Annotated in this window: 39 protein-coding genes (1 of these 39 running past the window's edge); 20 read left to right on the top strand and 19 right to left on the bottom strand. The window is 45.4% G+C overall.

The window, feature by feature from the left end; genetic code table 11:
• From L876_RS0120120 to L876_RS0120110, 3 genes are all read left to right on the top strand, one after another.
• A protein-coding gene (locus L876_RS0120120) for a VolA/Pla-1 family phospholipase (RefSeq protein WP_028765444.1) crosses the window boundary here: on the top strand, positions 1 to 1892 show its 3' portion. Its footprint begins 595 nt before the window's first position; only the last 1892 of its 2487 coding nucleotides appear in the window; the start codon falls outside the window, past its left edge; it ends in the stop codon at positions 1890 to 1892.
• A gap of 135 nt (positions 1893 to 2027) precedes the next feature.
• The gene (sohB, locus tag L876_RS0120115; RefSeq protein ID WP_028765443.1) at positions 2028 to 3059 is read left to right on the top strand and encodes a protease SohB; all 1032 of its coding nucleotides are present in this window, start codon (positions 2028 to 2030) and stop codon (positions 3057 to 3059) included.
• A 141-nt stretch (positions 3060 to 3200) separates the two neighbouring features.
• On the top strand, positions 3201 to 4214 hold the full coding sequence (locus L876_RS0120110) for a helix-turn-helix transcriptional regulator (protein ID WP_028765442.1): 1014 nt from the start codon (positions 3201 to 3203) through the stop codon (positions 4212 to 4214).
• Positions 4215 to 4266: 52 nt separating this feature from the next.
• Here L876_RS0120110 and L876_RS0120105 read toward each other — a convergent pair whose 3' ends face one another.
• The 3 genes from L876_RS0120105 to L876_RS22195 all read right to left on the bottom strand — a co-directional run bounded on the left by L876_RS0120105 (position 4267) and on the right by L876_RS22195 (position 9558).
• A complete protein-coding gene (locus tag L876_RS0120105) occupies positions 4267 to 5439 on the bottom strand; it encodes an SO2930 family diheme c-type cytochrome (RefSeq protein ID WP_028765441.1) in 1173 nt (390 codons plus the stop codon).
• A gap of 54 nt (positions 5440 to 5493) precedes the next feature.
• Positions 5494 to 8148 (bottom strand): parallel beta-helix domain-containing protein, encoded by a 2655-nt coding sequence (locus L876_RS0120100; RefSeq protein ID WP_028765440.1) that lies wholly within the window; start codon positions 8146 to 8148, stop codon positions 5494 to 5496.
• Between the two features lie 792 nt (positions 8149 to 8940).
• Entirely contained in the window at positions 8941 to 9558 is a 618-nt protein-coding gene (locus L876_RS22195) for an arylesterase (protein ID WP_428829726.1), read from the bottom strand.
• A 34-nt stretch (positions 9559 to 9592) separates the two neighbouring features.
• Here L876_RS22195 and L876_RS0120085 point away from each other — a divergent pair, with 34 nt between their 5' ends.
• Together L876_RS0120085 and L876_RS0120080 are read left to right on the top strand one after the other, a co-directional pair.
• Positions 9593 to 10318: an ABC transporter ATP-binding protein gene (locus tag L876_RS0120085; RefSeq protein ID WP_028765439.1), complete on the top strand. Its 726-nt coding sequence runs from the start codon at positions 9593 to 9595 to the stop codon at positions 10316 to 10318.
• Positions 10318 to 12768 (top strand): ABC transporter permease, encoded by a 2451-nt coding sequence (locus L876_RS0120080; RefSeq protein ID WP_028765438.1) that lies wholly within the window; start codon positions 10318 to 10320, stop codon positions 12766 to 12768. The genes L876_RS0120085 and L876_RS0120080 overlap by 1 nt, the downstream gene beginning before the upstream one ends.
• Positions 12769 to 12910: 142 nt before the next feature.
• On the opposite strand, the gene L876_RS0120075 is transcribed toward L876_RS0120080, so the two are convergent.
• Both L876_RS0120075 and folX read right to left on the bottom strand, forming a co-directional pair.
• Entirely contained in the window at positions 12911 to 13831 is a 921-nt protein-coding gene (locus tag L876_RS0120075; protein WP_028765437.1) for a TIGR01777 family oxidoreductase, read from the bottom strand.
• Between the two features lie 83 nt (positions 13832 to 13914).
• Complete coding sequence (folX, locus tag L876_RS0120070; RefSeq protein ID WP_028765436.1) at positions 13915 to 14280, bottom strand: dihydroneopterin triphosphate 2'-epimerase; 366 nt, start codon at positions 14278 to 14280, stop codon at positions 13915 to 13917.
• A gap of 75 nt (positions 14281 to 14355) precedes the next feature.
• Here folX and L876_RS0120065 point away from each other — a divergent pair, with 75 nt between their 5' ends.
• Positions 14356 to 15435, top strand: coding sequence for an AI-2E family transporter (locus L876_RS0120065; protein WP_028765435.1), 1080 nt, complete (start codon positions 14356 to 14358; stop codon positions 15433 to 15435).
• A gap of 26 nt (positions 15436 to 15461) precedes the next feature.
• A complete protein-coding gene (locus L876_RS0120060; protein WP_028765434.1) occupies positions 15462 to 16385 on the top strand; it encodes a class I SAM-dependent methyltransferase in 924 nt (307 codons plus the stop codon).
• Positions 16386 to 16479: 94 nt separating this feature from the next.
• Here L876_RS0120060 and L876_RS0120055 read toward each other — a convergent pair whose 3' ends face one another.
• From L876_RS0120055 to ackA, 4 genes are all read right to left on the bottom strand, one after another.
• Positions 16480 to 16704, bottom strand: coding sequence for a hypothetical protein (locus tag L876_RS0120055; RefSeq protein WP_028765433.1), 225 nt, complete (start codon positions 16702 to 16704; stop codon positions 16480 to 16482).
• Positions 16705 to 17319: 615 nt separating this feature from the next.
• Positions 17320 to 17751, bottom strand: a complete 432-nt coding sequence (locus tag L876_RS0120040) for a nuclear transport factor 2 family protein (protein WP_028765432.1) — start codon at positions 17749 to 17751, stop codon at positions 17320 to 17322.
• Positions 17752 to 18104: 353 nt separating this feature from the next.
• The gene (gene pta, locus L876_RS0120035; RefSeq protein ID WP_028765431.1) at positions 18105 to 20243 is read right to left on the bottom strand and encodes a phosphate acetyltransferase; all 2139 of its coding nucleotides are present in this window, start codon (positions 20241 to 20243) and stop codon (positions 18105 to 18107) included.
• A gap of 96 nt (positions 20244 to 20339) precedes the next feature.
• On the bottom strand, positions 20340 to 21536 hold the full coding sequence (gene ackA / locus L876_RS0120030) for an acetate kinase (RefSeq protein WP_028765430.1): 1197 nt from the start codon (positions 21534 to 21536) through the stop codon (positions 20340 to 20342).
• Between the two features lie 197 nt (positions 21537 to 21733).
• Between ackA and yfbV the strand changes: the two genes are divergently transcribed.
• A complete protein-coding gene (gene yfbV / locus L876_RS0120025) occupies positions 21734 to 22177 on the top strand; it encodes a terminus macrodomain insulation protein YfbV (RefSeq protein WP_028765429.1) in 444 nt (147 codons plus the stop codon).
• 3 nt (positions 22178 to 22180) lie between these two features.
• On the opposite strand, the gene pflA is transcribed toward yfbV, so the two are convergent.
• From pflA to L876_RS0120010, 3 genes are all read right to left on the bottom strand, one after another.
• The gene (pflA, locus tag L876_RS0120020) at positions 22181 to 22921 is read right to left on the bottom strand and encodes a pyruvate formate lyase 1-activating protein (protein ID WP_028765428.1); all 741 of its coding nucleotides are present in this window, start codon (positions 22919 to 22921) and stop codon (positions 22181 to 22183) included.
• Positions 22922 to 23023: 102 nt separating this feature from the next.
• Complete coding sequence (pflB, locus tag L876_RS0120015) at positions 23024 to 25306, bottom strand: formate C-acetyltransferase (RefSeq protein WP_028765427.1); 2283 nt, start codon at positions 25304 to 25306, stop codon at positions 23024 to 23026.
• Positions 25307 to 25861: 555 nt separating this feature from the next.
• Positions 25862 to 27394: a DUF3360 family protein gene (locus L876_RS0120010; protein WP_028765426.1), complete on the bottom strand. Its 1533-nt coding sequence runs from the start codon at positions 27392 to 27394 to the stop codon at positions 25862 to 25864.
• 933 nt (positions 27395 to 28327) lie between these two features.
• Here L876_RS0120010 and focA point away from each other — a divergent pair.
• Positions 28328 to 29803 carry a formate transporter FocA gene (gene focA, locus L876_RS0120005; RefSeq protein ID WP_028765425.1) on the top strand — a complete coding sequence of 492 codons (1476 nt, stop codon included), beginning with the start codon at positions 28328 to 28330 and terminating at the stop codon, positions 29801 to 29803.
• A 49-nt stretch (positions 29804 to 29852) separates the two neighbouring features.
• Here the strand turns inward: focA and L876_RS0120000 are convergent, their stop codons facing one another.
• Positions 29853 to 30764 carry a LysR family transcriptional regulator gene (locus L876_RS0120000; protein WP_028765424.1) on the bottom strand — a complete coding sequence of 304 codons (912 nt, stop codon included), beginning with the start codon at positions 30762 to 30764 and terminating at the stop codon, positions 29853 to 29855.
• 456 nt (positions 30765 to 31220) lie between these two features.
• On the opposite strand from L876_RS0120000, the gene yfcC reads away from it, so the two are divergent.
• Positions 31221 to 32699 (top strand): putative basic amino acid antiporter YfcC, encoded by a 1479-nt coding sequence (yfcC, locus tag L876_RS0119995; RefSeq protein WP_028765423.1) that lies wholly within the window; start codon positions 31221 to 31223, stop codon positions 32697 to 32699.
• Between the two features lie 98 nt (positions 32700 to 32797).
• Here the strand turns inward: yfcC and L876_RS0119990 are convergent, their stop codons facing one another.
• From L876_RS0119990 to L876_RS0119975, 3 genes are all read right to left on the bottom strand, one after another.
• Positions 32798 to 35485: a TonB-dependent receptor gene (locus L876_RS0119990; protein WP_028765422.1), complete on the bottom strand. Its 2688-nt coding sequence runs from the start codon at positions 35483 to 35485 to the stop codon at positions 32798 to 32800.
• 562 nt (positions 35486 to 36047) lie between these two features.
• The gene (locus L876_RS0119980; RefSeq protein ID WP_051413212.1) at positions 36048 to 37013 is read right to left on the bottom strand and encodes a TDT family transporter; all 966 of its coding nucleotides are present in this window, start codon (positions 37011 to 37013) and stop codon (positions 36048 to 36050) included.
• A 96-nt stretch (positions 37014 to 37109) separates the two neighbouring features.
• Entirely contained in the window at positions 37110 to 38183 is a 1074-nt protein-coding gene (locus tag L876_RS0119975) for a methyltransferase (protein ID WP_028765420.1), read from the bottom strand.
• A 282-nt stretch (positions 38184 to 38465) separates the two neighbouring features.
• On the opposite strand from L876_RS0119975, the gene L876_RS0119970 reads away from it, so the two are divergent.
• Positions 38466 to 39113, top strand: coding sequence for a TetR/AcrR family transcriptional regulator (locus L876_RS0119970; protein WP_028765419.1), 648 nt, complete (start codon positions 38466 to 38468; stop codon positions 39111 to 39113).
• 75 nt (positions 39114 to 39188) lie between these two features.
• Here L876_RS0119970 and cysK read toward each other — a convergent pair whose 3' ends face one another.
• A complete protein-coding gene (cysK, locus tag L876_RS0119965; protein WP_028765418.1) occupies positions 39189 to 40157 on the bottom strand; it encodes a cysteine synthase A in 969 nt (322 codons plus the stop codon).
• 257 nt (positions 40158 to 40414) lie between these two features.
• On the opposite strand from cysK, the gene L876_RS0119960 reads away from it, so the two are divergent.
• Together L876_RS0119960 and L876_RS0119955 are read left to right on the top strand one after the other, a co-directional pair.
• A complete protein-coding gene (locus L876_RS0119960) occupies positions 40415 to 41506 on the top strand; it encodes an RDD family protein (protein WP_051413215.1) in 1092 nt (363 codons plus the stop codon).
• Between the two features lie 91 nt (positions 41507 to 41597).
• The gene (locus L876_RS0119955; protein WP_028765416.1) at positions 41598 to 42839 is read left to right on the top strand and encodes a response regulator; all 1242 of its coding nucleotides are present in this window, start codon (positions 41598 to 41600) and stop codon (positions 42837 to 42839) included.
• Between the two features lie 30 nt (positions 42840 to 42869).
• On the opposite strand, the gene L876_RS0119950 is transcribed toward L876_RS0119955, so the two are convergent.
• Both L876_RS0119950 and cysZ read right to left on the bottom strand, forming a co-directional pair.
• Positions 42870 to 45221 carry a carbohydrate binding family 9 domain-containing protein gene (locus L876_RS0119950; RefSeq protein WP_028765415.1) on the bottom strand — a complete coding sequence of 784 codons (2352 nt, stop codon included), beginning with the start codon at positions 45219 to 45221 and terminating at the stop codon, positions 42870 to 42872.
• Between the two features lie 177 nt (positions 45222 to 45398).
• Positions 45399 to 46172 (bottom strand): sulfate transporter CysZ, encoded by a 774-nt coding sequence (gene cysZ / locus L876_RS0119945; protein ID WP_028765414.1) that lies wholly within the window; start codon positions 46170 to 46172, stop codon positions 45399 to 45401.
• A gap of 187 nt (positions 46173 to 46359) precedes the next feature.
• Between cysZ and L876_RS0119940 the strand changes: the two genes are divergently transcribed.
• The 7 genes from L876_RS0119940 (at position 46360) to L876_RS0119910 (ending at position 56821) form a co-directional block, all read left to right on the top strand.
• Positions 46360 to 49767, top strand: a complete 3408-nt coding sequence (locus L876_RS0119940) for a chromosome segregation protein SMC (protein ID WP_028765413.1) — start codon at positions 46360 to 46362, stop codon at positions 49765 to 49767.
• Positions 49768 to 49790: 23 nt separating this feature from the next.
• Complete coding sequence (zipA, locus tag L876_RS0119935; RefSeq protein ID WP_028765412.1) at positions 49791 to 50816, top strand: cell division protein ZipA; 1026 nt, start codon at positions 49791 to 49793, stop codon at positions 50814 to 50816.
• 67 nt (positions 50817 to 50883) lie between these two features.
• The gene (gene ligA / locus L876_RS0119930) at positions 50884 to 52896 is read left to right on the top strand and encodes an NAD-dependent DNA ligase LigA (protein ID WP_028765411.1); all 2013 of its coding nucleotides are present in this window, start codon (positions 50884 to 50886) and stop codon (positions 52894 to 52896) included.
• A 152-nt stretch (positions 52897 to 53048) separates the two neighbouring features.
• The gene (locus tag L876_RS0119925) at positions 53049 to 53525 is read left to right on the top strand and encodes a DUF2919 domain-containing protein (protein ID WP_028765410.1); all 477 of its coding nucleotides are present in this window, start codon (positions 53049 to 53051) and stop codon (positions 53523 to 53525) included.
• Positions 53526 to 54041: 516 nt separating this feature from the next.
• Entirely contained in the window at positions 54042 to 55250 is a 1209-nt protein-coding gene (locus tag L876_RS0119920; RefSeq protein WP_028765409.1) for an HD-GYP domain-containing protein, read from the top strand.
• Between the two features lie 65 nt (positions 55251 to 55315).
• Complete coding sequence (locus tag L876_RS0119915; RefSeq protein ID WP_028765408.1) at positions 55316 to 56143, top strand: SDR family oxidoreductase; 828 nt, start codon at positions 55316 to 55318, stop codon at positions 56141 to 56143.
• A 51-nt stretch (positions 56144 to 56194) separates the two neighbouring features.
• Positions 56195 to 56821 (top strand): thiol:disulfide interchange protein DsbA/DsbL, encoded by a 627-nt coding sequence (locus L876_RS0119910; RefSeq protein WP_051413211.1) that lies wholly within the window; start codon positions 56195 to 56197, stop codon positions 56819 to 56821.
• The last annotated feature ends 850 nt before the right edge of the window (positions 56822 to 57671 follow it).

Genomic DNA, 57671 nt, shown 5'->3' with positions numbered 1-57671 from the left:
GTCGCCCGATAGCGCCTTCAAGCACCTATGGTTTGTTAAAATTAGACATTGAAACTAAGCCATTAGAAACGCCTGAGCAGCTTATGCTGCAAACGCTGGTCAATAGCTATGAGAAGGGAATGGCATCGGCCCACGGTGTTGATGCCGCAACGATAAGCTATGCCGGTTTGTTTACAACTCAGGCGATTAGCGATGTTTATGAAACAAGCAAACTGTTAATGCTGCAAGAGGGTTCACCTTTTGCGCCGTCTATGACAGTCCCAATGCCGCATCCATATGGTATTACCGTCGCCCAAGCGGCAGGCTTGACTGAAGCTGATGGTCTTGCCTATGTCGTGTCGAGCCTGGCGGATGTGTATGTGGCTGAGTTAACGCTGCCAACCTATGGCGCCTGTAACTCGGTAACGTGTGCTGGTATCGATGGTAATTGGCGTGCGCTTGGCGATAGCCCAGTGTCAGTGTTATTAGCACTACAGTCTGGCACCATGAGTCAACAAACTTATGGCGCTCAAGCCATGGGTTACGGGATAGACCCGTCTGAGGGCATAGCTAATCCAGCGTTACTGGCGGGTAAAACCTGGTTATTAGATGATGGTACAGCAGCCGATAAAGCTAAACACCTGACTAAGTTTAATCCTATCCCAGCACCGACTGGCAGCGAAACTGTGCCAGTGTTAATTTCTATGCCAAATGCAGAGCGCTTAGCGGCCTTTTATAGTGCACAAGGTTTACCGTTTACGCCACCGACAGCGGGTTGGCCGACAACGATTGCCATGCATGGTCTAGGCGGTGGTAAAGAGATGTCATTAGCTTATGCTGGCAGCTATGCGGCGATGGGCGTTGCGACGATTGCCATTGATATGCCACTGCATGGTGCAAGATCATTCGATGCAAATGGTGATGGTATCTATGAGGTGTCAGCGACCGATCCGTCATACGGAGCTGTGGTTGGCAATGAAGACGCCTTTAAAAATGGCAGTCCGTTAGTCTTTATTAATATCGCGAGTACTTTGTCTGTGCGAGATAATTTCAGACAAGCAACTGTTGATCATTTAGGCCTTCGTGCATCGCTAACTGGGCTTGCTGGTGGTCTTGCGGCGGCGCAGATGCCGCAGATGTTCGACATTACTAAAATTAGCGCACAAGGGCTTAGCTTAGGTGCGATAGTCGGAACGGATTTTGCGACTTATGCTAGCACCGGCTTAACTCACCCAGAAAATGGTGCAGATTTAAGTTATGTGCATAAGATCAATGCGGTGTCATTAGTGGCGCCAGCGGGCGGTGTTGCGGGTGCCTTTATCGGCTCAGCGACCTTTGGTCCAGTATTGTTTAGCACTGTAACTGCAACAGATAGCTTCCAAGCGTTAGTTGATGAGGCTAATACGGCTGGCTATGAGCCTGGGTCGCCAGAATATAGCGCGCTTGTTCAGGCTGTATATGCTCAATTTCTGCCAACCTTCGCCTTTGCGGTACAAACAGCGGTCGATAGTATGGATCCTGTTAATCACGCCGCAGCGCTAAAAGCCACTGAGTTACCGGTTCATCTAGTTGAGGTGGTTGGTGATGCTAGTAACCTACCTGATCAGGTGTTGCCAAATAGTGTGGAGAACTTCCCGCTATCGGGTACAGAGCCGTTGATTGCTAACTTAGGCCTAGAGTGCATTGATACAACAAGCGCAGGTTCTGGTGCGGTGCGCTTTAGTAAAGGTCACCATAGCTCGATTGTTAGCCCAAGCGAGATACCAGGTGTAACAGATGGCAAAGCGGCGGATGCCACCGTTGAGATGCAACAACAAGTAGCGGCCTTCGCGTTGACTGCGGGTAAAGAGCAAGCGACTATTTTAGTACAAGACAAGTCGGTGCTTCAGCCTTGCGCTGTACCTGCTGGCTAATTGCTGCACAAATAACTAAACAAAAGCCCAGCGTTTGCTGGGTTTTTTTATTGTGGCGTTTGTTATTCCCGACTTGACTGATAGAATAACTGCCACATTTTAAGGGTAACAAGAAAGCCTCAAACGGAGCTTATTTTGGAATTTTTGTACGAGTATGGATTATTCCTCGCCAAGGCCGTCACTATCGTTATTGCGATAGCTGCTGTCGTGATTGTGATATTGGCCTCAGCGGTGAAACAGAAATCAGATAAGGGCGAGTTAAAACTCACTAACTTATCTGAAGAGTTGAAGCTGTTAAAACATGATTTGAAAGAGGAGTTGCTATCCAAAAAGCAGTTCAAAGCCTATGAAAAGCAGTTAAAAGCTGATGAAAAAGCCAAAGAGAAAGCAGAGAAAAACCAAACTGAGTCACCAGTAGAGCCAAGAGTATTCGTTATTGACTTTAACGGTAGTATCGATGCTGCAGAAGTCGCATCACTACGTGAAGAGATCGGCGCAATTTTGACCATTGCCGAGCCTGGCGATGAAGTGGTTGTTAATGTGGAAAGTGGTGGCGGTATGGTCCATGGTTATGGACTTGCTTCAAGTCAGTTAGACCGCTTGCGTCAGGCTGATATCCCATTGACCATCTGTGTTGACAAAGTGGCGGCCAGTGGCGGTTATATGATGGCATGTGTCGCGAACAAAATTTATGCTGCGCCGTTTGCGATTGTTGGTTCTATTGGTGTTGTGGCGCAAATTCCAAATTTTAACCGTTTGCTTAAAAAGCATGATATTGACTACGAGCAGCACACCGCTGGGGATTTTAAACGCACGTTAACGGTATTTGGTGAAAATACCGATGAGGGGCGAGAGAAGTTCCAAAAAGAGCTTGAAGAGACCCATGTGCTATTTAAGGCGTTTATTGCTAAGTACCGTCCAGGACTTGATATTGCCAAAGTGGCAACAGGGGAGCATTGGTATGGGCAACAAGCGATAGATTTAGGTTTGATCGATGCCTTATCAACAAGCGATGATGTTGTCATGCAGCTTGCAAAGGATAAAACCGTGATTAAAGTACGCTATCAGCTAAAGAAAAAGTTAGCTGACAAGATTGCGCATGGTGCTTCGATGTCATTGAATGCGTTGTTTAATAAGTTGGCGGAAAAGAACCAGCCTGTTAGTTAGTCTTAACGCGCACTATTCGTTACTGAAAACCTGCATCATGCAGGTTTTTTTATCTTTATTGAATTTTTATTCTTTTAGGCTTTAATTATTCATTGAAATCTTATACAAAATAGATACCTCTAGCATGATAAGTATTCAAAGATGAAGAGTGCTCACAGTTACAAGCCGACTTTAATGGTGGGCGATCAGTCCTATCCCGCGTATGAGCTTAGGTATCTGCTAAGTTATGTCTCACTGCACTATGGTGTTGAGCAACGAGAGCAATTATGTCAAGAGATTGGAGTTGGCATTAACGAATTACAGCAGATGCAGTTGGTGTTTGTGTGGCAAGTCGATTATGTGATGGCTTATCTTAAGCAGCGTGAACATGATCTCGAGTTAGGTGCAAAATTGGGTGCTTGCTACCAAGTCGAGGACTTGGGGTTTATGCTCAATCATTTGAAAGAATGTGCCAACTTAGGTGATTGTCTGCAATTTGTCTTGTCTCACCCCGAATTAGTTGGGAGCTTTTCCGATACATTGATCAGTAATAATGCAGGAGTCTTATCTCTTCGATGGCTTAACACTGGTAAGATTGATCGAGAACGCTTTGGCATGCAGTTTCAACATAGTGTCTGTTCTATGTTGGCTTTAGCAAGGCAACTGACACAACACCCAATTGCGTTAATGCAAATCCATATGGCCGAATCAGCAAGGCAATCACAGTTTTTACAAGATTTTACCCAATGTGACGTTCAGTTTGAACGTGAATTCTATCAGTGGTCTATTGGACATCAAGAGCTAACATTGCCGATTTTGTATGATTTTGAAAGCGTGGTGATGACGGAACATGCATTGGGAGAAGCTTCCTATATAGAACAAATATTGAATCAGCTTAAAGCGAACTTTCCTGAGCTGCCTAAACTAGAACAGATGGCCTTGATGAACAATATCAGTGATAGAACCTTGCGTCGTCGATTAGCCAGTGCAGGAACCACCTATCAGCGTCTTGTTGATCAGGTGCGCTCGCAAATCGCTATCGGTCTTATTGTGCAAGGAGACAGAAGTGTGGTTGAGATAGCCGATTTGATGGGGTTTAGTGATGTCAGCCATTTTCGCCAGAGTTTCAAACATTGGCTCGGTTATCCTCCTGGGCATTTTATCCGCAAAATTTAATTAGGCCGGTTTTGTCACAGGCCTAATAACATGCTTAATAGGCGATAAAACCTTAATGTTGGCAAGTGCCGATTGAGGGGGCCATGGTGTCAATCCACTTTCTAATTATGGTGACGGCCTCTCGATGTACTAGGCTGCGCCCAATGGGGGGCATACGATCTTTGGCGTTATTCAATTCTTGCCGATATAGCAAAATAGAATGTTCTGCATCTCCAGGAATGATATCGTAGCTCAAGCCTTTTTCGCCCCCATCCCAACCCGGTGGCTGTTTGCATATACCATATTGAAAGCTGGTGTGATCGACATTGTAGCCTAAGCGTAAACCTGACAGGCTGGCAAATCCTTCTGCTCTGTGGCAATGCGCGCAGTTAATATCCAGATAACCCTTGGCTCTGTTGGTCAATGATGCGGCTCCATCATCGATGGCGGGCGCGCTGCTAAGTTCGTTTGCGGCGGGTAATCTGTCTAGCCAGCCTTTCTGTTGCCACAATGCTAGCTGGTTTATGGTGACGCCTTGGTATTCAATCTTATGGTTGAGCAGGTGAGATTTTAGACCGATTGGGCTGATATGGTTGTCGGTGCTGCTTGTCACTTGGTGGCACAGCTTGCATTCGGCGCGACTCGGCACGTGATAATTAAAGCTGAGTTGCTCACCTTGCCGATTGAGCGTATGGCTGACATTTGCCCCTGCTTGAATGAGTGTCGCCTGTCCATTTTCCCAAAGGTAAGCCAGTGTTGTCCATCCCGCTTCTCGGTGAATTAACAAGCGGGTTTCGATCATTACCTCATTTTCACTGCCACTGACTTGGGTATCGAAGGGCAGGGCAAAGGTTTTGGTTAACACTGTACCGACAGGCAAGCCAAAGGTATCAAACTCATTGAAACTGATAGTTTTCCCCTCTGGCAGAAAAATGAAGCGGTATTTATTGGCGTAATTAGAAAACAACTGCGTCGATAGCTCGTATTTTATGCCTGGAGTATTTGGGGCTGTCGTCGGATGATCAGCTTGGCTAAATAGCTGATAATCGGCCAGCTGCGGGCAATCCTCGTTCATTAAAGCATCCCAGTTGATCTGGTTACTTGGGTTATTGCATAAGCTATCATTACCGCTTATTGGCGGTGGTGTCGTGACTGTGGGCGGCGGGCTTACAGCGGATGAACTATCATCATTGCCGCCACAGCCAAACAGTATAAGGCTTATCAATAGTAAGTTGATGATGCGCATAATGTCTCTCTCAGTGAAAAAAGGCTGCCTATTGGCAGCCTTTTCTGTGGGCGTTTAAAGTGAGCAACTCGCTCTTGGTAAACGTTTTATCCACTCTGCAATTAAGGCACTGCCTTCTCCGTGGGATAAACTGCGGCCAATCTCTGGCATACGATCGCCGGGGTTGGTCGAATCCATACGGAAGTGCAAGATTGAGGTTTCTGCGCTGCCCGGGACCACATCGTAGCTCAGCGAGCCTCCTCCATAAGCGACAGGAGACTTACAGGTGCCATGAGAATAACCTGCATCCTCATCATAGGTTCGCCAGTACTCAAGCTTAAGACCGGTATTCGAAGCATTGCCCTCAGGGCGATGGCAATGGGCACAGTTGATATCAAGATACCCTTTAGCCGTTTTCATCAAGGCTTCATCGGATAGCGCCGCTAATGTTATCTCATCGCCATCATGGAAAGCCGGCACAGTATCGATTGTGGTGACGTCAGGCACGCCCTGCAATATACCGGCTGCTTGCCACTTCAACAGTTGGTTCATGTTGCCGTCGCTGAAGGCATAGTCTTTATTGAGATGACGTGCTTTAGGGCCAATTGGTACAAACACGGCTTGGCTATCATCATCGGCCTTAAACTGATGGCACTGCTTGCACTGATTCATGCTTGGCACAACATAGTCAAAGTTAAGGGTCTCACCATTGTGAACCACCTGTTTTGCTTGAATGGCTCCCGCTTTAGCAAGCACGGCGTCGGTTTGCTCAGCATTAAACACATAAGGTAATGCAGACCAACCCGTGGCACGCTTGATCAGTAGGCGAGTTTCAACTAACGACTCGTTAGCAATACCACGTTTAGCCGTATCCGCTGGCAAGGCAAAGGTTTTAGTGATCACTGTGCCGACAGGGAAGTCCATGCTTTCGGTTGCAGAGTAGTCTGCTTTTTGCCCCTCAGGTACAAATACAAAACGATACTTACTCGAGTAGTCGGTAAATAGCTGAGTATTAAGATCGTAAGGCAGGCCGCCTGAATTGGCACCTGTGCTTGGGTTTGCTGCATCGGCAAACAGTTTATAATCTGAGAGATTTGGACAGTTAGCGCCTAATAGCGCATCCCAATTAACGCCAGATGCTGTGCTGCTACACAAGGCCAAGTCACCATCACCAACAAGGCCTCCTTCCCCTTCGCCAATACTGCCGCCCCCCCCAACGAGGTTGCCACCGTCACAACCTGCGACGTCATCATCGACGCCACAACCAAATATCTGATCGCCAAATGTCACGGTATGCACGGGCAAGCTCACTTGGGCACAGGTCATGATATCTTGCTGTGTTTTTTCATAAAGCACATCTGCAATACTGATATCAGTATTGTTATTGGCATAGAGACGACCAAATGAAACATCACCGTTGTTTTGCGCACAGACATTGTCGCTGCCGTCTGGTGCAAAAGGTAGCTCCTGAAGCCCTAAATATGCCGCGGTGCCATTGTTAGATAGCATCTCCCCTAAGCCGTCATACAGTACGCCAGGGAAAGCTCCATGGGTAAACAGGTAGGCTTTAATAATGTCATCAATTAAGTAGCCATTAGGCTTTTTACCATAATCGGTGATCACATTATCATGGAGATAAATATTACGGGGTGTCGGACGCCAACCATCTTCAATAGGCTGACCGGGTTGGCCATAGTTACCGACGAAGGCGTTCATGTCAGGTTCTGCAATAAAGAAGCTAGATATGGTCACGCCCATGGTGTCGTGGTTGGTGATTTCGTTATTAAAAATCTCCACATCATCTGTAGACAAGATGATCATGCCGGTACCTGGCGGTACTATGTGTACTCCAGCTGGATTGGCTGACGCATTGGCAAAGTTTTTCGTATTGTTGTCGTAAACTTTGTTATTAAAAATACGCACGCTAGAGCCATATCTATGATTATTGATTGGCAGGTCGAAAACTAAGATCCCCCCCGTATTGCCCATGGCTTCATTGTCATACACATCGGCATATTTCGAGTTTTCAATTTCAATGCCGGCCACGTTTTCTTTTGCGATATTACGGCGCACAACAATGTACTGCGACTGACCGACATAAATACCTGCATCGGCGCTACCACGAACATAGGTGTCTTCAATCAGAATGTTTTCACACTCAACAGGATAGAGCCCGTAGGCACCGTTATCCTCATCGAGTTCACCTTCCCAAACTGTGGCAAGTCTTCTTAAGATGATACCGTTGGTATTTTTTAGTTTAATACCATTGTTTTTCGCTTCGTTGACCGAAAGATCTTGAATGATCACATTGACAGCATTTTGCACAAAAATACCATCACCAGTGATGGGCTCTGAAAAGTCTAATACTGTTTCATCCATGCCATATCCCATAATGGTGATGTTTTTTGCGTAGGCGCCATCACCATCAACATCGCCGTCAAACAGCAGCGTCGATTCAATTTTAAAATTACCTTTAGGCAGAACAATGACATCATTACTTTGTGCATTGATAAGCGCTTCTTGAATTCGAGTGGTCAGGTTTTCACCTTCCTCGATTAAGATGGCACCTTCAGGAAAGTTTGCGGTGGGATCTGTTGGTGGCGTTACCGCCGTGGGTGGTACTTCAACATTGGAAGTATCTTCATCGTCTGATGAGCAAGCAGTTAAACTTAACGCCACGGCGCTGGCCACGAGCGTTGGAATTAACCAATGGGGTTTCTTGTTGAACATAGCGTCTCCAGCTTATTTTTATTATTCCTGTCTTAGATTGCACTGACGTACCATATATGCAATGTGAAATCTGGCCAACAAGTTGATAACATTTTGTTATCAAAGGTGCTTTTGAAAGGGTTTAAACACGTGTTTGTTTTTTTGTTAATAAAAAACAACAGGTAGCGTGTTTTATTAAACGGATACTTTCGACTTGATAAGGCCTCCGACCAGTGATAGGAAAAGACATGATAATGCGCTTGAAGTGGATTTGTTGGCTTAATGTTGCGCCAAAGGGTGGCTTGAGCAAAGACCGTGAGCAAGCCTTTTAGTTACAGTTACGGACCAGTTCGTTAAAAATCGATGCTAAAAACCGACATAAAACCGGCAGTCAATGGGAGTCACTTTTATTCTGCGTCGTATCTTCTGAGTCCCCTTGTGGCGTACCAATGTGATCCCATTCCAAAGACAGGTCTAGAGCAAACATGTCGGTCAGCTCAATGCCAAATGTGGCGACAGTATGGCGGGAATAACCACCGGAGTCTTAATTTGCGTAGTTAATACGATATAAAGCGTTAAAATCGATATCATCTGTTAATTCAGTATCATAAACCATTTCAATCACGAGGGCTGTGCTACTTTAGACATCACTCGTCAGCGGGATCTCTTCATCATTTTGAGTACTGCTTAAGAACGGATTAAATTCGTAAAACAAAGGTTTAGCGTCAAAGTGCCTCGCACAGCGTTGTTTAAGGGGTGGCCATAAATAACACCTCTACTGTTAACCGTTTAACAATAACTTTTAGGCCATCATCAATTAAGCTTTACTGAGGTGAGCGGCTTGGTATCGGCTAGCGCCGCTTCTAACCAAGGTTTTACAAATTCAGCTATTTGCGCTTGTGCCTGTTCATTGGGATGGATGTCATCGGCTTGCATTAATTCTGGATGTATCGCGACCTCAGTCATAAAAAAAGGCATCAGAGTGATCTCATGCTCTTGAGCTAACGTTTTATATACTTGAGTAAACATATTTGCGTAGCGGGGGCCGTAGTTAGGTGGCACCATGACTTCGCTTAATATCACTTTGGCGTCAGCTTGCTTTGAAAGTTGGATCATTTTTGTAAGATTATCTTTCAGCTGTTTAGGCGAAAAACCACGGAGACCATCGTTACCGCCGAGTTCAATTAATACCAGCTGTGGTTGAGTGGATTCAAGCAGGGTGGGGAGTCTACGCAATCCTCCAGCGGAGGTTTCGCCGCTAACCGAGCCATTAATAATGTTTTGTTGGGGCATCTTTTTTGATAAAAGGTTAACCCAGCCCTTGTCTTGTTCCATGCCATAACTTGCACTTAGGCTATCACCTAGGATTAATATAGGGTTAGCATGGGCAAATTGAGTGGCGCACAACAAAATTAAAGATGTCACTCCCATCATCATTTTAGAGTTGGAAGCAAAGAAGGATTTTATGTCAGAAAATAGCGCTATCACGGTAAATAATCTCATTAAGTCTGTGGCTACCCAAGAGGGAGAACTTACTATCCTCAACGGCATCAACATGGATGTCAAGTTAGGAGAGAGTGTTGCCATTCTCGGCCCTTCGGGTTCGGGGAAGTCAACCTTGCTAGGGTTGCTGGCGGCATTGGACTCGCCTAGTGCTGGTGAAATTTGGCTTGATGGCACTGCACTGAGCGTACTCGATGAAGAGGGTAAGGCCGCTTTGAGAAAGCATAGTGTGAGCTTTATTTTTCAGTCCTTTATGCTGGTCGATACGCTCAATGCCTTAGAAAATGTGATGCTACCAGCTGAGCTGTCGGGTATCGAGGATGCTAAACAGAAAGCGGAGGCTATGCTTGAGCGCGTTGGCCTGAGTCATAGGTTAAATCATTTTCCTAACCAATTATCTGGTGGAGAGCAGCAGCGTGTTGCCATTGCTCGAGCGTTTATTTGTGAGCCAAAGGTACTGTTTGCCGATGAACCTACGGGTAACCTTGACGGTGCAAATAGCGACAAAGTCGCGGATATGTTGTTTGAGCTCAACCGAGAAAGTGATACTACTTTGATTCTGGTGACTCATGATATGCAACTGGCCAATCGCTGCGAACGTCAATTCTTAATGCAGTCGGGTCAACTCAGTGAGTCGACAAGCAAGAGTCAGCCTGTGATGAAGTCGGTCTCAGTGGAGGCGAGCTAATGGAGATGCGCATCGCATGGAAGTTATTTAAGCGCGAGCTATTTCAAGGTCAACTGATGCTGATTATTTTGGCCATTACCTTAGCAGTACTGTCTGTGACAGGCTTGTCTCGGGTTAGTGAGCGGTTACAGCTTGCAATCAATGGCCAAGCATCAAAGTTTATTGCCGCCGATCGTATTATCAATTCACCCACGCCATTAAACCCCGACATAGTGCTACAAGCTGAAAGGTTAGGCTTAGCACATGTTGCCAGCATGCAGTTTAACTCCATGGTGTATGCCAATGATAATTTTCAACTGGTAACGGTGCGGGCCGTTGATGAAGGCTACCCCCTAAAGGGAAAGATTGAGCTAACAACTGGCATAACTCAAGCGCTACCAGAGCAAGGAACCTTGTGGTATGAGAGCCGTTTAGGTGGTATTTTGGCTCACCCCAAGCGTTTAGAGTTGGGCAATAGTGAGTTTAACTTAAGTGCTGAAATTGCACGTTTACCTGATGCTGGCTTTAATCCGTTCGCTTCCTCTCCTGTGGTGTTAATGCGCTTAGATGATGTAGCACAAACTGGGGTAATTCAACCTGGGAGTCGGGTGAACTATGTGCATCAATTTACTGGCGAAGCATCACAGTTAACGGCGTTTGAGCAGGCCGTTAAACCATTATTGAATAATTCGCAACGCTGGGTTGATGTGCAGTCTGGAGATTCGCCGATAGCCAGTGCGGTAAAGCGAGCCGAGCGCTTTTTGTTACTAGCTAGTTTACTCGGAATAGCGCTTGCCTGTGCCGCAATTGGCATTGCAGCGCAACGTTATTGCCAACGTCATTTTGACGTGGTCGCTATGCTCAAAACCTTTGGCGCATCGAGTAAGCAGATTCGGGTTTTGTTTGGCGTGCACTTGCTGTTGGTTACTTCGCTTGGGATTATCTTAGGGTTAATTGGTGGATTGATATTAGATGGCATTATTACAGCTTACCTACCTCAAGCCATAGCAGATTATTCTCCACCAGTGGCTAGACCTATTGGGTTAGGTGTTGCGACTGGGCTTATTTCAGCGTTTATGTTCTCGGCCTACCCATTGATGCGTTTGCTAGCGATCCCCCCTCTGCGTGTGTTGCAACGCCAACTTGAAGGCATTGCGCTAGGCATGTGGCTTCACCTGCTATTGAGTGTTTCGGCTATGGCATTACTGGGATACCTCTATTCCCAAAGCCTGCCATTGACCTTAACGGTTGTTGCTGGGGTATTACTGCTGGGTGTGTTATTGAGCCTGTTTGGTTTTTTGCTGATCAGAGCGGGCCACAGCGTTGGCATGAAAACCACCAATCCTATGCAGTTAGCCCTAGCGGGACTGCGGCGTCGAGCAAAGCAAAATGCAGTACAACTGGTTGGGTTTAGTAGTGCTCTAGTGCTGCTGCTGACCATTATTGCGTTACGTCAGGACCTACTCGATGAGTGGCAAAAGCAGTTGCCAGCACAGTCACCTAACTACTTTTTGGTCAATATAGCACCCGATGAGCAGCAACCACTTGAGGATTATTTTAGCCAAAACAGCATTCAAGCGACCGATATCTACCCTGTGATCCGTGGCCGTTTGGTTGAAGTTAATGGTGAAACTTTGATCTCATCCGCTCAAGCTAATGACGGGGTTGAGGGACGAGTGGGGATCTCTCGAGAGCTTAACTTAACCTGGCGCGACTCACTGCCGCCTAACAATGACCTGCTTGAGGGTAAGTTCAATCAAGCTGCCGATGAGGTATCAGTCGAGTCTGGTGTTGCAGAGCGTCTGGGCGTTGGATTGGGTGACACCTTGACCTATGTGATCGATAATCAAAGGTTAACGGTAACCATTGCCAGTATACGAGGCGTGCATTGGGAAACCTTACAGCCTAACTTTTTCATGATATTTACCAAAGAAGCCTTAGCCCCGTTTGCCTATACCTCAATGGCAAGTTTCTACCTTGAAGAGGAACAGAAGCACTTAGTACTGGGTTTGATTAGGTCTTTTCCAACGGTATCCATTATTGACGTTGGTGCGATGGTTAAACAATTGCGCGAGATCATCGATCAAGTCTCTTTGTCACTGACGTTAGTCTTGGTGTTAGTTCTTTTGGCAAGTAGTTTGGTGATGATTGCACAAACAGAAGCAGGAATGGCAACTAGGCAAAGAGAGCTTGCAGTGCTGAGAACCTTTGGTGCATCAGGATGGTTACTTCGTATGGCGACCGCCTTGGAGTTTGCGCTGTTGGGGACCATTGCCGGCTTGCTCGCGGTGATTGTTGCTGAATTTACCCTTTATTTGCTTAAGACTCAGGTGTTTGAATTAGTGGTCTATATGCATTGGAACTGGTGGGCGATAGCGCCGTTGAGCGGTGCCTTGGTGGTTGCATTGCTGGGTACCTGGCGCTGTAGGCAGCTGTTACAAAAGTCGTGCAGTGAATTACTAAAAGCGTAAATAGCAGTTTCGATACTGATTGGCATTATAACCGAACCACTCTAATCAAGAGTTAAAGGGTTCGGTTTGTCGTTTGTAGCAGCTGCTTTTATCGATTTCTAGTTTTTAAATGTACTGAGTTGAGGGCATGCCCAATAGCGTGTTATCGCTGCAACAGCCCTGCTAGGGCTTCATCTAACGTTGGATAGCTAAACTCAAAGCCTGATGCCAATATTCGCTTGGGGTACACATATTGCCCCTGTGTTAGTAGTTGCGACATCTCACCCAAGGCGATATTAAGCACAGAAGCGGGCATAGGCAGAAATGTGGGGCGATGCAATGCTTGGCCCAATGATTGAGTAAATTGCTTATTGCTAACTGGCGCAGGGGCTGTACCGTTGTAAATCCCCTGACATTCTGGATGTGTCATGAGATGGATAATCATGCCAATTAAGTCTTGCTGATGTATCCAACTCATTCCCTGCTCACCGCTGCCAATAATCCCTCCGCCGCCGAGTTTAAAAGGCAGTAACATCTTCTTTAATGCACCGCCTTCGCAGCCTAAGACGAGGCCTATGCGGATGATACAGACACGAGTTTTATCTGTCGCAGCCAGAGCTAGCTCTTCCCAGCGGCTACAGACGCTATGGGGGAACATTTCGTTAGCATCAGTATTGTCAAAATGGGCTAAATTAAATGATTCATCCACAGGCTCACTCTGGGCATGATCGCCATAAATTCCAATGGCGGAGCCACTGATAAAGAGATGCGGTGGATTCTCACTGGCATGAAATAGATCGGTTAACCGTGCGGTGATATCCCAGCGACTGTCACAGATCTTCTGCTTCTGCTCTAGGCTCCACCTTTTATCAGCGATAGGCTCACCAGCGAGATTAATGACGACATCAAACCCATCGAGTGAAGTGAGTGCACCCAAGTTACCTAAAAACCTATGATGATTACCCAGTTCGAGATGAGCTTTACCAGCGGAACGGGTGAGTAAGGTCAGTTCGTTGTCTGCACTTAATACCTGAACTAATTGCTTGCCGATAAAACCTGTGCCACCAGTGATGAGAATTTTCATTGATACTCCGCTTTTTCGGGGGATATCAAAAATATACACCAATAAGCGGAGTTAGGATCAACTTTTAGTGGTAGGAATAATAGTTATTGTTTGGCGTAACATAGCTGCAGTGATACCGAATCGGCAAATCGCAATGCATGGGGTTTGTCGATTTCAACTTTAGCAAAATCAACCCAGTCATGCTCGCTCGCGATATTGAGGACCTGATCGGTGAGGTGTTCTAACAAAGAGAAACGATTGTTTTCAACCAAAGCGATGATTTTTTTAGTAATCGTGCGATAATTTAATGCATCGTCCATGTTGTCACTGTTGCGCGCCTTCACGGCGCAATAATGAATTTCAGCGTTAATGGTGACATCTTGCTTATTGTTTATCTCGTCATCTTTGATGCCAATGTAGGTGCGTAGGCGCAGGTTTTTAACTCTAATTATGGCGATTTCAGGTTTCATAAGCGGTAGTGTATTAATTGTTAGATATTTTAAGCCTATCAATTTTATGAGTAATTCAGAAGGACTTTATTTTTTATGACTCGATTTGACAATCAAGGTATGGCGTTTAAAGGATTTGCCATCATGGCCTTTATAGTGGTCATTTTGGCGGGCATTAAGGCTGCTAGTCCAATTGTGGTGCCATTCGTATTATCTGCGTTTGTTGCCGTGATCTGTAATCCCGTTATCAATTGGATGACGCGGATGCGCGTGCCACGTGGTTTAGCCGTGGTACTCATGATGATATTTATCGTATTGATGGGATTGTGGTTGGCGCAGTTAGTTGGCAGTTCGATTAATGAATTCTCTCGTCAATTGCCACAATATCGCGATCAATTGGTAGAGCAATTTGCTTGGATACTCACCAAACTGGAGGCGTTTAACATCTCTTTGTCAAGAGAGCAGATTTTGGCCTATTTCGACCCAGGTGTCGCCTTGTCAATGACAACCAATATGTTATCTAGCGTTGGTGGAGTCATGGCTAACCTGTTTCTGATCATTTTGACTGTGGTATTTATGCTATCGGAAGCAACAATCTTGCCTAAGAAACTGCATTTTGCCCTTGATGACCCTGATATGCGTTTGAAGCAGATTGATAAGTTTCTGCATTCAGTCAACCAATATATGGTGATTAAGACGTTAGTGAGCCTAGGTACAGGTATTATTGTCGGTGTGGTGCTCGCCATTATAGGAGTCGACTATGCGCTGCTATGGGGGGTTGTTGCGTTTCTATTTAATTATATCCCTAACATTGGTTCCATTATTGCTGCGATTCCAGCTGTATTATTAGCGTTTATTCAGATCGGTCCTGCTGCCGCAGGCGGAGTAGGGCTGCTTTATCTGAGTACTAATATGGTGATGGGCAATGTTATTGAGCCTAAGTATATGGGCAGAGGGCTTGGATTATCGACCTTAGTGGTGTTCCTATCATTGATCTTTTGGGGATGGCTATTGGGCTCCGTGGGCATGTTGCTATCAGTGCCCCTTACTATGATTGTTAAAATCGCTCTTGAGTCGAGTAAAAATGGTGGATGGTTAGCCATTTTACTCAGTGACAAAGTGGATGAGGTAAACCTTGATACCACAGACGTTGTTGAAGACAACACCGATAAGTAGAATATTTCGATAGGTTAACGAATTTAATGCAATTATTTTTACAAGCGCTACACAATGTCACCCTTGGCGAAGAAGCTCAACGGGTTTTTCACGGCCGTGGTGGCATGTATGCCGGTTCAGAACATCTCTGTTTGGATTGGTTTCCTCCAGTATTATTATTGACGAGTTTTAAAGCCACTTCGCAAGAGGAAGTGGCGCAACTAACGTCGGCCATTGGTGAGCATTGGAATGAGCTGAACCCTAGTGAGCCACTTAATTTAGTGTTTCAACATCGCTGTGGTGGGCAAACTGAGACGACGCTATTGCAAGGGGAGGTGCCAGAACCTCATGTCGTGACAGAAAACGGCGCGCTATTTCAAATTCATCTATTGCGCGGTCAAAACCATGGCTTGTTTCTCGATATGCAAGCGGGTCGTCAATGGGTAAAACAGCACAGCCAGCAGCGTAATGTTTTGAACTTATTTGCCTACACCTGTGGATTTTCGGTGATGGCGTTGCAAGGTGGTGCCGATCAGGTGGTTAATATCGACATGAGTAAAGGCGCTTTATCTATCGGTAAGCAGAACCATTTACTCAATGACTTCAACCATGGAGCACGCTTTTTAGGTCATGATATTTTTAAGTCTTGGGGTAAGCTGACAAAAATGGGGCCTTATGATCTCATTGTCGCCGATCCACCGAGCAACCAGAGAGGTAGTTTTGTTGCGACGAAAGACTATGCCCGCTTACTCAAGCGTCTGCCAAGTTTACTTGCGCAACAAGGGGACTTGTTACTTTGTTTGAATGCGCCCGAGTTAGACATTGATTTCTTAAAAGAGCAAGTATCACAGCAAAGCCCTCAACTTGAATTTATTGAACAAATTGATAACCCTACTGTATTTGCCGATGTCGACCCGAATAAAGCACTGAAAGTTCTACTGTATCGGCATAAACTGTCATCGCTTATCTAGCGTTTCTGCTAAGATACTGATAAATAACTTAATAGGCTATGATCATTTTTATGTGTGACATAGCCGTTAGGTGTTTCGATTCGTTAAATTAACTCTAATATCTCATCTGCTCATGAATTAAGGACGCCCCATAAGATTCAATAATCTGCGCGATTTTGATGGGATCTGGCTGTCGCAGCGCCGATATCCGTGTAAAGAGAACGTCTTGTACATCAAAAGAGATCGACATGGTATCCATGAACATATGAATGGATAAGATGTCCCCTTGGGAAAATAGATCTGCAAGTTTATTTGCTTCAAACTCAACTAGTGCATTCATTGACTGCCCCTCATCCTATCCAGCAAACATTTTTACTGTTATCTATTAATTGATAGCAGCTTCTTAGCTTTTCCCTAGACCTATTTGTTTTAACAGATCTGTTTTTTAGCGTTATTGGAGGTTAAAAAGTGAAAGTCTTTCATCTTGAGATTCATATTTTTGAGGCTTTTTAGTGTTTGAGTCGGTTTTACAGCTTTTTGGCTGCCCAAACTGAAAGTTTTCTGTAACTCCAGCTTTTTTGATGTTATTATTCTTGCCATGGAGTTTGCAGATAGGCAAATACCTAACCCCAGGCAAAATGCAGTAAAAATAGCATGCCTGTACCCTACTTAATATCTGGAGTTGTTATGGAAGCTCGTGAATACGAAAGCGCATATTACCAAGTACAAGATGAAGTAATGGAGTCTTTACCGTTAGAGAAAGACGAAGAAGCGTTTTTGGATTAGTTAAGTATCCAAACACCCATAGGTTAGTGTCGCTATATGTTTAGCAGAACACTCGCGTCAGATAAAAAAAGAGCAACTTAGGTTGCTCTTTTTTATTTGATTAATGCTAAAGACTCAAGGCTATAACCTATAAAGCGCAGTGTATGGGCTAAACATTCCAGTGGTATTATTAATTTAAATTGCCTTTTTCAGGGAGTATCTCGACGATAACCCATTGTTTTTTTACTTTATGTAATCGAATGGTTCGATCATCAACCCAGTTCTCACTACCTCTTACGCCCTGCATTTTTACGATCACTGTCACGTCATCTGTAAACTTACGGAAAAAATCGATATCTATCTCTTCAATCTCCATGGTGACATTAGTCATGGATAGATTGAGTACATGGCGTTGTACTGCCGAGGCGATGTAGTAATGAGACAGTACCTTTTGCATCGGCTCATCGACATATTGTTTGGCTTGCTCTACGTCTCTATCGACATAGATTGCCTTGAAAAACCCTAGAGAGACCTGCTCAGGAGTTTGTGCTCCGCTCATTGTTTCAGAGTCTTGGCTACAACCAAGTAGTAATAGTGTGACAATAAAAATTAGTTTTTTCATATAATTCGGCATCAAGACTTTGGTTTTAGTATCGCGATTATGGTTTTGCTTGGCAAGTGAGGTTTTTAGTGTGGGCAATCATTTATTTGTTGACTACAGGGATAGAGTCGGGCATATCTAAATGAAGCTTTTTTTACTCTTATCCACAGAATCTGTGGACAACTATGTTGAAGAGTAGATGCATAACTTTTAAGTTATTGAACTTAAATGATAAATTAATTTGGTTAAATTTTGACGCATTGTGTGTTGTTGGACTATTTTCACTCATACAGCAGCTTAAAATTAAGTTTTACAGCTCATTTTTCAAAAAAAAGGCCTGTCAGATGACAGGCCTTTTTGTTACCGCAACAATCTTAATTCTGAGACGCCTGAATCGCTGTTAGCGCGATGGTATAGACGATATCGTCGACCAATGCACCACGAGATAGATCGTTAACCGGCTTGCGCATACCTTGAAGCATTGGACCTATGCTGATTAAGTCAGCACTTCGCTGAACCGCTTTGTAAGTCGTGTTACCCGTATTTAAGTCTGGGAATACAAATACTGTTGCTTGTCCTGCTACAGGGCTGTTTGGCGCTTTAGATTGCGCCACATTTGGCATTACGGCCGCATCGTATTGTAACGGACCATCAATGATCAGATCAGGACGCTTTTCTTTTGCAATACGGGTCGCTTCACGTACTTTATCGACGTCAGAACCAGTACCTGAACTGCCAGTAGAGTAGCTGATCATGGCAACACGCGGGTCGATACCAAATGCAATCGCGCTTTCGGCTGATTGGATTGCGATATCGGCCAATTGCTCAGCATTAGGATCAGGGTTGATGGCACAATCACCATACACAAGCACTTGATCCGGCATCAACATAAAGAAGATTGAGGAGACTAAGCTTGAGCCTGGTGCAGTTTTAATCAACTGCAGTGGTGGACGAATTGTATTGGCTGTGGTGTTTACCGCGCCAGAGACAATACCATCCACTTCACCTTGAGCCAGCATCATAGTACCCAGTACCATGTTATCCTCAAGTTGTTCACGGGCAACAACTTCAGTTAAACCTTTATGACGACGAAGCTCAAGCATAGGTGCAACGTAGCGCTCTCGAGCCGTTTCAGGTTCAATGATTTCAACCCCATCACCTAATATGACGCCTTGTTGACTTGCGATACGCTCAATCTCTTCACGGTTACCGATAAGTACACAACGGGCAATGCCACGTTCAGCGCAGATAGCGGCCGCTTCAATTGTTCTTGGTTCATCACCTTCAGGCAATACCACCGTCTTGCTCGCAGCGCGTGCAAGTTCGGTAAGCTTATAACGAAAGGCTGGTGGTGATAGTCTATGCTCGCGTGGCGAGTTCATCGTAATGGTTTCAACCCAATTTTGGTCGATATGGCTGGCGACGTACTCTTGGACTTCTTCAATACGTACCGCATCATCGACAGGCACTTCGTGATCGAAGCGCTGTATGTTAAGTGATGTTTGCCACGTGTTGGTGTCAATTAAAAATACGGGGAGGCCAGTTTCGAAAGCTTGGTCACAAAGGGCCATGATCTCTGGTTCTGGCTCATAGCTACCTGTTAGCAATAACGCGCCAACTTTAACACCGTTCATTGCAGCCAGACACGCTGACACAATAACATCAGAGCGGTCGCCCGATGTGACTAACAATGAGTCTGTCTTAATGTGGGTAACCATATTAGGAATACTACGAGCACAGAAGGTGACTTTACGTAGACGACGTGTGTGCATCTCACCTGCATTGATGATACGAGCACTTAAGTGCTTGGCTAAATCGGAGGCACGTGGTGCCACGAGATCTAGGTTATAAGGTACACTGCCTAAAATTCGTAATTTGCTCTTACCTGGAAGCTGGAACATGCTTGCTGCATCGGGACGCTGAATATCTTGATGGTCAAACACTTCTGACAAATCTGGGCGAGCACGGCCTTCATCATCGACAGGCGCACCAATTTTATTGATGATAGCGCCGATAAGACGTTTGTTTTTACTACCGCCCCATGCGTTATGGGCAATTTCAAGGCGATTCATCAGCGCAGTGGGGGTTTCATTTCCTGGTGCGGCAACAAAGATGATATCGGCATCGAGCGCTTTAGCAATCTGATAGTTGATGTCGTCCGAGAAAGGGTGGTTACGCGTCTGTACTAAACCTTCAACAATCAATGTCTCGGACGGATCGGCACATTCAGTTGCGCGAGCAATGATCTGCTCCATTAATACATCGGTCTGATCGGTACGGATAAGTTTCTCAGCATGTTCCATATCGAATGGTTCAAGCGGATTAACCGTTGGCGACTTACTTAAGATGGTCGTTGAACGCTCTGGACCTGTATCAGTAGGACGTTGCTGGGCAATCGGTTTAAAAAAGCGAACCTTTACTCCATGGCGCTCTAACGCACGAACCATACCAAGGCTGATGGACGTTAAGCCAACTCCAGTACCGTTAGGAATAAGCATGATATTGCGAGACATAAATACCTCAATGTGGTTTCTCTTTGCCTAAAGGCTAGAAAAATAAATGCAATGGGTCATGTGGGCTTTAGCCCACATGACAAAATACAATGATGACTATTTCAGCAGTGATACAGCATCTTCAGCAATCACCCACTCTTCGTTCGTTGGGATAACCATGGCAATAGGACCATTGTCTGTGGTGATTTGACCTTGGTTACCAAAACGCGCTGCTGTGTTACGCTCTTTATCCACTTCGAAGTTAAAGATGCTCAACAGGTTAAGCACTTTTTCTCGGATCAAATCTGAGTTTTCGCCGATGCCGCCAGTAAAGACTAAGGCGTCCAATCGGCCAAGTGGAACAGTGTATGATGCGATATATTTAGCAAGACGGTAGCAGAAAATCTCTAGTGCAAGGGTTGCACCTTTGTGGCCATTTTCATAACCCTCTTCGATACCACGGCAATCGTTGGTCAACTCAGAAATCCCCAACAGACCACTTTGTTTATTCATCAAGTTGTTAACTTCATCAGCAGTGTAGCCAAGCTTATGAATAAGATGGTAAACAATAGAAGGATCCATATCGCCACAACGAGTGCCCATGACGAGTCCTTCCAATGGCGTTAGTCCCATTGAAGTATCTACACTCTTGCCACCTTTAATAGCGGTGACAGAGGCGCCATTGCCTAAGTGAGCGCAGATGACGTTGGTGTCGTCTAACTCTTTACCAAGGGCTTTAGCTGCTTCACGGCTGACAAACAGGTGGCTGGTACCATGTGCACCATAACGACGAATACCATGCTCACGATATAGCTTGTAAGGTAGGGCATAGATATAGGCATGTTCAGGCATACTTTGATGAAATGCGGTATCAAACACAGCAACCTGTGGCAAATTAGGGAAAGAGGCTTGAGCTGCACGAATACCGATTAGGTGAGCTGGGTTGTGTAGCGGCGCAAATATTGCACTTTCTTCGATACCATGGATAACACTATCGTCGATGATCACAGAGTGGGTAAACTTCTCACCACCGTGAACAACACGATGTCCAATTGCTTGGATCTGTTCGGCAATCTGTGGGTGCTCACCAAGAATCTTGGTGACGATGAACTCAACGGCTTCACGGTGAGCGGTAAAAGCGCCTAATTTTGCATCAAACTTTTTACCATCAACTTTCCATTTTATGCGAGAGTCTTCAAGACCAAAGCACTCGGCTAAGCCCGAGATCTGGTCGTCACCTGTTAAGGCATCAATAATAGCAAACTTCAACGAAGAGCTGCCGCAGTTTAGTACTAATACCAGTTTGTTTGACATGTTTAAAACCTTTTGCAAAGTTAGTGAATCTGTTGCGTTCACCGAAATTAAAATGGCCTCAACCAGTTAAGTTGAAAACCACGTTATGTGCCCGAATAAAGGCGTTGAAAACTGTCTTCTGTGCACGCAGAGTGCTTGGGGCTCTTGCTGTGCTTGTGCTATGTTAAAGTCAGTGTTTCAAAAGTTAGGTGTCATCATTGACCATTAAAGTGTTAAAAACCTTAGGTGAGGGTCGTCGTTATATGAAGACTTGGCCTATGGTCAAACAACTTAGTTTTTACTTTCCAGAATATCGTGTCGTGCGGGCAACCATGCTGGCCATTAAGTTAATGCCTGTTTTGGCGCTGTTTGCTGGGGCTAGCCAAGTGTATCTTTATGGCTGGGCGTTCCTTCCCCAAGCGATCACTATCGCACTATTTTTTCTCAGTTTGCCTATTCAAGGCTTACTTTGGCTCGGCTGGCGAGCGCAGCACCCTTTGCCGTTAACCCTGTTTGATTGGTGTAATGCGCTATCCAACAAACTGCAAGGTATGGGTGTCGCTTGTGCCCCCTTGGGGGCTAATGCTTGCTATCGAGATATGGCCATCATATTAAAAGTCGCCTTTGAACGTCTCGACACTAGCTATTGGGAAGAGCTTTAGCCGCTAATAAACGGCATTAATCCCCGCCTCTAAAAAGATCTGTTTTATTTGGTCCATGGTTGCTCTGCTTGGCGGGGAGATGTTACTAAGCTCGTACTCTTCTCCCATCGCTTCCCATTTATGCTTACCCAGTTCGTGGTAAGGTAGTAATTCAACCTTTTCCACATTGCTCATAGGCTTAATAAACTCAGCGAGCTTTTTGGCTGAGTCGATATCGTCGGTAAATCCTCCAACTACAACATAGCGTATCCAAGTTTTTTGTTGTTTTTGTTGCAGATACTGTGCAAATTGCAGTGTGCGATGATTACTGACTTTGGTTAATTCTATATGTTTGTCATCATCGATATGCTTGATATCAAGTAGTACCAAGTCGGTATTCTCGAGCAGTTCATCGATAACAGGTGTGTATTTTCTAACGAATCCGTTAGTGTCTAAGCAGGTATGAATACCTTGGGTTTTGCAGGCTTTAAATAGTTCGCTGACAAACTCTGCTTGAAGAATAGCTTCACCACCACTGGCGGTTACGCCACCACCGCTAGACTCCAAAAAAGGGCGATAGCTAATGATCTGTTCCATTAGCTCATCGACCTCGACTTCACGACCTTCGTGAAGATCCCACGTATCACGGTTATGGCAATATTGGCAGCGCATTAGACAGCCTTGCATAAAGGCGATAAACCTGATGCCTGGACCATCGACTGTACCAAAGGACTCAAGTGAATGAATCCGACCTTTTACTGCCATTGTGACTCCGTTTACTTCATTAAAGTAGGCTGTACTAAATTAGAGCACAGCCTAGCTTAAATTCACCAAAAATCTACCGTTTCAGCGTGGGAATATGGAGATTTACATCCCTTGAGTGAAAGTACGTGTAATAACGTCCTGCTGTTGCTCTGGTGTCAGGGCGTTAAAACGCACAGCATAACCAGAAACACGGATCGTTAATTGTGGGTACTTATCAGGGTTTACAATTGCATCTTCCAACATTTCGCGGTTCATCACGTTCACGTTAAGGTGTTGACCACCTTCGCGTGAATCGTTGTGTGCGAAATAGCCATCCATCAAGGCTGCAAGGTTTGCACGGCGTCCATCATCATCTTTACCCAGTGCATTGGGCACGATAGAGAAGGTATAAGAGATACCATCTTGAGCATGAGCAAATGGAAGTTTAGCAACAGATGTCAGCGATGCTACAGCACCTTTTTCATCACGACCATGCATTGGGTTTGCACCAGGGGCAAACGGTGCGCCAGCTGGGCGACCATCAGGTGTTGTGCCTGTCTTCTTACCATAAACCACGTTAGAGGTGATGGTGAGAATTGACTGAGTTGGAATCGCATCACGGTACATTTTCATGTCACGAATCTTAGCCATGAAACGTTCTACTAGCTCTGTGGCTAAATCATCAACGCGTGCATCGTTATTACCAAATTTAGGGTAGTCACCTTCAATGTCGAAATCGACAGCGATGCCATGCTCGTCACGGATAGGTTTTACTTTTGCAAACTTGATTGCAGACAATGAATCGGCAGCGATAGAAAGACCAGCGATACCGCACGCCATAGTACGACGTACATCTCTGTCATGAAGTGCCATAAGAGCTGCTTCATAAGAGTACTTGTCATGCATGAAGTGGATAGCATTTAGCGCAGACACATATTGTGTGGCTAACCAATCCATCATGGTGTCTAAACGACCCATAACGTCATCGTAGTTAAGCACTTCGTCAGTGATTGGTGCGAACTTAGGACCGATTTGGGTCTTAAGTTTTTCGTCCATACCACCGTTGATGGCGTAAAGCATGGTTTTAGCAAGGTTGGCACGGGCGCCGAAGAATTGCATGTGCTTACCAACAACCATTGGGCTTACACAACAGGCGATAGCATAATCGTCAGACTCGAAGTCAGGACGCATTAGGTCATCGTTTTCGTACTGGATTGAGCTAGTGTCAATTGACACTTTAGCGCAGTACTTTTTAAAGCCGATAGGTAGCTTATCAGACCAAAGTACGGTGATGTTTGGCTCTGGGCTTGGGCCCATGTTGTACAGAGTGTGCAAGAAACGGAAGCTAGACTTGGTTACTAATGTACGACCGTCAAGGCCCATACCTGCGATAGATTCAGTTGCCCAGATTGGGTCGCCAGAGAACAGCTCATCGTATTCAGGTGTACGCAGGAAACGCACCATACGTAGCTTCATGACGAAATGGTCAACCATCTCTTGTGCTTGCTGCTCTGTTAGTACACCTGCTTTGATATCACGTTCGATATAAACGTCAAGGAAGCTAGAGGTACGCCCTAGAGACATTGCTGCGCCATTTTGGCTCTTGACTGCGGCTAAGTAACCGAAGTAAGTCCATTGAATGGCTTCTTTAGCATTGGTAGCTGGACCTGAGATGTCAAAGCCATAGCTTGCAGCCATCTGCTTCATTTGACCCAGCGCTTTGTGCTGCTCAGCAATCTCTTCACGAAGTTGCATGGTGTAGCTTAAATCTTCACCCGCTTCGAATTTTGCTTGCAGTGAACCAAATTGAGCAAATTTATCTTGCATCAGGTAGTCGATACCGTACAGCGCGATACGACGGTAATCACCGATGATACGACCACGGCCATAGGCATCTGGCAAACCGGTTAAGACACCTGATTTACGGCAACGCATGATTTCTGGGGTATAGATATCGAAAACACCTTGGTTGTGTGTTTTACGTAGCTCAGAATAAACGTACTTGATGTCGGCATCTAGCTCACGACCATAAGCGGCACAAGAACCTTCAACCATGCGGATACCACCGTTAGGCAGCATAGCGCGCTTAAGTGGGGCATCAGTTTGTAGACCAACAATCGTTTCTAAATCTTGATTGATGTAGCCGGCAGCATGAGAGGTAATGGTAGAAACTTTGTCAGTGTCAAAATCAACAGGCGCATGGGTGCGGTTTTCCTGTTTGATCCCTTCCATCACTTTATCCCATAAAGTGTCAGTCGCTTCAGTTGCGCCTGCAAGGAATGATTCATCGCCTTCATATGGCGTGTAGTTTGCCTGAATGAAGTCACGTACATTCACTTCAGACTTCCAATCACCAGGAGTAAAACCTTCCCACGCTTTGGTGAACAGTTCAGTTTTTTCGGTCATCGTACTAATACCTTCTGTTTGAGATAAAGGTTATTGGGTATCTAGTTGGCTTGATACAAGCGATGATAGCGATACACCAATAGCTAAGTCGTAAAGCTCCCCTCACTGTATAGCCCTGATGATGGGAACGGGTTATCGAACCGCGTTAACGTGTCGATGAAATTCAAATTTTGTTAGTCGATAAGCTAAATCTATCTCAGTTTTCCCGACCAACAAATTGGTAAGACCAATTTACCGTAAAGATATTACCATATCTGCTTATAGCCTGCATCCGAATCAGGTCGCTTTTACACGACATATTGCCAAAACTGTTATCAAGGTATCATTTTAGGCGTCATTTTCTATTTGCATCTCAACTTGATGTCAGTTATTTAGCAAATTCAATTGGCGATACCGCCGCTAATGAGAGTGATAAGGATAATCATCACCGGACGACAGTTGGCGTTCATTACGAGGCGAAGTTGGCACGCCTTAGTGATATAAATAAAATTGATAATAAGTATAGAAGAGAAAGGCAAGAAGAGAGCCGCAGCTCTCTTCCTACTGGGGAAGCGATTAAAGCAGTGGTGGTATGCCCTGGATCATGCCAACGGCTAACATGGCAGCCAGGCAGATAACAAAAGCAAGGCCGGGGATCACGAGGCGATCGGCAACGCTAAGGTTTTTAGCACGCTCTTTATCACCTATAAGACCATTGTTATCTAAGAACATGGTTAATGCCCACGCTAATACAGGGTTAGCCACAAACGATGCGAAGATACAGATACCAGCTGCTTGGCTGCTTTGGGTGTCTTTAACCATCTGCATACCCGCTTCAAGTAATGGCAAGAAAACACCAACAAGCAGCGCGATAGACATTACCGGACGCCATACGGTCACATCCATAGGGTAACCAACGATAGCAACAATAATACATAGTGCGCCTAAAAGGATGGCACCTGCAGGAATTGGGCGTTTAGCGATGGCCGCTGGGATCATGTAGGTTCCCCATGATGAGGTGATGTTACCCCCACCAACCGCTGTACCGACAATTTGACGTAGCGAACAGGTGGTCATGGTGTCATCGACATCCATCAATACTTTTTCAGAACCTTTTGGATAGTTTAGCTCTTGAAAAATACGATGCCCTAAAAAGTCTGGTGACCACATGGCCACAGCCAAGATAGCAAATGGTAACGAGGCAACGAAGTGTTCGAAGTTAGGTAGGCCAAGCTGCCAACCATATTCGGTCGATCCCCACCAATACATAGGGTTAAGATTTGGGATGCCAGGCTCGGTGACAAACTGAAGGTCAAGTCCCGCACCAAGTGCAAACGCTAAGACAATTGCCGAAATAGAACACAGTGGAATCGCTAACCAGCGCTTACCGATTTTCGCCAAGAACGCATAGAGTACAACGTTTGCGAGCAGGATGAAAAAGGCAACGTACCCAAGACTGTAATCAAGTGAATGTTTGTCCTGTAAACTCGCAGACCAATCAAACAGAGACGTGATTTGGCTCTTAGCGCCCATAAAGCCTAAGAACACCAGTAAGCCCCCTGCAACCCCACTGGAGGTGAGGTTAACCAGTCGCGAGCCCCCCTTAAAGTAGCTTAAGATAAGACCAAAAACCCCCAACAAAATTGCTAATGCTAACGGATGTGCCCCTGCCAGTGCGATGGCACCGATCAGCGGAATCATAGGTCCGTGGTTACCACCCAAGTTGGCTCGAGGGTTGATAAATCCAGAGCTGATAATACAGAAAAGTAGCGCAGGAATAAGCATCTCAACCCGTACCACTTGGATGGCAAATTCAGCCCCTAAGTTAATGTGGTCCCAGCGTTCTGTTAGGCCAGAAGCCCATGCCGCCATCACTGCTGAATACATCACGGTAATACCTATGGTACCTGCGATAGCAGGAACTAGGTCTTCCCATTCAAAGCGAAAATCTCTACCTGGCAAGTTCAGTCCCCAGCGCCTAGGCTTCATGATCTTAAGTTCATGATCTAAATATTCTTCTCGAGTATTAAACTCTGAGGCGGGACGATGAAGCTCTTGATAAGACTGCCCAGAGGCTTCCGTTTCTTCGTGTTTGACTGTTTCTGACATAATTTCTCATTCTCCGAGAAGAACATAGTGACTCATCTACATGATGATGACTGCAATTAATTCCTTGAAGTTAAACTAAGCCTTAACCGTGTTTGGTTGATGCGATTTAGTCTACTTATCTGCGCAGTCCGATTAGATAAGGTCCCTATTCGGCTTGAGCAGTTGTGTCCCTAACACTTGTTAAAATTGGTCAGACCAATTTACCTCATAAATATTAACACAGCGAGCAGGGTGTGGCATTAAGTATCAATATTCTTGAAGGGGAGGATTCAGCAAATTGAGATCTAGTTAACAACTTGTGAGCCAATCTTCAAATTAAATTTACATTAGGCATATATATTGCGTTTGTCACTAGCTCTCCTTTAATCGCTATTTTGCGAGCCAAGAGGCTTGTGGCACTGTTTTTATGAACTGATGCAACGTACTCACATTTATCAGGGTGGCTGTGTCACGTAATCTCGCCAAAGTGTGTTGTCGGTCATGTTTAGCATCCGCTTAATGCAAATTAAGTTTATAGCTAAACAATTAAACCTGCAGTGTTATTGACGCTCTCTTGCAGCATATCAAGTAAATTTATAGCGCAGCGCATAGTGGTAAGCCTGCTGTTTATTACCCATCTCCCTTTTAGTCAAAGTTGCTAACGCGACTATAGGACACCAACTAAATATCTATAGCACTCGTTTGAAAAGGTTACTAACTTACTGATATTTAATAAAACAATTTTATTTTACATGTTGATAGCAAAACCCTTTCCTTATCAAATATATTGATGGCTCCTATCACTATTACCCAATTTTATTTGTGACTTTTTGTCGTTAATGTTTTGAGAGCCAAGGCAATTAAGCCAATAACTTTAGCGAGCTTCATATTAGGAGATAGGTATGCCAACTAACGCATTAATCGACGCAATCATCACAGGAAGGAGAGCCATTCATGGCATTGTCAGGGATTAATCTACCCCATCGTCATGTCGTACAAAAGGGGGGAACAGCGTTACGTCAGCAAAGTTTGTTTAGCCAGGCTGAGCAATATGGGCAATTGAAGATCACTAAATCCCCTTGGCAATCCTTTGGTTTAGCAACTTTTGCTGGGGCATTCATTGCGCTTGCATTTGTTTTTTATATTACGGTAACAACGGGTGCAGGCGAGGGGCCTTGGGGCTTGGTGCGTCTAGCGGGGGGGCTAGCATTTAGCCTAGGCTTAATGTTGGTCGTTATCTGCGGCGGTGAGCTTTTTACCAGTACAGTACTAAGCAGCGTGGCATGGGCTCAAAAGCTGGTAAGCACACGTTCGCTGCTTGTTTGCTGGTTACGTGTTTACTTGGGTAACCTGCTCGGTGCCTTACTAATGTTACTGCTTATCTTTAGTGCACGTATGTATGAGTTAGATGGCGGGCTGTGGGGGCTAAATGCCTTGCACATCGCCCAACACAAGTTACACCATGGATGGGGGCAAGCCTTTTCCCTAGGGATATTGTGCAACATGTTGGTTTGCCTCGGGGTTTGGATGACCTTTGCTAGCAAAGATGCGTTGACTAAGGCCATTTTACTGATGCTACCCGTGGCGATGTTTGTTAGTAGCGGTTTTGAGCACAGCATTGCCAACCTATTTATGGTGCCACTGGGGATCATCATCGCCAACTTTGGTTCTGCTGACTATTTTGCACAGCTGGGCGTTGCCCAGAGTCAGTTTGCGGATCTCACCTTTTACCATTTCATTATTAATAACCTTATTCCTGTGACGCTTGGGAACATCGTCGGCGGTGGCCTATTTGTCGGTTTAGGCTATTGGATGATAGAACAACAACCCAAACATCAAACTGCGCTGCAATTGGCGCCTATTCCTTTAGCACAATGCTTACCAATATCGAATCCTAAACATCACATCAATCTTGCTGGAGATACTTCAATGCCAAAATCAATTCAAAAACTTACCGTCAGCGAGCTGATGGATACCACACCTTTTACCTTAACACCTGATTTATCAGTTTATGAAGGACTTAAGTGTTTGTCTAATGCTGAGCAGCGCGGCGCGGCGGTGGTTGATAGTCGACAACAACTGGTGGGTTATGTGTCACAACAAGACTTGCTGCGTAGTCTTTGGTCTGAGGAGTACGTGCGTGGCATTAGTTACAAGGTGGCGGATTTAATGCAAACAAGGGTGATGACGGTTTCTTTGAATGATTCAGTGGCGCAGCTTATTGAGTTAATGGTCGTAGACAGAGAGAAACTGTTCCCTGTGAGTGACACGGGCATATTGATGGGGACAACTTTCGCTAGTTACGAAGAGCGTTTAAGACTTGCGCATGCCAATAAGCCAAGCAGCTTTCCAGTGGTTGAACAGGGTAAGCTTGTGGGGGTGATTACCAGAGAGATGATAGCCTTAAAAGTGTCACAGGTTTATAGTTAATCACAATACAAGCAAATAAAAATGGGGCTATTAGCCCCATTTTTATTGATCAATTTTGCTTGTGTAGTTGCCGATGTTTGCTCAATCGGCGCGCTTCGGTAATAAAGCAATCTCTTAATGGGTTTTCACCCGAATCATTACGCCAAACAAATGAGGGGTGACGCTGCATATTGAGCTGCGGTGTTTCCAGTATTACCAGCTCGCCCGAAGCCACCTCTTTTTCAACATCTAAGTAGGGCAGGCTGCTGAGGTAGACCCCATTTTTAACCAGTGCTTTAAGCAAAGAGACATGTTCATACTCTTTCCAGACATTGAGTTTTTCAATCACGCCATGTATTGCCCCTTCAAAGATGCGTCGCGTACCAGCACCTTGTTCTCGCAACACCCATTTGGCCTGCTCCAACTGAGATAGGCTAGTTGTATCGTAACGTGCATAAGGATGATGAGGAGAGGCAATAATCACTAAGTGGTCGTCTATCCACTGTTCTTGATAAAGTCGACTATCATCATTTCTACCTTCGATGATACCAAAGTCATACTCATAGTTAAGTAGGCCCTCGATCACGTTTTCGGTATTCTCTACTGTGACCTCTATGCGTAATTCGGGAAAGTCAGTATCGATTTTACTGATAAGCGCTGGCAGTAGGTGTTCTGCAGCTGTTTGGCTAGAACACACCCTAAATCTGCCACTGATAAGATGCTGTTCATGAAGCCCTAGTTCGATCTGTTGCGCATCCTGAAGTAGGCGCCTTGCTTTTGGTCTCAGCCAATTTCCCCAATGACTTAACGTGAGGCGATTCCCTTGACGGATAAAGAGCGGGCGGCCAAGCAGGTTTTCCAGTTGTCCTAGAGACATACTGACCGCAGATTGGGTCATCGATAACTTTCTGGCTGCAGCGCTAACACTTTCTAAGCTGGCTACCGCGTCAAAAACGATAATTTGCTTAAGTGAATATTTCATGTGATGTGTAGGGTTCCTATCTGAAACAGATTCAAATTAAAACTATCAATATTATTGATGATTGATTAAAGATGATTCTATGAGCTGTAGGCCAAAGCTACAAGTAACTGTTTGATTTAAATAGTTGAAGCTAGAGGGGCTTCACCATTTTTATGCTAGTGTGCGCTGGCGCAGATTTACATTGATGTTGGGAGCTAGGCGATTTTCCATGTTGAAGAACGGTGAAGCTTGCTGATGGTTTATATAAGAACCTTAGTTAAATAATGGTGACTATTATTGCCATTTTTGTGGTGTGATGGTGGTTCAATCATCCTCTTTGCTGACTGTGAACTGTCGCACTTTTAGTTTATATTTAGCGTCATAAAACAATAACCATGGCTAAAAATGGACAAAGTAACACTCCCTCCTTCGCAATCAAGCCCCGTAGCTTCTCCCGATTTAAACAAAACATGGCAGATGCCAGATACCTTAGTCATCATCTTCTTTGTCGCCTTAGCGGCAATGTTATTGACCTATATTGTGCCGGTAGGTGCTTTCGATACGCAAGAGATAGCCTATGTCAGTGATGGCGTAGAGAAGACGCGTAGTGTCGTCGACCCAGAATCCTTTCGTTACCAAATCGATGAACAGGGTAATTCGGTCAAGCAACCTGTGGGGTTGTTTGAGGGCGGTGGCGGGGTCGGCTTTTTCAACTTTGCCTTCGAGGGGATGACCTCCGGCTCCAAATGGGGCACCGCCATTGGTGTGATCATGTTTATGTTAGTCATAGGCGGTGCGTTTGGTGTGGTGATGGAAACTGGCACTATCGACAACGGTATTTTGCGCCTTATCGACAAAACCCGCGGTAACGAAGGCTTGTTCATTCCGGTCATTTTCACCTTGTTCTCATTAGGGGGTGCGGTATTTGGCATGGGTGAGGAGGCGATAGCCTTCGCCATTATCATCTGTCCTTTGATGATACGTTTGGGCTTTGATGGTATCACGACGGTGATGGTGACTTATGTCGCCACCCAAATAGGCTTTGCCAGCTCTTGGATGAACCCATTTAGCGTTGCTATTGCACAAGGCATTGCTGGGATCCCTGTGTTATCGGGCGCGGGAGTGCGTGGCCTGCTATGGGCCGGGTTTACCCTGATGGGGATTATTTTCACCATGCGGTATGGGGCAAAAATTCGTAAGCAGCCCCAGCTATCTTACTGTTATCAAAGTGATCAATACTTCCGCGACCACCAGTCTAGCGCGAGTTTGGAAAGCCGCTTTAACCTCGGTGATATCTTAGTGCTATTGACCATTTTAAGTACTGTTGTGTGGGTCATCTGGGGCGTCGTTACTCAAGCTTGGTTTATCCCTGAAATCGCCAGCCAGTTTTTTACCATGGGGATTATCGTTGGTGTGATTGCGGTGATATTTCGTTTAAACGGCATGACAGTTAATCGTATTGCCACTAGCTTTAAACAAGGCGCTACCACTATGCTGGAACCCGCCATCTTGGTTGGCTGTGCCTCAGGTATTTTAATTCTATTAGGCGGTGGCAAGCCTACAGAGCCCAGCGTGCTCAATACCTTACTCAGTGGCGCAGGCAGTGTGATAGGTCAACTTCCTGCTGTGTTTTCTGCGTGGTTCATGTTGCTGTTTCAATCAGTGTTTAATTTCTTTGTGACATCAGGCTCTGGGCAGGCCGCGCTAACCATGCCACTGATGGCACCGTTGGCCGATATTGTTGGTGTGAGCCGTCAAGTTGCAGTGTTAGCGTTTCAACTTGGTGACGGTTTTACGAATGTGTTGGTGCCAACATCGGCATCATTGATGGCGACCTTAGGTGTATGCCGCGTCGATTGGGGGGCTTGGCTCAAGTTCATATGGCGCTTTATGTTGGCGCTATTTATTGTCTCGAGTGTAGTCGTGGTCACCGCGCACTACCTGGGTTTTAACTAATCCCTGTTTGCTATGGCTTTAGAGAATTTGAAGAAATAGCGCAATAAAAAAACGGCATCCTAAGATGCCGTTTTTATTTGGTGCTATTGAGTGCTAGTTTAGAACTTCACTTCACCTTCTAGGAACCATTCACGACCGTTTGCGTTATATACAGAACGGTTATAGTGTGGCCAAGATGTCGCTGTAGGATCGAAGTTTGGACCCGCATCGAATAGGTTCACAACACCCGCTTTTACTTTGATAGCATCAGTGATGTTGTAGCCAGCAGTTAGGTTCCACTTAGTTTGAGAAGCCACTTCATGTGCGCTTTCATCAAATGCTTCACCCTTATCGATAGCTGATTGCTTGAATGTCTTATACTGCATACCATGCATACGCGCAGTATGGTAAGCACCTAGAGTAGCTTCGAAATCTTCAATAAACCAACCTAGTACCAAGTTAGCACGGTACTGAGGTAGATCACCGTTGTCGATATCATCTTCAACAGGATCTGTTGGTGAGATTTGGCCTTCAGATAACAGGATATAAGTACCGTTAAAGTTAAGCTTTAGTTCACCTAGGTTGTTAAGATCCCAGTTGTAACCAGCAGACAGGTCGATACCACGAACTTTTTGGAACGCCAAGTTTTGCGCCACAGCATCAATATGAGTAATAGTACCGCTCGCATCACGAGTGATCATATTTTCATACTGTTCATACTCACGTGCCGCTTTACTTGCACTGATATCGCTTACCATGTCGTCTAGCTTCCACTCCCAAAGGTCGAAAGACGCATTGAGAGAGTCACCGCCCCAAACTGCACCGATGTTAGCGGTATAGCCTGTTTCAGCTTCCAGATCTTTGTTCGAACCAGTTGTAGAATCGATATGTAGCTCTTTACAAACAGCATTGAGAGCTTCATTGCCAGGATATGCTTGACCTGGTGTACCACCAAGTGCTTGACACTGCTTAAAGTCAATTACAGTTGAGAAACCTTTTGTAGCATCACCGTATACACGGTGCATGTCTGGAGCACGGAATACGCTAGACACAGAGCCTCGAACTAGTAGTTCATTCAGTGGACGGTATTCAACAGAGATTTGTGGTGATACGTTACCACCAAAATCGCTATAGTCATCGTAACGAACCGCTGCATTAACGGTTAGTACGTCTAACACAGGTAAACTTAACTCTGCATAGGTTGCCCAGTATGAACGATCGCCTGCACCTGAAGAACCACCAGTGGTGAGGATGTTACCTTTTTTAGATTCTGAATCAGTATCTGTTTGGTAATCTTGCTCAGTGTATTCAGCACCAAATGCAAACATGGCATCGCCAGCAGACATTTCAAATGCAGTACCAGAGATATTCGCTTGTACGTTCTTTTGAGTTGATTGCGCTTGCTCAAATGGTGAGTAAGAAGCTTGCTCAACGTCATCGGCTGTCATGTTTTCAAGCAGTGAGTTTCCGTTCTCACCCGCTGTGATATAGTCAAACATGCCGCCAACTGTCGCGTAACCGCTGCGGAATACATCAACATTAGTACGACCGTAGTTAACTGAGGCATCCCAGTTATATTCGTCGGCTAAAGTGCCTTCTAGACCTGCAGTGAAGAAGTAGTTACGTGTTTTTGTTTCGCCAGCGCGGTTGCTGAACTCGTGTAAACGACGCAGGTAGTTGTAGTCACCGTCAGTTGCGTTAGCAAAGTCACCGCCTAGTGCAGTCGTTTTGTCATTAAACGTTTTGCTTAGGTCGCCATTGCTGACTGTTAAGCTATTACCGTCTACTTTGATGTCGTAATCATTGATTGCCATAGGCTCAATGTTAGTGGTTGACTTAGCTTCAGCGAAATCTAAACGACCCACAAAGCTAATGTCATCTGACAACTCGTAGTTAAAGTTAGTAGAGCTGATGAAACGAGTGCTCTCTGGTTGCAGATCACGCCATTCTGAACGGTCGAATCCACAAAGTGAGCCAGTCCACAAGTATCCGCCAGCAGCACATTCTTCAGCTGTCAGTTGACGAGCACCAGTACCGGTACCGACAATGCGGGCACCGTATGAGCTGTATGATGAAAAGTCACTGTGAGGTACTTTATCTGTGTGCAGGCCAAAGTTTTCACGGTCAGTGGCTTTAAGTTGTTCGTTATCGGTAAACTCGATAAAGGTTGATACGTTACCACGATCAGATGACGCACCTAGTGATAGTGAAATTCGGTCACTTGCGCCGCCGCCATTGGTAGTGTCGCCATGACGATATTTAAGTGCAACACCTTCGAAATCTTTTTTCAGGATAATGTTAATTACACCACCAACAGCATCAGCGCCATAGATGGCAGAACCACCTGATTGAAGGATTTCGATACGTTGAACCGCTTCCATAGGTAGGTTTGCTGTATCAACAAAGTTATCGGTACCGCCAGCAGGCTTAGGATACTGGTTTAGACGCTTGCCGTTAATCAGTGTTAATGTACGGTTTGCACCCGCACCACGAAGACTGATTGATGATGCTGCTGGTGTAAAACCGTGCACTGACTGAGTAGTCATTGCACCAGTGGTTGAGGTAAGGCTTTCTAACGCATCTTGAATGTTAGTGAAACCTTGCTTTGCCATGTCATCTGCGCTCATCACAGTGACCGGTGTCGCCGTTTCCATATCGGTACGTTTAATACGTGAACCCGTTACTTCAATGCGTTCAACTTTGTCTTCATCCGCTGCATAGACCGCTGGTGCACTTAGTGCTGCAGTCGCCGCTCCGCCAATTAATGCAAAACGCACAGCTTTAGCCAATATAGAATTAGGCTGCATTTTGTTTCTCCCTGAGACTTATTATTTTATTGATGTGACTTTTGAATCAGTAAAAACTTTTAAAATATTTACTTATATTTAAAAGTCTTTACGTCGCCATCGATATAATCATAGAGAGGCAACAACTGCAACATAGGGGTTACAGGTGAATCTGTGGCTAAAGGGTTTTGCTTATTATCTTTTTGGTAACAAAAGCAAAACAAAGATGTGTCGCATTAGCTTCGCCTTACGCCACTTTGTTTTATTTTGTGGCGGCATGTTGCGTAAGGTGGTTAATTGTTGCTTTGCTGTTTATTTTGGCGGTTGATTGGGTTGTGGTTTTGTGTTTTTGGTGGGGCTTTTATGTTCTAAATATATATCAAATGTTATTTAAATATTTTTTGTAAAATTTGAAAAATATTTAGGAAATGACTTTTATGTGAGCGATATCACTACCTAAATGAATTTTAAAACCCCGTTAAATGTTAAATATATTTTAAATTTTGGCAATTTTAAGTGTGCAGTTAATCGTATTTACCTTCACATTTAATGAGCAATCGGATTCGTTTTTTTATTTTTAGGTTTATTTATAACTTTCGGTGGCATAGTGATTGATGTAACGATAAGCGACATAGATAACCACGAAACTAGCAATTAACAGCTCAATTATAGCGGTTGTTTCAACACTTATTGCCAACTGTGTCACACCATACTTAGCAACTAACCAGTGATAGACTTTGAATAGAGCGGTTGCGCCGATTACCATAGGGAATGTAAATGCGGCGTACCCTGGCGAGAAGGGTAATTTAAAGAGATGGAAAAAAGCTAAATAGACAACACTTGTCATCAGTAGCGCGACACTCAGTAGCAGTGCAATAATCGTGACAGATGGATGCTCAACAATAGTTAGGTAACCTGCCAAACTTAAGCTGGCGGGTGCCGCCAAGATGGCGATTGTTGGTTTTGCTGCATCAGGTATTTGTGGGCAAAATATAAGTCGATAGAGCATCAGCGGCAGCATAATTAAATAGCACCCCATCCCGAACATCAGTGTGGCTGTTGCGACCCAGTGGTAACCATCGTTAGGAAAACTCACTGCCGCGACAATAATGCCAATGGGTGGAACAAACCAGCTAGGCACCATGTGTTCAAGCTTAAAGTCAAATGCTCGGTAATAGACAAACATACTTAAAAACACTAAATGAATGCAAATGGCAATCAGCCATAGGTATTGACCTGCTAAGGGATTTTGGTGCCAAAGTGTGTTGGAGACCACCATTAATGCCATGGCAAACGTTGGAATAACGCTGCCAACAACGGGGTGGGTGAGCTCCTCTTTTAATACTTTAGGGTGTAACAGAAATTTGCATAGCAGTGCTGATAGAAGTGCACTGGCAATTATTGCCCCTGTTGTCTGTCCTAGGCCGTTATATTGTGGAAGTAAACTGTCCCAAGCCCAGCCGAGGCTGGCTATGGCCAATGCGAGACCGCCCATGGGGCTTGGTAAGCGTGACGTACTGTGGTGAAGTGCTTTGATACTATTTATCATGGTAACCCCATTGCTGATTCATTCTTTGCTGCTCATAATAGGGTCTACTTAATGATAATAAAATTTGATTCTATTTACTTGTCGATTAAGAATTGCTTATGGTTTGAGTTTGCATCGCAATAACGTGTGCCCCAAGCCAATGTTGTCGATATCTTCATCGACATATAAGCCCGCTTGAGAGATTAGTTTAAGCATCTCTTTTGAGTGGTACATGCGGCTGTTGCCATTTGCCATGGCGGTAAAATAAAGAGACGTTGCGTTAACGCAGTAGGCGCCGGCTTCAAATGGCTGTCTGTCCCAATAAGTTTCTAATATACATAATTCACTGTCTTTACTCATATTGGCAGCGGTGCGCTGTAAAATAGTAAGGATCTGCTCATGAGAGAAGCAATCTAAGAACTGACTCATCCAGTAGAGATCGCCTCCGCCATAAAAAGGGGTGCTGTCATCGAGTAGGTCGCACTCAAACCCCGTGACTCTATCATTGACACCATGAGTTACAGCATTAGCCATAGCGACATTTAACTGGCCAGGGAGGTCCATGATGGTGACCTTTACTTGTGTATCAAATGCCGTGCAGGCAAATGCCCATTTACCGGTATTGCCACCAATGTCGACGATCATCGCTGGCCGGTGTTTAAAAATGAGTGGTAGTAACACCGGAAAGGCATGATCTGAATAATAGTGATCGAATTCAAACCAGCTTTTTTTAGCATTTTCGGGTAGCTCACTTAAGGTGGGATAGATAGTTTGCCAATCCCCAAATACTTTTAGGCCGTTAGGCTTGCCTAATTTTAATGACTCATCTAAATCATAGAGGCCTTGGTAGCAGATATCTTGGACAAAATTTAGATTGATCTGAGCCATTTTATCATGGAGTAAGAAGTGGCCAATTTTATCAACATGGTAATGCTCACCCTTATGCCAAAGTAGTCCCATGCTTAGACCCATGTCAACCAGCACTCCGATAGCGTATTCGGTCAGCTCACTTTGGGCGGTGATCTGCTGTAAGGTGCAGCCCGTTTTGCCATGGCTGTCGATTATCGCGAGAAGATTAAACTTAAGTAAGCAGCGGGCAACTTGAAAGGTTATTGGTGCAAAGGCAATTTTTTGAGCTTCAAATTTGGCATCAAAAGCGCCAATTTTCTTTGGCGATTGATAAAAAGGCATCGGTACAACTCTTTGATTATAAATAAGGGGCACTGTAGCGCTATCGTCGCTAAGATACATCAGAATATTGGTCATTAAGAGAACTAGCTCTCCTATTGAACACTGCTTTTGTGATGCATCAAACAGTCTTGTCAACGGCTTGAGGTGTTGCGTGGCGATACTGGTGTGGCCGATGGGGCGTCGGTCATGGTGCTCACTAGTCGATATCATCCTTAAGTGTTAATATCCAACTAAAGTGCGGGTTTGAAACGTTTTTATACCTCTGATCGCAAAGGACACATTATGCTTCTTCCTTTAAGTTATGTTGGCCGTACAACACATCGAGTCGATGGTGAGGCGAGGCGAATTGCTATCTTAGAAGCAACGCTTAGACTGATCGTTAAAGAGGGGATTAGAGGCGTTCGTCATCGCGCTGTAGCCAGTGAAGCCGATGTACCACTTGCTTCAACCACCTATTATTTTAAAGATATTAAAGATCTGATTAACGATGCATTGACCTATTTTGCCGAGAAAACTTTGTGGATGAACAATGCGTTAGAGGAGAAGAGTTTTCAGCTTCTGCAAGCCTTAGCTGATAGTGAACAACCGATTGGATCACAAGCGTTTGCCGCTAACTTAGCGCAGTTTTTGTGTGATCACGTTGAAGAGCAAGTGAGTCATCGAGATGATAGGGTGCTTGAGTTCGCATTTCATGAAGAGGCGCTACGTAATCCTGAATTAGCCAAAGCTATCCGCGCATTAGATGATGGCTTTATCGCAACGATTGAGAATTTCTTTATTCAGCTAGGGCGAGATTCTGCTATGTCAGACGCCCATCAGTTGTTAGCGGTGATTCGCTGGGTTGAATATCAAAGTGTAGTGAAAGGTGAGTTTAACCGAGCAAAGGTTGACGGGATCATCGGTGCGACGATACAGAATATTTTGAAATGAAGCGATTTAGTTTAAACATAAAAAAGCCCTGATTATCAGGGCTTTTTTTTATGAAGCATTTATGTTTTCAGTACGTTATTGTACGTTTTCCGCGTCGCCAAATTGACCTTGGAACAATACAGACGATAGGTAACGTTCGGCAGCGGAAGGCAGAATGACAACGATATTCTTATCGGCAAATTCTGGCAATGCTGCGATGCGATTAGCTGCAACAACCGCTGCACCAGATGAGATACCGACTAGGATACCTTCTTCTTTCATTAGACGCTGCGCCATCTCGATAGCATCTTCGTTAGTCACGGCTTCAACACGGTCAATGACTTCTAAGTCAAGGTTACCTGGAATGAAACCAGCACCAATACCTTGAATTTTATGCGGACCAGGCTGAACAGCTTGCCCTGCAAGAGTTTGTGCAATCACTGGTGAATCTACAGGTTCTACAGCGACAGAAGTAATCGCTTTGCCTTGTACATTTTTAATGTAACGGCTGATACCTGTAATGGTACCACCAGTTCCCACGCCAGCCACGACCACATCGACTTCACCGTCAGTATCATTCCAAATTTCTGGACCTGTGGTTTTTTCATGGATCTCAGGGTTTGCTGGGTTATCGAACTGGCCTAAAATTAGGTACTTTTCAGGTGCTGACTGGCGTAGTTCTTCAGCCTTATCAATAGCCCCTTTCATCCCTTTTGCGCCTTCTGTCAGCACTAAGTTTGCGCCCAAAGCTTTAAGCAGCTTACGGCGTTCTAGGCTCATAGTATTAGGCATAGTTAGGGTGAGCTTGTAACCACGTGCCGCGGCAACGTAGGCTAGTGCAATACCAGTGTTACCTGAAGTTGGTTCAATAAGCTCTATATCTTGAGTGAGTAAACCTTTCTTTTCGGCATCCCATATCATATTGGCACCAATACGACACTTTACGCTGAAACTTGGGTTACGCGCTTCAACTTTTGCTAGTACTTTGCCATGACTAACACGGTTTAAACGAACCAAAGGGGTATTGCCAATTGTATGTGAATTGTCTTCGAAAATTTTACTCATGGATAGCGTGCTCCTTTATTTATACTGCTAAATCATAGTGCGGTTTCGCTGCTTTAGAAATGATAGTTTCATCTTCGTTATTCCATTTAGTTATTAAAGGATGACTTTCTATCATCATTGTATCGCTATAAAGCCTAGTCTAAAGCGGATCTGCTTGATAGATTAGTGTTTTAAAATGAATTTACCGTGAGTTCGCGGTCATTTTACTCTCTTCATCATGGAGTCGATGTGTGAACCAAGTCAAAGATCCCAAAACCATGGTCACGCCTTTTGCATTTAGTATTGCGCCCAGTGTCCTCTATACGCCGCTAGCATCACCCACAAAAAGGGGGTTAGCTATGTTGGTTGATGCACTATTAATTGCAGTATTGGCCGAACAGGCGGGGGGATTGTTTATTCTGCTTGTGGGGCTCACCTTGCTCATTGAGCGTAAAAGTCACCAAATTGGCCGAGTGTTAAAATGGTTCCTCTATTTTTCTATGCTTATCATGACTATCTATGTCACGAGCGACAACATCATTGACTATAATCGGAGTGCATCACTGGATAATGAAACCTCATCATCAGTAATAAAAGGGGAAGACACCTCGGAAGTACTGGCGATGTTGCCAAGTATATTGGCAATAAGTTTTTGTGAGGAGTTTAGCTGTAAAGAGCAGAAGCTAATGGTGTTAGTTGATAAGCTTAATCTTGCTTCAATCAGCATGGCTGAGAAGCGCGAGATACTCACTGGTGTTGTGACAGATCTGAGCCTCAGCGCGGATGAGCGCCTGCGTTTGATGGCGATTATTGATGAGACATTTGGGCCCGTTGCCGGGATGCCCGTCGATCAGCCATCCGTTGACGTAACTCAAGACATTAACGATGGCAGCGCAATGGTTGATACTGCTGATAAGCTAACTTCTGCAGCGGCGCAGTCAACTGAGAGCGATATAGATGAAAAGATGATTGCAGATGAGGAGAGCGTTGATAATAGCGCACCTAAATACAGTTTGCTGGAGTGGGCTAAAGGGATCCTCAACGATTTGGGGTTAGGTTTTGGTTGGGCTGCATTCTATTTTACTGTGTTTACCGCGTGGTTCGATGGTCAAACCTTAGGTAAAAAATTGCTGAATATTCGGGTCATCCAGTTAGACGCCTCAACAATCTCCTTGTGGGATGCATTTGGGCGGTACGGGGGGTACGGTGCAGGATTTGCTACGGGATTATTGGGTTTTATTCAGATCTATTGGGACGCCAATCGACAAGCGATACAGGATAAAATATCGGCAACGGTTGTGATTGATCTGTCAAAGCCAAAGCAGTCTCCTGACGATATTTCCACCAATGTCCAAGTAGGTGAGAGTTAAAAAACAAAAAAGGGTTAGGGCACATGTGATCTTTGCCTGTACGCTTATCAATAATAATAGTGCTAAAAGTTGAGACATTAAGGAGAGCCGAGTGCGGATATTAGTGGTAGAGGACAGCAAAGTTGTTTCTCGTATATTGCAGCACTTAATTGCTCAGGAGTTAGGCTGTGAAGTTGACTTTGCTGAGGATTTTACCAGTGCCAAGAAACTGCTTGCCTCGCACGATTATTTCGTAGCCATCACAGATTTGAATCTACCAGATGCGCAAGAAGGGGAGATTGTTAAACAAGTTTTAGCGCAACAGATCCCCTGTATCGTGCTAACGGGCAGTCTAGATAGCAAGCAGCGCCAACGATTGCTGCAGTTGGGGATTGTTGACTACATCATCAAGGAGAACCGTTTTAGTTATGAATATGCGGTGCGGCTAGTTAAACGCCTACAACGCAATAAACATGTCAAAGTGCTGGTGGCCGATGACTCTGTTGTGAGTCGTAAGTTTGTTCGCAGCTTATTGGAGCAACATTTATATCAGGTGATTGAGGCCGATGATGGCTTATCAGCTTTAGACGTTCTCAATACTCAAGAGGATATTCAATTACTGATCACCGATTACAACATGCCGGGATTAGATGGCTTTGGATTGATTTTAAAAGTCAGAGAGCGTTTTACCCGTGAAGAGATGGCAATTATTGGTCTTTCTAGTGATGATGACCAAAGCCTTTCGGCACGCTTTATTAAAAATGGTGCCAATGACTTTTTAAAGAAACCTTTTGTGCATGAAGAGTTTCATTGCCGCGTATTAAACACGTTAGACTCTCTCGATATGGTGAGAAGATTATGGGAGCAGGCGAACCTTGATTACCTTACTGAAGTCTATAATCGCCGTTACTTTTTCTCACGCTTTGAGCCTCAGTTGAGTACGCTAAACCAAAAACAGACCGCTTTTTCTGTGGGATTGTTAGATATCGATTTTTTTAAGAAGGTTAACGATACCTATGGACATGATATCGGTGATGAAGTCCTGATTGAGTTTGCTCAGCGCCTGAAGCAGTTTTTTGGGCAGCACTTTGTGGTAGCACGATTTGGTGGCGAGGAGTTTGTGGTGGCTTTTAAAGGGTTAAATGGCAGCAAAGCCTTTACTTTACTTGATAAATTTAGAGCCAATTTGGCTGCTAGCCCAATCAAAACCTCCGATGGAGAGCTAAATATCACGACCAGTATCGGAGTGGCTAGCTTAACCGATGACAGCCTCGACAACTTAATTCAAAGGGCCGATAAAGCCCTTTACGATGCCAAAGAATCTGGGCGCAACCTGGTCTGTATTGATAGTTAACCCCCATCGTTATACTGACTGGTATAACGGTTACAGCAACCAAGCATAACTGACTTTCATAAAATAGGTTTGCTCATCGCGTGTGAGCGAATCTATTTCGTCATTACGGCGCATGCCATCTGAGTAGCCCAAATAAAAAACACTTTGCGGGTTGAGCTTATAGCCATAGAGTACCTCATTACCTAGCTGCGCATACTCAGCTTGAGGATCAGTGTAAAGGTACATAGATGGATCGCGTTGGATATCGGTATAGATACTCGATACGCGGATAAATTGATTTATCGTCATGTACCAATTTAGACGAATGTCGGTCAAGTTGGCGCTAAACAGTTCACGGCCTTGAATATCTAAAGAGCGATAAATATGTGACACGTCTAACGACATTGAGTCTGTCATCTTCCACACCAACCCAGGATTGAGCATCAGCTCTGTGCCTAATCTGTCATTGGCGAAATCGATGGCGTCGCCATAATTGATATCTAACTCCAGCTTTAACGCGCTCACAGGGGTGATATTGCTATAAAACCAGCCCATTTTTTCGTTAAATAGCTGAGTATTATCATCGATAGCGAGACTAGCGCCATTGTGTCGTCGGCCAACTCTATCACGCTGTACATAACCAAAGGCGGTGTAACTTTGCATTGCCCCTTCCATTTCTATTTTTGCTTCCGCTTCCCGCTCTAACAGTTCACCGGCTTGATTATGGGTAATGTCCCAATCGCCACGAAGCGACACAAAAGAGAGGAGATTTGAGTTGGGGTACCAATTATAGCCGCCGCCAATGACGGTTTTTGTCATGTCGACTTTATCGATGAAACCGAGATCAGCCCGAAAATCATCGCCCACAGACTCATACTGACCAAAGGCATACCAGTTTCTGCGCTTATGCTCATATTTTATTTTGTAGTAGCTGTCGTTGATATTGTCGTCTATTTGGGTGCGTAACACTCGCTCATTAATACCGCAGTTGCCTAAGTCGCAATTGAGGCGTGGCTCACAGTCATCGCTACTGCAAAATGAGCGGTAGAGTGTGTCAGGGTATAGCGTGTCAGAATATGCATACTGGGCTGTCAGTGTATCTTGTTCCGAAGGCTGATACTTCACATCGCTGCTGGCCACGTAGTTATGGTAATCATCACTGGTCTTGGCTGTAACAATAGTGCCAACAGAGAGTGCATCGCTGAGATCGGCTCGATAGCGGCCCACCAAGTTATAGCTGGTACTGTCGAGGGTGGCAATGTCTGAACTCAAATTACCCGGCACCAAAAAGTTGGTGTGAGTGTCATTGGTTGCCATGAAACCAAGGGTGTGGTTGCCCACTTTACTGGTGAGCTTTAGGCCATAGTCGGGAGAGACAATATTTCGGGTATGTACCAGTGACATTTGCGAGTCAAAGTAGTCTTTGTTGTCGAGAAAAAAGGCTCGTTTTTCGGGAAAGAACAACGCAAAAGTGCTATTGATGTCCAACTGACCAGCGTCGGCTTCCACCTGGGAAAAGTCGGGGTTGATGGTGGCATTAAGTAAAGTACTCGGAGTGATGCCCCATCGAATGTCGAGTCCTGGCTCAATACTGTTATCATTGTTCCAATCGCCAACGGGATTAATGTCGCGGCTACCAGAGCGGTTTAATACTAACGCCGGAGTCAATTGTAAATCGTTACCCGACTGCGCCTCGTTGAGGCCTGTGGCAACGCCCATTTGGCAAAGCTGACAACTATTATTGCGGTCAATGCTGTGGGTTGATAGCCGGTGCTGCTGGTTTCTTGGGTAAAACCTTACTAGCTCAATACCCCACGTCTGTATATCTTGTTGACTGTCAAAATTGAGCATTCGCAGGGGCAACTCTATCTCAACCTGATAACCTTTAGCGGTTTTCCTGCCTGCGCTATACCAAATGCCATCCCAAGCATCACTTTCCTGTCCGGTCAGTTCATTCTCTATAGAATCCATCTGCACGCCATAGGGGTTAATGAAAAACTGGTAGGCTAAACGAGCATCATTAAAGGTATCCAGTTTAACGCCCACGAGATCATCTCCCCACACACCGTCACGATCGGCGAGGTTGGCGCGCACCTTGTCACTGGTTTCGCTGGAGTCTGGATCGAACGCATAAAATGCCACAAAAAGACTGGTTTTAGTGGCAAACACTTTCGCTTCTGTTTTGACGGGGGCCGGGGTGTTTTCGCCCGGATTGGTTTCAAACGTCAATTGAGTTGTTGCGGCTTGTTGCCATACCGCATCGTCTAAGTTTCCGTCGATGATAGCGGGTGTATCCAGCGTTGGAATAACCAATTGGAATTGTTCGGCACTGCCCGATAGCGCAGCTGTAGATAGCGTTAGGCAGCATAGTGCAAACCAAGCCAGCAGTAGTTGTCGTTTCATAGGTTATTAGAATTATCTGGGTGCGGGTTGTTATGTTTGTGTGGCGGTATTGTGACAGAAAACAGCGTCTTAATTGATGGCTAATTGTTACAAAAGGTGTAAATTTGTGGCTTTTTTCAGTGGTAAAACCAGTGTCACCAGCCCGCTAGTTTGGATGATGACACGTGTTTGTTGTGATTAGTCAGGCGCTATCTGATCGTTTTTATAAGCAACGCGATATTTATCTACCCACATTGAGGTGGCGCCACATATGGCGACTGGCATCACGATAAAATTCACAATAGGAATCATTGAAAACAGGGTAACCGCTGCGCCGAAACTAAAGCTGGTGCCTTTCGTTTGCTTTAGGGCAAACTTCATATCAGGGAAGGGCACCTTATGATTATCAAAGGGGTAATCACAATATTGAATCGCCATCATCCAAGCACTAAAGAGGAACCACAGCACGGGGGCAGCCGTTTGACCGATAAAAGGGATCCAAAATAGAATGAGGAATAGAATGGCGCGCGGCAGATAGTATTTTAGTTTTATCCACTCTCGTCCCAAAATTCGTGGTAGATCTTTCACTAAGTCGACAGTGGTGCCGGTATTGAGGTCTTTGCCTGTTAAATACTGTTCCACTTTCTCAGCCAATAACCCGTTAAACGGGGCGGCTATCCAGTTCATGACGGAACTAAAAATAAACGATAGCACCACCAGTAACGTCAGCACGGCAATGGGCCATAACAGGAAGTTGAGCCAACTTAGGTAGTCGGGTAACTGCCCACTTAGCCAAGCAAACACCTCTTCAAGTTGGCCAATAGCAAAATAGATGACCGCAGAGAACAGCAGTAAATTAATTGACAGCGGCACAAATACAAACCGCCTAAGGCCTGGTTGCTTAATCAGACTAAATCCGTCCAGAAAATAGTTAACGCCGCTTTTGGGCAAAGATCGCGCTTTTTGATTCATAGTGTTATGAGTGTCACGTTAAACCTAATATGCACCGATTGTGTGTCAGCAGTTACATAAAAACAAGCGTAAAATGGCCGTTAGCGCGATAAAAACGTTACAAAATGCAGCGTGCTTTGTTAAAGTGACAACCAATAATAACAGGGAAGATTCTATTCCTCCTTATCAAGACGACCTGACTAGCACCATGAGACTCAAACAGATAAAACTTGCTGGATTTAAGTCGTTTGTCGATGTTACTAAAATCCCCTTTAATCAACCCTTGACCGCCATTATTGGTCCAAATGGCTGTGGTAAATCCAATGTGATTGACGCGGTGCGCTGGGTGCTGGGTGAAAGTTCAGCTAAACATCTGCGTGGCGACTCCATGGCCGATGTGATTTTTAACGGCTCATCAGCGCGCAGACCTGTGTCCGTCGCCAGTGTTGAACTGTCGTTTGATAATCAAGATGGACGTTTAGCGGGCCAATATGCCAGTTATCAAGAGATCGCGGTTAAACGTCAGGTCAGTCGCGACGGCGATTCAAGTTATTTTCTCAATGGACAAAAATGCCGACGCAAAGATATTACCGATCTGTTTATGGGCACAGGCCTAGGGCCGCGTAGCTACGCGATTATCGAGCAGGGCACCATTTCCCGTCTTATTGAGTCAAAGCCACAAGAGTTAAGGGTTTTCATTGAAGAAGCGGCGGGGATCTCCCGTTATAAAGAGCGCCGTCGTGAGACCGAGAACCGTATTCGTCATACGCGCGAGAATCTCGAGCGACTAGGAGATATACGCCAAGAGTTAGGGCGGCAGATCGATAAACTTGCGCAACAAGCCGAGTCGGCAAAACAGTACCGTGCACTAAAAGAGACAGAGCGTAGCCAAGAGGCGCAACTCTTGGTATCACGGCTGTTAGAACTGCAAGCACAAACCGAAAAACTGACCCAAGAAGTTAATCAAAGTGAGCTAAATAAGAGTGAATTCGATGCGGCGAGCCAAGCGTTACAGCTCGAGGTTACTCGCTTAAAAGTGGCACTCGATGAACTTGATCAACAAGAGCATGGTCAAGTCGAAGCGTTTTACCTCAGTGGCACCCATATCGCAAAATTGGAGCAATCACTAAAACACCGTCAGCAACAAGATGCCCATCTCAACGAGCGAGTCACCCAGTTGGATGACAAGCTGACCCTCAAACAGGGGCATCTGCATGGGTTGACGTTAAGTCACGACACGCTCAGTCAGCAACATCTTGCGGCGGTCAGTGCACATCAAGAGACCGAGCAAGCGCTGGTTCTTATTGAGGAGCAAATTGGCGAAGCCGAATATGGATTTGAAGCTGTCAATGAACAGCATCAACAACTTCAGCAACAGGTCAGTCAGCACACTTTAGCGTTTCAAGTTTCTCAATCTGAACGTAGCCATTTGCAATCCGCTTTGGCTCAGAAACAGCAACGCCGAGAAGCGCTTGGAGAACAGTTGGCTAAACTGGCCCAAGACAATAGTGAGCAAACGCTGGTCTTGCAACAGGCTCAGGTGCAAACCCTTAGCGAAGAAGAGGTTAAGTTAAGTGCAAATCATCAAGTAGAAACTCAACAGCTTAATGAATTAGAACAACAAAGTAAGCGCCTGACGGAACAAGCGGATGCGCTAAGCCAGTCATTGGCGGAGGAGCGTGGGCGCCTTAATGTGGTTGAGCGCCTATTGCCGGAGCAAGATCAAACTGATGGCCAAGCATTGTGGCAACTGCTTGATGTGACACCCGGCTGGGAAAAAGCCATTGAAGTTATTTTTGACAATCTGCTCACCCAGAAAGTCGATAATACACAAAATACCACAGGCTTTGCGCTCACAGCACCCCAGCAATGGCAGGGACTTAGTGCACCCGTTAACCTTGCGCCTTGGTTGACCGATTTACGTTGGGCCGCAGACATTACCGCTGCAAAAGAGCTGCTGGTCACACTTGCACCGTATGAGCGTATTGTTACCGCCGATGGCTATCTGTTGGGACAAGGTTTTTTGTTGCAAAAAAGCGATGATACCAGCCCGTTATTGCAACTTAAAATTGAGAAAGAAGCATTACAAGCTAGTATCACACAAAGCCTTGATTTACTTGAAATGGTCAAAATTGATGCAGAGGAAAGTCATCGACAACGGCTTGCAATGCGCGCCCAAGGGCAGCAAACCTTATCACAGCTGCAAGGTGTACAGTTGAATCTTGCTCGTTTAAAAGCTGAGGTCAGTGCAACGCAGGCGCGTATCGCTCATCAGCAAGAGCAAGTGCAAAGCCTCAACGCGCAAAGAGATGAACTTGCTGGCACCCAAGAAACAGAGCAACAGCAGCTGGATGCATTGAATCAACGTTTAGCTGAAGATAAACAGCAGCAAGAGTTATTAGTCCAACAAAGTGCAGCTGTTAAGACGCAACTGGCAGAGCATAGTGAGCAGATCAAACGATTAAAGCTGCAAGGCGCTGGTTTAGTCACTCAGTTACGGCAGCAACAAGCACTTGTGCAAGCCGCCAATACAGAATTGGCGCTAAATCAGCAACAACGCGCGCAAGATACTGCGCAGATAGCGGAGCTTGAAGAGAGCTTATCGCAATTGCGTCAGCAACTGGAAGGGAGCGAGCATGCCGCCCAAGATGCCAGCGTACGCCAGATGCAACAAGAGTTGGCCGAAGCGCTGACACAACAACAGCAAAAACAGATGGCATTGGATGCATTGCGAGTGGAGCAAGCTAGGCTGCAAAGTGAGCTTGATGAGCTAGGAAAGAAGCAAAAACAACAGCTTGGTAAGATAGAACACTTGACTCAAACTATCAGCACGTTAAAGTTACGTCGCGAAGGTTATAAGGGCCAGGTAGATAGCCAACAGCAGTTGCTCAAAGGCCATGAGATTGAAGTGGAAGCTGTTGCGTCGCAACTTGACAATACGCTCTCGCCAGTGCAAAGACAGAAAGCGTTAGATCGTACCCGGGCGCTCATTGAACATTTGGGGGCCATTAATCTGGCAGCGATTGAAGAGTATGAGCAACAAAGTGAGCGCAAACAGTATCTGGACAATCAAGATGCGGATCTAAATAAAGCGCTCACCAGTTTAGAAGAAGCTATCCGTAAGATAGATAAAGAGACAAAAACACGTTTTAAAGAGACCTTTGATAAAGTTAATCAAGATTTAGGTGTGCTATTCCCCAAAGTGTTTGGCGGCGGCAGCGCGCAACTGGCGTTGACTGATGATGACTTACTTGAAACCGGTGTGACCATTATGGCCAGACCGCCAGGGAAAAAGAATAGTACAATTCACCTGCTTTCTGGTGGAGAAAAAGCGCTAACCGCTTTATCATTGGTCTTTGCAATTTTTAGGCTCAATCCAGCGCCATTTTGTATGTTGGATGAGGTCGATGCACCGCTAGATGATGCCAATGTCGACAGATTCTGTCGCCTGGTAAAAGAGATGTCTCAAAGCGTGCAATTTGTTTATATTAGTCACAATAAGATCACCATGGAATTGGCCGATCAACTAATAGGTGTCACTATGCATGAACCTGGAGTTTCACGCATAGTTGCCGTCGATATTGATGAGGTGGTGGCATTAGCCGACGCAGTATAATTATGGGAAAAGCAGGGTAATCAATGGAAAATTTGCAACTGGTATTGTTCGTGTTAGGTGCGATAGCCATTATCGCGGTACTTGTGCATGGTTTTTGGTCCATTAGACGGCAGCAGCCTAAGTCATTGAAAGAGACACCAATGACCGGACTGTACAAAGGCGATGCGCGCGATCGCGATGGTTTCGATGCCGACGGTATTGGTGAAGTCAGAGTACGTAAATTGAGCGGCAATGAAGCGCCTGTTGGAAATGATACTGACTCAGAAGATGACACTGCGCCTCACGACGACGGTGCCGTGGTTGAGCCCAAAATGGGGGCAACTATTGAGCCGCAAAGTGCCAACAGTTTTTCGCTGTCCGGTCAGCCCAAGCAGAAAGCATCGCGCCAACGCCAAGAGCCAGTACTTAGCACAGAACTTGAGCTAAATGATGAACTGGAGCAGATGGAGTTAGGCTTAGGTCAAGCACCTGCACAGCCTTCACTATTTGAAGACCCTGTGGTGGCGCGTAAACCTGAGCCCGCGGCAAAACCTCAATCTGCCGTGACCGCAGCTAGCCCTGTTCAAGATGACGTTGTTGAGGCGACGACACCGCCGCTTGAAGAGACTGCAGAACTTGAGCAAGAAGCACCTCTAGGCGATCCGCAAGATGTGCTAGTGCTGCATGTTGTGGCAAAAGAGGGGGAAGCGTTAAATGGTGCTGAACTGTTACCGAGCTTATTAACCCTTAATTTTAAATTTGGTGAGATGGATATTTTCCATCGTCATGAAGATAATGCAGGAACAGGAAAGGTGCTGTTCTCATTAGCAAATATGCTTAAACCTGGCATATTCAATCCTGATGAGATGGAGCAGTTTACCACCCAGGGCATAGTGCTGTTTATGACGCTACCTTGTTATGGTGACCCATTGATGAACTTTTCAATTATGCTTAATTCGGCGCACCAATTAGCCGATGACTTAGGTGGGTTAGTGCTCGATGGCGGACGCTCTTCATGGAGCGAGCAGACTAAACAGTCTTACCTGCAACGGATCCGCGCTCAAGCGTAAACATCTGCATGACATTATTTTAGAGGCCGCATCTGCGGCCTTTATTGCTTATTCTGGACGAGACACAATGCAAGCGATACTAAAAGAGATACAACAACTTACCGCAGAGATTAATCAACATAACTACCGTTACTATGTTGATGATGAGCCGTCGATACCTGACGCCGAGTATGATCGCTTGATGCGTCGTTTACAAAGCCTAGAAGCTGAACATCCACACTTGGCATTGGCAGACTCCCCGACTAAACGCGTTGGCGGTGAAGCATTGGCCAAGTTTGAACAAGTCACTCACCTTAAGCCAATGCTAAGCCTAGACAATGTGTTTGATGAACAGGAATTTACCGCCTTTCATAAACGCATTAGTGACAAAGTGGGATCTGACCTGACATTTTGCTGTGAGCCCAAGTTAGACGGCTTAGCTGTAAGTATCCTATATCGTGATGGTCAGTTTGAGCGTGCAGCGACACGGGGCGATGGCAGTGTAGGTGAAGACATCACCGAAAACGTGCGTACCATTAAATCGATCCCGTTAAGTCTGCGTGGTGACAATTATCCTCCTTTATTGGAGGTGCGCGGTGAAGTGTTTATGCCTAAAGCGGCATTTGAGGCCATTAACGACAAAGCGCGGCTCAAAGGGGAGAAGCTGTTTGTTAATCCACGTAACGCAGCAGCGGGAAGTCTACGTCAGTTAGACAGCAAAATTACCGCTAGCCGTGCGTTGGCATTTTATGCCTATGCACTGGGTGTGGTAGAACCCGATACTTGGCCGTTGGCCGATAGCCATTACGGCCAGCTCATGCAGTTGAAAAGCTGGGGCTTCCCGGTCAGCAATGAGGTCAAAGTGTGTAACGATATTCCAGCAGTGCTGGCTTATTACCAAGACATACTTGAGCGCCGCTCCTCACTTGCCTATGAAATTGATGGTGTGGTGCTGAAGGTCAATAGCATTGCGCAGCAGCAAACACTGGGTTTTGTTGCAAAGGCGCCTCGCTGGGCAACGGCGTATAAGTTTCCTGCACAAGAGGAGATCACAGTTCTCGAGGGGGTCGACTTTCAGGTTGGCCGCACTGGGGCTGTTACGCCTGTTGCACGGCTTAAACCTGTATTTGTTGGCGGTGTTACCGTATCGAATGCCACGCTGCATAATGCCGATGAGATTGCCCGTCTAGGGGTCAAGATTGGAGACAGCGTCATTATTCGCCGCGCAGGTGATGTGATTCCGCAAATTGTTGCCGTGGTGACTGACAAGCGGCCACAAGGTGCAACGCCGATCACCTTCCCCGAGCAATGCCCTGTTTGTTATAGCGATGTCGAACGTATTGAAGGAGAAGCCGTTGCGCGTTGCAGTGGCGGACTCTATTGCGAAGCTCAGCGTAAGGAGGCGATTAAGCATTTTGCATCCCGTAAGGCGCTGAATATCGACGGCATGGGAGACAAAGTTGTTGAGCAGCTCATAGATAAAGAGTTGGTAGAAAGCCCTGCCGATCTGTTTAAGTTGACGGCTTCAGCCATGACGATGCTAGACAGAATGGGGCTAAAGTCTGCGACCAAACTGGTGGCTGCCATTGATGATGCTAAAACCACCACCTTTGCACGCTTTCTTTATTCACTGGGGATCCGTGAAGTGGGTGAAGCCACTGCTGCTAATTTGGCTAACTATTTTAAAACTTTAGATAAATTAAAACTTGCTGATGCTGACACCTTTACCAAGGTTGATGATGTGGGCGTGATAGTGGCACAACACTTAGTGCACTTTTTCGCGCAACCTCATAACGTTGAAGTGGTAGAGGGGGTATTGGCGGCTGGTGTCAATTGGCCCGCTATCGAAGAGGTTGCTGAAGACGCCTTGTCACTGAAAGGGCAAACCTGGGTGTTAACGGGCACATTAACTCAGTTAAACCGGAATGACGCCAAAGCGAAGTTACAAGCGCTTGGTGCGAAAGTGGCTGGCAGTGTGTCGAAAAATACCGATTGTCTCGTGGCGGGTGAAGCGGCGGGTTCTAAACTCACCAAAGCGCAAGAGTTAGGGGTTAAAGTGATAGACGAGCAAGGGCTCCTCGACCTCCTTGAGACGAGTTAAGCCATTATCTTTTTTGATTAAAACGCCATCTTTCGATGGCGTTTTTACTGGTGCAACTCAACAGATACATTGAAAAGCAGTATTCAATCACCATATAAGCTAAGTAGCACTCACTATATCTCAGTCCATGCCTGCACAACGGAGAGCAAAATTTGAATTTTAGTCATATCAATTGGCTCGACGATAATGGTTATTTTAAACCTCCAATAATGCTCTACATTATGTTGGCCTTTATTGCCCGAGGTTGGTGCGTGTTTATCGCCTCACTGACACAAGCCAGTGATCGCGCTGGTTTAGTGGCATTGATCTATCCACAAAAGTCAGATTTCCTGTTGGCCTTGGCTGCAGGAGCGGGAGCATTGCTTCTGTATGGGCTAGTGATTGCGGAGCGCAAGCGCAAACTGGTGTGGCTAATCCCGCTGTTTAACCAGTTTCGCTGGCTATTAGTGGTTTTACTGTTAGTGGATGGAGGATTGCTGCTACAACGCTTAGTCCACAACTATTTCTTATTTAATTGGAGTTTTGGGCTCGACGCACTATTTCTATTTTGGAGCCTACTTTATATCGCTAAATCTAAGCACCTGCGTTACTACTTGAACGATTGGCGTACCGAATCGGTAACTGAGTGAGTAGCGCATTACGTCTTGATGGGGGAAGAAGACTATTTAGGATAAAAAAAACGCTGCCGAAGCAGCGTAAAAAATACCTTTTAGATAGAAAATCTGCCTAAAGATATCGGAATGTTAACAAAATACCTATATAAACATCAGTATAAACAACAAAATACTGGGCCTATATTAAGGACAATTGACAGCAACACTCCTTAAAGAAACGCAATCCGGGGTCGCTACGCTTCTTCAAAGAACGGATTCAATTTACCACCTATGAATATTGTATACAATATCCCTTGGTGTTTTTTTTGTTATATCTTATGACCAAGTTAACGTCGAAGAGTGCAGTGTTTCTGTGTCAAACATGGTTATCCTTGTCAATTTTATGACGAGTTATACTATTTGAGTTGCTATTGACTATAGTTATGTTATTAAAGTTAGGCTGCTTTTCATATTGTTAGACGAATTATGCTCCGCTTAACTTTTTCGTTAACCAGATGATGGCATGGGTCAGTATAAATGGAGTTACTTCGCGTGGCTAAAGTTGAGCCGATACAATTACCTCTCTCAAAATTACAGATAGGCATTACTGTAAAGTTGCCGCTGTCGTGGAAAAACCATCCTTTTCTGTTTAATCGCATCAAAATTGAGGAAGAAGCACAGATTGAGCTGATTAAAAGCCTTGGTGTGCCCTACGTTATTTTGCTCTCTGGCGAAGATCTTATTGATGAGGGGGAACCTGAGGTAGATGAGGTCGAGGTTGAGCAAGCCCCTGAAGTCGATCCGGTCGAGCAAGCCAAAATGCAGGTGAGAAAATCACTGCGATTGAGTCAGAAGCGCTTTATCGAGTGCGTTAATGAGAGCCGTTCTACTTTCAGTAAAATTGCCAGTGATCCCGAGGGCGCATACCGAGAGGCGGCAACGCTTGTTGAAAATATACTTGAGCATATGCATGAGTTTAAAGATCCTCATTTGGCCCTAGTGAGCGCAGGCGAATCTGATAGCAGCGTGACACAACATGGGATCTCTGTTGCCGTGGTGGCATTAATGATCGCTAAATCGATGGATTTACCTAAGTCAGATATGCGAGATATCGCTTTGGGTTGTCTGTTTCATGATATCGGCAAGCTCAAGGTGCCTGAGAATATTAGGCGCAAAAAAACCGCCTTAACGGCATCAGAAGCTAATTTCATTAAAATGCACCCCAATTTTGGCCATGATATGTTGCATAAAACCGGACTATTTAATAAAACCGTTCTGCATATCATCTTGCACCACCATGAGTTTATTGATGGGACGGGTTACCCTGATGGTTTAACCGAAAAGAAAATTCCTATCGTGACTCAATTGGTGAGTTTAGCCAATGACTATGACGAGCAGCTTTGGAGTAATGAAAGCCGCTCGCCGCAGATAGCGTTAGGTTATCTGTTTAAAAACCATGCGGGTAAGCACTCAGAAACATTGATCTCTGTATTGGTAAAGTTACTCGGCATTTATCCGCCAGGCACCATAGTTAAGCTTTCTGATGGCAGTGTGGGTAAGGTGATGATGACCACTCAATCGGTTAAGCAGCCCCAAGTATGGGCCTGCCAAGAAGATGGTAGTCAGCCCAGCTTACGCTTTTTAACCCAAGAAGAGGTTGTCGTCGACAGTGTATTAAAGCGTGATGAATTAAAAGACGGTGCCCTCAAAGTGTTGCAAGTCGATAATGGTGTAAGCTTTTATTTCAGTGGTATGGAATAACAGACTGGTCGCCAAGCTGGCTTTGCGGTATTTTAGCTTCACTATCTGAAGTAAAAAGAAACCTTATGATTAATTCAATTGCCATTGTCGGTTGCGGCTGGTTTGGTTTGCCACTGGCTAAAACCTTGCTTGCTAACGGTATGACGGTAAATGGTTCAAAACGCTCAGCGGAGCAAGCAGAGACGCTTAAGCAACAAGGTATTAAGGGGTTTGTGCTCGATCTTGATAACCCCCAAGCGTGTGATAATCCACAAACATTGGATGGGCTAAAAACCGATGCTATAGTGATCAATATCCCCCCGGGGTTACGTCGAGGTGAAGGACTATACCTTGAGCGTCTTAACCTGCTTAAAGCACTTATCAGTGACCATCATTATCAAAAGATTGTTTTTATCAGCACCACAGGGGTCTATCCCGCTACGGGTGAGGTAATGCGTGAGGATGATGCGTTCGGGCATTCACCTCAAGCGGCAATCTTATGCCAAGCCGAAGCCGTTTTTGCTGAGCTGCCCAACTGCGTGATAGTAAGGTTTGCTGGGCTGGTTGGGCCCAAGCGCCATCCTGGACGTTTTTTAGCGGGTAAAACCGGGCTCTCAGGTGCTGAATTATCGGTGAACATGACTCACCTTGATGATTGTATCGGGTCGGTATCGGCTATCTTGGCTCATCCAAAACCTCCATCAAACGCTTACAGTGTGTGTGCGCCACAGCACCCATCAAAGCAGACATTTTATCAAGCAGCCGCGTCGCAGTTGGGCTTAACACTACCCACGTTTTTAGCACCCAGCAGCGATGAGCACGATAAAGTGGTTGATGGCAGCCGTATTACGCGAGACCTAGATTTTCACTATAAGCACCCTGATCCACTATTGATGTTAGGTGCATGTGAGTGAACCGTTTTTAGGTGAGTATTTGATTCAATGTGAATAACAGGACGATACAGTATGAAGCGTTTTATAAAAAAAATAGGGTTAATGACGTTGGCACTGATAGCCACACTACTAATGAGTAGTGCTTACGCCACACCGACACGATTTGTTGAGGGCGTCGACTATGTCAAAGTGGCGGGCATCCCAGAAGCCAGTACACCGGTGGTCAGGGAGTTTTTCTCCTATAACTGCGGTCATTGCTACCGCCAAGATAGCCTGTTTGCGGCCTCAATGGCCAAGTTAGAGGGCCAAGTAGACTTTGTTCGCACCCCCGTAGGTGCAGGACGTCCGAGTTGGCAGCTAAGCCAAGAGGCTTACTACTTGGCACAAAAGTTTAAGGTGACCAACCAAGCGCACGGTAATCTGTTTAAACGTATTCATGAGGGGAAGGGCGCTTTTACCCGCCAAGAGGAACTTAGCCAATTTTTTGTAGAGCAAGGCGTGACCCAAGGCGACATAGATAACGCCCTTGCATCAGCTGATAGTAAGTTGGCCCTCGCGAACTATGATACCCAAGCGCAGTTAGCTGGCATACGCGGCGTGCCTTCATTACTGGTTAACGGCAAATATTTAGTGACCTCCAAAAACCGCTCAGCCGATGAACTCGCGGCATTGCTGGCATACCTGTCAGCGCTTAAATAGGGCACTTATAGCTAGACTCGCGACGGCTGGCAGCATACCCATTTGGTCGAGGCCGTCAAGCCGTCACTTGATTGAAATTAACAGCTCGCTGCAGGCTAATGTGTAAAGCTTGCTTCACAACGCTTTGCGTCATCCTTGGCCGCTTAATGAAAACATCTAACCTACATGGAAGTAGGGAATGCCGAAAAATGTCGGGAACATTTTCGGCCATGCCATCAACGTCCTCAGCTGCATCTACACTGGGTTATTCACTCTCTTCGATTTGACTTCATTTGGTGTGAGTGGCGAGTAAAAAGCTAACGTGCTTTTGCCCCAAAGTGGGGTGGCCTTGGAATGAAGCTTTGGCATTTTTTTGAGTTTGCTTGAGTAGCGTTATGCTGAATTCTCACTTATTGATTGGCTTTGAAAACGCACCTTGATGACGGTTAATTGCCTGCCGCAGGCTTTATGTGCAAGCGCTCTTTTGGCTCGCTGTGAATATGTCCCTATACGCTCCACGGTGGCATCCCTGCCACCAAGGGCCAAAACCGCGCTTACACTGGGTTATTTTATCTCTTCGATTTTACTTCATTTGGTGTGAGGGGCGAGTAAAAAGCTAACGTGCTTTTGCCCCAAAACTTGTTAGCCTTCGAATGAAGGCTGGTTACATTTTCTCTTTTGGTTCATTGTTGTTGGGGTGTGTGCCTGAAGGTCATACCTTTATCGCCATCTAACGCCTGCCCGGCGAGGGATGTGCAGATACGCCTGTGAGACGCCGTGAATAAGTCCCTTTAGGCTCTGCCGAAACATCCCTGTTTCGGAAGCTCACCGGCGTATCTACACTCGGTATCTCAACGTCTCTTCGATTTGG

It is taken from the genome of Shewanella colwelliana ATCC 39565 (assembly GCF_000518705.1).
Classification (GTDB): Bacteria; Pseudomonadota; Gammaproteobacteria; order Enterobacterales; family Shewanellaceae; genus Shewanella; species Shewanella colwelliana.
This window is presented reverse-complemented; position numbering and strand designations above follow the sequence as displayed.

Bases quoted from the DNA above. Each gene is read 5' to 3' on its own strand.
- focA (WP_028765425.1), top strand. From the start codon at position 28,328: ATGGCATTGTCAGGGATTAATCTACCCCATCGTCATGTCGTACAAAAG.
- ligA (WP_028765411.1), top strand. From the start codon at position 50,884: ATGCAAGCGATACTAAAAGAGATACAACAACTTACCGCAGAGATTAAT.
- pta (WP_028765431.1), bottom strand. From the start codon at position 20,243: ATGTCTCGCAATATCATGCTTATTCCTAACGGTACTGGAGTTGGCTTA.
- L876_RS0119915 (WP_028765408.1), top strand. From the start codon at position 55,316: ATGATTAATTCAATTGCCATTGTCGGTTGCGGCTGGTTTGGTTTGCCA.
- L876_RS0119970 (WP_028765419.1), top strand. From the start codon at position 38,466: ATGCTTCTTCCTTTAAGTTATGTTGGCCGTACAACACATCGAGTCGAT.
- L876_RS0120000 (WP_028765424.1), bottom strand. From the start codon at position 30,764: ATGAAATATTCACTTAAGCAAATTATCGTTTTTGACGCGGTAGCCAGC.
- L876_RS0119980 (WP_051413212.1), bottom strand. From the start codon at position 37,013: ATGATAAATAGTATCAAAGCACTTCACCACAGTACGTCACGCTTACCA.
- cysK (WP_028765418.1), bottom strand. From the start codon at position 40,157: ATGAGTAAAATTTTCGAAGACAATTCACATACAATTGGCAATACCCCT.
- L876_RS0120085 (WP_028765439.1), top strand. From the start codon at position 9,593: ATGTCAGAAAATAGCGCTATCACGGTAAATAATCTCATTAAGTCTGTG.
- L876_RS0120055 (WP_028765433.1), bottom strand. From the start codon at position 16,704: ATGAATGCACTAGTTGAGTTTGAAGCAAATAAACTTGCAGATCTATTT.
- L876_RS0120105 (WP_028765441.1), bottom strand. From the start codon at position 5,439: ATGCGCATCATCAACTTACTATTGATAAGCCTTATACTGTTTGGCTGT.
- L876_RS0120010 (WP_028765426.1), bottom strand. From the start codon at position 27,394: ATGTCAGAAACAGTCAAACACGAAGAAACGGAAGCCTCTGGGCAGTCT.
- L876_RS22195 (WP_428829726.1), bottom strand. From the start codon at position 9,558: ATGGGAGTGACATCTTTAATTTTGTTGTGCGCCACTCAATTTGCCCAT.
- L876_RS0119975 (WP_028765420.1), bottom strand. From the start codon at position 38,183: ATGCCTTTTTATCAATCGCCAAAGAAAATTGGCGCTTTTGATGCCAAA.
- L876_RS0120040 (WP_028765432.1), bottom strand. From the start codon at position 17,751: ATGAAAAAACTAATTTTTATTGTCACACTATTACTACTTGGTTGTAGC.
- L876_RS0119990 (WP_028765422.1), bottom strand. From the start codon at position 35,485: ATGCAGCCTAATTCTATATTGGCTAAAGCTGTGCGTTTTGCATTAATT.
- folX (WP_028765436.1), bottom strand. From the start codon at position 14,280: ATGAAACCTGAAATCGCCATAATTAGAGTTAAAAACCTGCGCCTACGC.
- L876_RS0120080 (WP_028765438.1), top strand. From the start codon at position 10,318: ATGGAGATGCGCATCGCATGGAAGTTATTTAAGCGCGAGCTATTTCAA.
- L876_RS0120100 (WP_028765440.1), bottom strand. From the start codon at position 8,148: ATGTTCAACAAGAAACCCCATTGGTTAATTCCAACGCTCGTGGCCAGC.
- ackA (WP_028765430.1), bottom strand. From the start codon at position 21,536: ATGTCAAACAAACTGGTATTAGTACTAAACTGCGGCAGCTCTTCGTTG.
- zipA (WP_028765412.1), top strand. From the start codon at position 49,791: ATGGAAAATTTGCAACTGGTATTGTTCGTGTTAGGTGCGATAGCCATT.
- L876_RS0119950 (WP_028765415.1), bottom strand. From the start codon at position 45,221: ATGAAACGACAACTACTGCTGGCTTGGTTTGCACTATGCTGCCTAACG.
- L876_RS0120075 (WP_028765437.1), bottom strand. From the start codon at position 13,831: ATGAAAATTCTCATCACTGGTGGCACAGGTTTTATCGGCAAGCAATTA.
- L876_RS0119910 (WP_051413211.1), top strand. From the start codon at position 56,195: ATGAAGCGTTTTATAAAAAAAATAGGGTTAATGACGTTGGCACTGATA.
- L876_RS0119940 (WP_028765413.1), top strand. From the start codon at position 46,360: ATGAGACTCAAACAGATAAAACTTGCTGGATTTAAGTCGTTTGTCGAT.
- L876_RS0119960 (WP_051413215.1), top strand. From the start codon at position 40,415: ATGGTCACGCCTTTTGCATTTAGTATTGCGCCCAGTGTCCTCTATACG.
- cysZ (WP_028765414.1), bottom strand. From the start codon at position 46,172: ATGAATCAAAAAGCGCGATCTTTGCCCAAAAGCGGCGTTAACTATTTT.
- yfcC (WP_028765423.1), top strand. From the start codon at position 31,221: ATGCCAGATACCTTAGTCATCATCTTCTTTGTCGCCTTAGCGGCAATG.
- L876_RS0120065 (WP_028765435.1), top strand. From the start codon at position 14,356: ATGACTCGATTTGACAATCAAGGTATGGCGTTTAAAGGATTTGCCATC.
- pflA (WP_028765428.1), bottom strand. From the start codon at position 22,921: ATGGCAGTAAAAGGTCGGATTCATTCACTTGAGTCCTTTGGTACAGTC.
- pflB (WP_028765427.1), bottom strand. From the start codon at position 25,306: ATGACCGAAAAAACTGAACTGTTCACCAAAGCGTGGGAAGGTTTTACT.
- L876_RS0120060 (WP_028765434.1), top strand. From the start codon at position 15,462: ATGCAATTATTTTTACAAGCGCTACACAATGTCACCCTTGGCGAAGAA.
- L876_RS0120110 (WP_028765442.1), top strand. From the start codon at position 3,201: ATGAAGAGTGCTCACAGTTACAAGCCGACTTTAATGGTGGGCGATCAG.